At 68.6% G+C, this 56,442-nt stretch carries 50 protein-coding genes and 1 rRNA gene (1 of these 51 only partly in view); 21 read left to right on the top strand and 30 right to left on the bottom strand.

All coding sequences use genetic code 11. The features are described from left to right. The 3 genes from GH664_RS11110 to GH664_RS11100 all read right to left on the bottom strand — a co-directional run. A protein-coding gene (locus tag GH664_RS11110) for a HAMP domain-containing sensor histidine kinase (protein ID WP_153168134.1) crosses the window boundary here: on the bottom strand, positions 1-935 show its 5' end (the start). Its footprint begins 1,075 nt before the window's first position; 935 of the gene's 2,010 nt are visible here — the first part of the coding sequence; the start codon lies at positions 933-935; the stop codon falls past the left edge of the window. Between the two features lie 116 nt (positions 936-1,051). Then, positions 1,052-2,188 (bottom strand): EAL and HDOD domain-containing protein, encoded by a 1,137-nt coding sequence (locus GH664_RS11105; protein WP_153168133.1) that lies wholly within the window; start codon positions 2,186-2,188, stop codon positions 1,052-1,054. 18 nt (positions 2,189-2,206) lie between these two features. Then, a complete protein-coding gene (locus tag GH664_RS11100; RefSeq protein ID WP_153168132.1) occupies positions 2,207-3,229 on the bottom strand; it encodes a CDP-6-deoxy-delta-3,4-glucoseen reductase in 1,023 nt (340 codons plus the stop codon). 21 nt (positions 3,230-3,250) lie between these two features. Between GH664_RS11100 and GH664_RS11095 the strand changes: the two genes are divergently transcribed. Both GH664_RS11095 and GH664_RS11090 read left to right on the top strand, forming a co-directional pair. Continuing rightward, on the top strand, positions 3,251-4,135 hold the full coding sequence (locus GH664_RS11095) for an NAD(P)H-binding protein (protein ID WP_153168131.1): 885 nt from the start codon (positions 3,251-3,253) through the stop codon (positions 4,133-4,135). A 48-nt stretch (positions 4,136-4,183) separates the two neighbouring features. Further along, positions 4,184-4,594 carry a CopD family protein gene (locus GH664_RS11090; RefSeq protein WP_153168130.1) on the top strand — a complete coding sequence of 137 codons (411 nt, stop codon included), beginning with the start codon at positions 4,184-4,186 and terminating at the stop codon, positions 4,592-4,594. Here GH664_RS11090 and GH664_RS11085 read toward each other — a convergent pair. The 3 genes from GH664_RS11085 to mobA form a co-directional block, all read right to left on the bottom strand. Next, the gene (locus GH664_RS11085) at positions 4,581-7,397 is read right to left on the bottom strand and encodes an EAL domain-containing protein (RefSeq protein WP_228111473.1); all 2,817 of its coding nucleotides are present in this window, start codon (positions 7,395-7,397) and stop codon (positions 4,581-4,583) included. The genes GH664_RS11090 and GH664_RS11085 overlap by 14 nt on opposite strands. Positions 7,398-7,441: 44 nt before the next feature. After that, positions 7,442-9,115 carry a FecR domain-containing protein gene (locus GH664_RS11080; protein WP_194270383.1) on the bottom strand — a complete coding sequence of 558 codons (1,674 nt, stop codon included), beginning with the start codon at positions 9,113-9,115 and terminating at the stop codon, positions 7,442-7,444. Positions 9,116-9,258: 143 nt separating this feature from the next. Then, complete coding sequence (gene mobA / locus GH664_RS11075; RefSeq protein ID WP_228111472.1) at positions 9,259-9,936, bottom strand: molybdenum cofactor guanylyltransferase MobA; 678 nt, start codon at positions 9,934-9,936, stop codon at positions 9,259-9,261. Positions 9,937-10,084: 148 nt separating this feature from the next. Between mobA and GH664_RS11070 the strand changes: the two genes are divergently transcribed. Next, on the top strand, positions 10,085-11,272 hold the full coding sequence (locus tag GH664_RS11070) for a class I SAM-dependent RNA methyltransferase (protein WP_153168127.1): 1,188 nt from the start codon (positions 10,085-10,087) through the stop codon (positions 11,270-11,272). 7 nt (positions 11,273-11,279) lie between these two features. Here the strand turns inward: GH664_RS11070 and GH664_RS11065 are convergent, their stop codons facing one another. Both GH664_RS11065 and GH664_RS11060 read right to left on the bottom strand, forming a co-directional pair. Continuing rightward, positions 11,280-12,413 carry a PilT/PilU family type 4a pilus ATPase gene (locus tag GH664_RS11065; RefSeq protein WP_153168126.1) on the bottom strand — a complete coding sequence of 378 codons (1,134 nt, stop codon included), beginning with the start codon at positions 12,411-12,413 and terminating at the stop codon, positions 11,280-11,282. Positions 12,414-12,504: 91 nt separating this feature from the next. After that, on the bottom strand, positions 12,505-13,548 hold the full coding sequence (locus tag GH664_RS11060) for a type IV pilus twitching motility protein PilT (protein WP_153168125.1): 1,044 nt from the start codon (positions 13,546-13,548) through the stop codon (positions 12,505-12,507). 95 nt (positions 13,549-13,643) lie between these two features. On the opposite strand from GH664_RS11060, the gene GH664_RS11055 reads away from it, so the two are divergent. From GH664_RS11055 to GH664_RS11040, 4 genes are read left to right on the top strand one after another with little or no spacing between them, the layout of a single operon-like run. After that, a complete protein-coding gene (locus GH664_RS11055; protein WP_153168124.1) occupies positions 13,644-14,348 on the top strand; it encodes a YggS family pyridoxal phosphate-dependent enzyme in 705 nt (234 codons plus the stop codon). Between the two features lie 51 nt (positions 14,349-14,399). Then, positions 14,400-15,224, top strand: coding sequence for a pyrroline-5-carboxylate reductase (gene proC / locus GH664_RS11050; protein ID WP_153168123.1), 825 nt, complete (start codon positions 14,400-14,402; stop codon positions 15,222-15,224). Between the two features lie 6 nt (positions 15,225-15,230). Beyond that, positions 15,231-15,812 carry a YggT family protein gene (locus GH664_RS11045; RefSeq protein ID WP_153168122.1) on the top strand — a complete coding sequence of 194 codons (582 nt, stop codon included), beginning with the start codon at positions 15,231-15,233 and terminating at the stop codon, positions 15,810-15,812. A 4-nt stretch (positions 15,813-15,816) separates the two neighbouring features. Next, positions 15,817-16,131 (top strand): DUF167 domain-containing protein, encoded by a 315-nt coding sequence (locus tag GH664_RS11040; RefSeq protein WP_153168121.1) that lies wholly within the window; start codon positions 15,817-15,819, stop codon positions 16,129-16,131. A 99-nt stretch (positions 16,132-16,230) separates the two neighbouring features. Here the strand turns inward: GH664_RS11040 and GH664_RS11035 are convergent, their stop codons facing one another. The 5 genes from GH664_RS11035 to GH664_RS11015 are packed head-to-tail and all read right to left on the bottom strand — an operon-like array spanning position 16,231 to position 20,013. Continuing rightward, a complete protein-coding gene (locus tag GH664_RS11035; RefSeq protein ID WP_153168120.1) occupies positions 16,231-17,511 on the bottom strand; it encodes a dihydroorotase in 1,281 nt (426 codons plus the stop codon). A gap of 10 nt (positions 17,512-17,521) precedes the next feature. Beyond that, complete coding sequence (locus GH664_RS11030; protein WP_153168119.1) at positions 17,522-18,481, bottom strand: aspartate carbamoyltransferase catalytic subunit; 960 nt, start codon at positions 18,479-18,481, stop codon at positions 17,522-17,524. Positions 18,482-18,484: 3 nt separating this feature from the next. Next, on the bottom strand, positions 18,485-18,988 hold the full coding sequence (gene pyrR, locus GH664_RS11025; protein ID WP_153168118.1) for a bifunctional pyr operon transcriptional regulator/uracil phosphoribosyltransferase PyrR: 504 nt from the start codon (positions 18,986-18,988) through the stop codon (positions 18,485-18,487). Beyond that, positions 18,975-19,454, bottom strand: a complete 480-nt coding sequence (gene ruvX, locus GH664_RS11020) for a Holliday junction resolvase RuvX (protein WP_153168117.1) — start codon at positions 19,452-19,454, stop codon at positions 18,975-18,977. Before ruvX ends, pyrR begins: the two co-directional genes overlap by 14 nt. Continuing rightward, positions 19,447-20,013 carry a YqgE/AlgH family protein gene (locus tag GH664_RS11015; protein WP_153168116.1) on the bottom strand — a complete coding sequence of 189 codons (567 nt, stop codon included), beginning with the start codon at positions 20,011-20,013 and terminating at the stop codon, positions 19,447-19,449. Before GH664_RS11015 ends, ruvX begins: the two co-directional genes overlap by 8 nt. Positions 20,014-20,173: 160 nt before the next feature. On the opposite strand from GH664_RS11015, the gene GH664_RS11010 reads away from it, so the two are divergent. Beyond that, complete coding sequence (locus GH664_RS11010; RefSeq protein WP_153168210.1) at positions 20,174-21,613, top strand: deoxyribodipyrimidine photo-lyase; 1,440 nt, start codon at positions 20,174-20,176, stop codon at positions 21,611-21,613. A 13-nt stretch (positions 21,614-21,626) separates the two neighbouring features. Here the strand turns inward: GH664_RS11010 and GH664_RS11005 are convergent, their stop codons facing one another. The 6 genes from GH664_RS11005 to GH664_RS10980 all read right to left on the bottom strand — a co-directional run bounded on the left by GH664_RS11005 (position 21,627) and on the right by GH664_RS10980 (position 31,082). Then, a complete protein-coding gene (locus GH664_RS11005) occupies positions 21,627-27,266 on the bottom strand; it encodes an Hpt domain-containing protein (protein ID WP_153168115.1) in 5,640 nt (1,879 codons plus the stop codon). Positions 27,267-27,303: 37 nt separating this feature from the next. Further along, positions 27,304-29,427 (bottom strand): methyl-accepting chemotaxis protein, encoded by a 2,124-nt coding sequence (locus GH664_RS11000; protein ID WP_153168114.1) that lies wholly within the window; start codon positions 29,425-29,427, stop codon positions 27,304-27,306. 121 nt (positions 29,428-29,548) lie between these two features. Further along, on the bottom strand, positions 29,549-30,064 hold the full coding sequence (locus tag GH664_RS10995; RefSeq protein WP_153168113.1) for a chemotaxis protein CheW: 516 nt from the start codon (positions 30,062-30,064) through the stop codon (positions 29,549-29,551). 6 nt (positions 30,065-30,070) lie between these two features. Beyond that, on the bottom strand, positions 30,071-30,436 hold the full coding sequence (locus tag GH664_RS10990) for a PleD family two-component system response regulator (RefSeq protein WP_153168112.1): 366 nt from the start codon (positions 30,434-30,436) through the stop codon (positions 30,071-30,073). A gap of 22 nt (positions 30,437-30,458) precedes the next feature. Continuing rightward, positions 30,459-30,848 carry a PleD family two-component system response regulator gene (locus GH664_RS10985; RefSeq protein ID WP_153168111.1) on the bottom strand — a complete coding sequence of 130 codons (390 nt, stop codon included), beginning with the start codon at positions 30,846-30,848 and terminating at the stop codon, positions 30,459-30,461. Between the two features lie 81 nt (positions 30,849-30,929). Then, the gene (locus GH664_RS10980; RefSeq protein WP_368857354.1) at positions 30,930-31,082 is read right to left on the bottom strand and encodes a rubredoxin; all 153 of its coding nucleotides are present in this window, start codon (positions 31,080-31,082) and stop codon (positions 30,930-30,932) included. 126 nt (positions 31,083-31,208) lie between these two features. On the opposite strand from GH664_RS10980, the gene GH664_RS10975 reads away from it, so the two are divergent. From GH664_RS10975 to GH664_RS10950, 6 genes are all read left to right on the top strand, one after another. Next, positions 31,209-32,129, top strand: a complete 921-nt coding sequence (locus GH664_RS10975) for a bifunctional hydroxymethylpyrimidine kinase/phosphomethylpyrimidine kinase (protein WP_194270382.1) — start codon at positions 31,209-31,211, stop codon at positions 32,127-32,129. After that, positions 32,122-32,775 carry a thiamine phosphate synthase gene (gene thiE, locus GH664_RS10970; protein WP_153168109.1) on the top strand — a complete coding sequence of 218 codons (654 nt, stop codon included), beginning with the start codon at positions 32,122-32,124 and terminating at the stop codon, positions 32,773-32,775. The genes GH664_RS10975 and thiE overlap by 8 nt, the downstream gene beginning before the upstream one ends. A 68-nt stretch (positions 32,776-32,843) precedes the next feature. Continuing rightward, positions 32,844-34,127 (top strand): glutamate-1-semialdehyde 2,1-aminomutase, encoded by a 1,284-nt coding sequence (gene hemL / locus GH664_RS10965; protein ID WP_153168108.1) that lies wholly within the window; start codon positions 32,844-32,846, stop codon positions 34,125-34,127. A gap of 84 nt (positions 34,128-34,211) precedes the next feature. Next, positions 34,212-35,528 carry a histidine kinase gene (locus GH664_RS10960; RefSeq protein ID WP_153168107.1) on the top strand — a complete coding sequence of 439 codons (1,317 nt, stop codon included), beginning with the start codon at positions 34,212-34,214 and terminating at the stop codon, positions 35,526-35,528. Then, positions 35,503-36,147 carry a response regulator transcription factor gene (locus GH664_RS10955; protein WP_194270381.1) on the top strand — a complete coding sequence of 215 codons (645 nt, stop codon included), beginning with the start codon at positions 35,503-35,505 and terminating at the stop codon, positions 36,145-36,147. Before GH664_RS10960 ends, GH664_RS10955 begins: the two co-directional genes overlap by 26 nt. Before the next feature lie 192 nt (positions 36,148-36,339). Beyond that, positions 36,340-38,661 carry a TonB-dependent receptor gene (locus tag GH664_RS10950; protein ID WP_228111470.1) on the top strand — a complete coding sequence of 774 codons (2,322 nt, stop codon included), beginning with the start codon at positions 36,340-36,342 and terminating at the stop codon, positions 38,659-38,661. A 42-nt stretch (positions 38,662-38,703) separates the two neighbouring features. Here the strand turns inward: GH664_RS10950 and mgtE are convergent, their stop codons facing one another. The 10 genes from mgtE to GH664_RS10900 all read right to left on the bottom strand — a co-directional run bounded on the left by mgtE (position 38,704) and on the right by GH664_RS10900 (position 48,165). Next, complete coding sequence (gene mgtE, locus GH664_RS10945) at positions 38,704-40,146, bottom strand: magnesium transporter (protein WP_153168106.1); 1,443 nt, start codon at positions 40,144-40,146, stop codon at positions 38,704-38,706. Between the two features lie 126 nt (positions 40,147-40,272). Then, positions 40,273-40,965 (bottom strand): monofunctional biosynthetic peptidoglycan transglycosylase, encoded by a 693-nt coding sequence (mtgA, locus tag GH664_RS10940; protein WP_153168105.1) that lies wholly within the window; start codon positions 40,963-40,965, stop codon positions 40,273-40,275. A gap of 31 nt (positions 40,966-40,996) precedes the next feature. Continuing rightward, positions 40,997-41,899 (bottom strand): energy transducer TonB, encoded by a 903-nt coding sequence (locus GH664_RS10935; protein WP_153168104.1) that lies wholly within the window; start codon positions 41,897-41,899, stop codon positions 40,997-40,999. 7 nt (positions 41,900-41,906) lie between these two features. Next, a complete protein-coding gene (locus GH664_RS10930) occupies positions 41,907-43,805 on the bottom strand; it encodes a ribonuclease catalytic domain-containing protein (protein WP_153168103.1) in 1,899 nt (632 codons plus the stop codon). Positions 43,806-43,899: 94 nt separating this feature from the next. Then, a complete protein-coding gene (gene rarD, locus GH664_RS10925; protein WP_153168102.1) occupies positions 43,900-44,808 on the bottom strand; it encodes an EamA family transporter RarD in 909 nt (302 codons plus the stop codon). A gap of 11 nt (positions 44,809-44,819) precedes the next feature. Beyond that, positions 44,820-45,674 (bottom strand): methyltransferase domain-containing protein, encoded by an 855-nt coding sequence (locus tag GH664_RS10920; RefSeq protein WP_153168101.1) that lies wholly within the window; start codon positions 45,672-45,674, stop codon positions 44,820-44,822. Continuing rightward, positions 45,671-46,255: a YqiA/YcfP family alpha/beta fold hydrolase gene (locus tag GH664_RS10915; RefSeq protein ID WP_153168100.1), complete on the bottom strand. Its 585-nt coding sequence runs from the start codon at positions 46,253-46,255 to the stop codon at positions 45,671-45,673. Before GH664_RS10915 ends, GH664_RS10920 begins: the two co-directional genes overlap by 4 nt. Further along, positions 46,252-47,076 (bottom strand): undecaprenyl-diphosphate phosphatase, encoded by an 825-nt coding sequence (locus GH664_RS10910; RefSeq protein ID WP_153168099.1) that lies wholly within the window; start codon positions 47,074-47,076, stop codon positions 46,252-46,254. The genes GH664_RS10915 and GH664_RS10910 overlap by 4 nt, the downstream gene beginning before the upstream one ends. Before the next feature lie 259 nt (positions 47,077-47,335). Further along, entirely contained in the window at positions 47,336-47,593 is a 258-nt protein-coding gene (locus GH664_RS10905; RefSeq protein ID WP_228111478.1) for a YkgJ family cysteine cluster protein, read from the bottom strand. Positions 47,594-47,604: 11 nt separating this feature from the next. Beyond that, on the bottom strand, positions 47,605-48,165 hold the full coding sequence (locus GH664_RS10900) for a DUF2478 domain-containing protein (RefSeq protein WP_228111469.1): 561 nt from the start codon (positions 48,163-48,165) through the stop codon (positions 47,605-47,607). Positions 48,166-48,284: 119 nt separating this feature from the next. On the opposite strand from GH664_RS10900, the gene hrpA reads away from it, so the two are divergent. After that, the gene (hrpA, locus tag GH664_RS10895; RefSeq protein WP_255424929.1) at positions 48,285-52,382 is read left to right on the top strand and encodes an ATP-dependent RNA helicase HrpA; all 4,098 of its coding nucleotides are present in this window, start codon (positions 48,285-48,287) and stop codon (positions 52,380-52,382) included. Positions 52,383-52,407: 25 nt separating this feature from the next. On the opposite strand, the gene GH664_RS10890 is transcribed toward hrpA, so the two are convergent. Further along, positions 52,408-52,749 (bottom strand): hypothetical protein, encoded by a 342-nt coding sequence (locus GH664_RS10890; RefSeq protein WP_153168096.1) that lies wholly within the window; start codon positions 52,747-52,749, stop codon positions 52,408-52,410. Between the two features lie 262 nt (positions 52,750-53,011). Between GH664_RS10890 and rpsF the strand changes: the two genes are divergently transcribed. The 6 genes from rpsF to GH664_RS10860 form a co-directional block, all read left to right on the top strand. Beyond that, positions 53,012-53,389, top strand: a complete 378-nt coding sequence (gene rpsF / locus GH664_RS10885) for a 30S ribosomal protein S6 (protein WP_153168095.1) — start codon at positions 53,012-53,014, stop codon at positions 53,387-53,389. A 1-nt stretch (position 53,390) separates the two neighbouring features. Further along, positions 53,391-53,705 carry a primosomal replication protein N gene (gene priB / locus GH664_RS10880; protein WP_153168094.1) on the top strand — a complete coding sequence of 105 codons (315 nt, stop codon included), beginning with the start codon at positions 53,391-53,393 and terminating at the stop codon, positions 53,703-53,705. Between the two features lies 1 nt (position 53,706). Continuing rightward, positions 53,707-53,982 (top strand): 30S ribosomal protein S18, encoded by a 276-nt coding sequence (gene rpsR / locus GH664_RS10875; protein WP_094267585.1) that lies wholly within the window; start codon positions 53,707-53,709, stop codon positions 53,980-53,982. Between the two features lie 15 nt (positions 53,983-53,997). Beyond that, positions 53,998-54,450, top strand: coding sequence for a 50S ribosomal protein L9 (gene rplI, locus GH664_RS10870; protein WP_153168093.1), 453 nt, complete (start codon positions 53,998-54,000; stop codon positions 54,448-54,450). A 113-nt stretch (positions 54,451-54,563) separates the two neighbouring features. Then, positions 54,564-55,979: a replicative DNA helicase gene (dnaB, locus tag GH664_RS10865; RefSeq protein ID WP_153168092.1), complete on the top strand. Its 1,416-nt coding sequence runs from the start codon at positions 54,564-54,566 to the stop codon at positions 55,977-55,979. A 396-nt stretch (positions 55,980-56,375) separates the two neighbouring features. Next, a 16S ribosomal RNA gene (locus GH664_RS10860) occupies positions 56,376-56,442 on the top strand; the annotation flags it as partial.

The following is a 56,442-nucleotide window of genomic DNA, read 5'->3' as shown; positions in this document are numbered from 1 at the left end:
AGCAGCGAGCGGAGCCTGCCGGCGTCGTCGGCGGCGAGCAGGATGGGCTCGGCGGCAATGCCGAAGAAGGCTGCGCCGATGGCGAGCCGATCGGCGACCCCCGCGGCCTCCAGGTCCGCAAAGGCGGCATTGAGCAGCCCGCTGATGGCCGCCTCGCGGAAGGGGTTGTCCGCGGCGATGGCCAGCGCAGCTTCGCCGCCGGGGGGCGGCGGATACACGGCGTGGCCCGACACGATGTAGGCGACGTCGGTGCGCAGGCTGACGATGCTGGCGCTGCCGAGTCCGGTCAGTGCGGCGACCTCGGTGGTGCGAGCTTGCCAGTCGTCCGCGGCGAGCAGCCGTGCCGCATGCAGCACGCGGACGAGTGGATGGGCGCCGCGCAACTGCTCGCTGAGGAGGGTGCCGAGCGCAAGCGCATCGCACAGTGCTTCGGACAGCCCGCAGGCGCGGACGATGCGGGTGAATTCCGGGCGCTGATCGGGATCCTTCGGGGGGGTATCGCCGCTGCCGCCCCGCGTGTCGAGACTGCTCGCCAACTCGGCCAGATGCTGCCACAAACCGCCTAGATAGGCCTCGTCGGGGCGCGGGTAGCGGGTTTCCAGCGCAAGGTGCAGCGCGCATTCGCCGCGCAGCAGTGCGAGGCTGTCGCCGCCGGCGACGGCCGGTGCGTGTACCGCGCCGAGCAGCCACGCGCGCAGCAGGTCGGGCCCGAGGCGTTCGAGCCGTCGTCTCAGCACGGCATTGAGTCCTTCGTCGAGCTCGCCGTTGGCCAGCGGCGACGCGCTCAGCAGCGCAAGGCACAGCACCGGGTCGCGCGCCGCCACCAGCGCGACTTCGGGCCAGTTCGGCGAGCTGGCCGCGAGCAGACGCAGGACGGTGGCGCAACCGTCGGGCATCGGCGACGCGTCGAGCGCGCTGAAAGCGACAGGGACCATGAGTGGCGGACGGTGCAGGAGAGGAGGGCGTCACGGCGCGAAGGCCGGGACCATGATTTTAGTGGGAGGTCGGGATCCCGCCCGTGAATGACTGCGCAGCGCTGCGCGCCCAGCTCTCAGGCCTGCAGGCTGTCGGCGAAGCCCAGCGCCACCAGTTGCGCGCGGTTGATTTTATCAAGCGGAAGATGCAGCTCCTGGCTCGCCTTGGCCAGCGCGCTGCCGTCGAAGTTCTCGCACAACTGCGCCAGCTTCAGAAAGGGGGCGAATTCGCCCTGCTGGTGAAGCAGCGCCTCGGTGACGTTGCTCGGCAGGCTCATCTCGTCGAGCAGGTTCTGCATCGAGGTGCCCAGCAGCAGGCTGAGCAGCGAGAAAGCGCCGGTGATGAAGAGGTTGTCGCGTTCCGACTTGTCGAAGAAGTCGCTGCCGACCTCCTCCATGAAGCGTCCGCGCGTGATCGCCGTCTGCATCATCGCCGGTGCGCTGGGGTCGCGGCTGGCGGTCACCAGCAGCAGCGACAGCCATTTGTTCAGGTTGTCGTAGCCGAGGATGCTGACGGCGTGGCGGAAGGACTGAATCTCGCACATCAGGCCGAAGCCGGCGGAGTTGATGTAGCGCAGCAGCTTGTAGGAGAGGGCGACGTCCTGCTTGAGCACGGCCTCGATGTCGCGGATCTCGCCATTGTTGCGCACCAGGTTGAGCAGCCGCACGATCTGCGCGTGCCCTGGCGAGAGCGCCTTGGAGGGCGGATTGCCGTGCAGGAAGAACCAGCCCGAGGCACCGGCATAGCCCGCAGCCACTGCGTCGCGGAAAGCGCCGACGTCGCTCAGCCCCCAGGCCATCGGCAGGCCAGGCGCGTCGCCGGGTGCGGCCTGGCGGCGCGCATCCATCAGCACAAAGCGCCAGTCGATGCCCGCCGGCAGCGCGCTGCCGGGCACATACCAGGTGAGACAGACGCTGGTGCCGGCCTCCTGCAGCGCAGGCAGCAGGGCCTGGGTCTGGGGGTGGGCGAGGGCCTGCACCGGGATCTCGAGCAGGGTGTTCTCGGGCACCTTCCAGGCCAGCAGGTCGGGCGTGGGAATCAGGCGCGCGAGGCTCACGAACACCGGATGCTGCTTCGGCCAGATGTCGGCGATTCCGTTCAGCGTGTCCGCCACGGCGGCCAGGTTGAGGCCGTGTGCGATCAGGCGGTTGGCGGTGATTGCGCGGTTCTTGTTGACCACGGGCTCGCGGGTCAGCAGGGCGGCCTGGTTCATGTGGGTCTCGTATCGGGCTCAGTTGGCCGGCGTGGCGAAGGTGAAGGCGTCGGCGAAGAAATGCTCTTCCGACAGGCCGCGGGTGCCGATGAAGCTGCTGCGCGCGGCGTCGATCATTGCCGGAGCGCCGCAGGCATACACCTCGTGGCCCGACAGGTCGGCGAAATCGTCCAGCACCGCCTGATGCACCAGCCCGGTGCGGCCGTCCCAGGCATCACCGGGCTGTGCGTCTGACAGCACCGGGATGTAGGTGAAGCCGGGGATCGTCGTCTGCCAGGCGCGGGCGAGCTCGTCCAGGTACAGCCCCGCGCGGTTGCGCGATCCCCAGTACAGGGTCAGCGGGCGCGTGGTGCCGGTGTGTGCCGCATGCTCGACGATGGCCTTGATCGGCGCGAAGCCGGTGCCGCCCGCCACCAGCACCACCGGCCGCGTCGAATCCTCGCGCAGCCAGAAACCGCCAAGCGGCCCTTCGAAGCGCAGGATGTCCTTCTCCTTCATGGTCTCGAACACCTGACCGGTGAAGCGGCCGCCGTCGATGCGGCGCAGGTGGAGTTCGACATGGCCGGCGTCGTGCGGCGCGTTGGCAATCGAGAAACTGCGGCGCTGGCCATCGGCCAGCAGGATGTCGATGTACTGGCCGGCGCGGAACTGGAAGGCTTCGCTGGCCGGCAGCCTGAGGTCGAGCAGCATGACGTCGGGGGCAAGCCGCTGCAGCTTCTGCACCCGGCACGGCAGTTTCTTCACCGGGATGTCGCCGGCGCGGGTCACCGTGCGCGCCTGCAGCGTCAGGTCGGAACGCGGCTGCGCGCAGCAGAACAGCGCATAGCCCGCCTCGCGCTCTTCCTGCGTCAGCGTGCCCTCGGTGAGCTTGCCGTGATCGATCTCGCCCGCCAGCACCTTGCCCTTGCACGCGCCGCAGGCGCCGTCGCGACAACTGTGGGGCAGCAGCAGGCCGGCGTTGAGCGCGGCGTCGAGGATGGTTTCGTCCGCATTGGCGCGGAAGTGGTGATTGCCGGGCTGGAGTGAAATCTCGTACGACATGGGGCGTGAGATAATTTGCAAATGAAACGGATTCTGATCATCGGCAGCGGCGACGTCGCCGCTCGCGCGCTGCCCTGGCTGACGCGGCGCTTCAAGGTGTTCGCCCTGGTGCGTCGCGCCGAGCATGCCGACGCGCTGCGCTCGGCAGGCGCGGTGCCCATCGTCGGGGACCTTGACGACCGGCGCAGCCTCAAGCGTCTCGCCGGCCTTGCCGACGCCGTGCTGCACTTCGCGCCACCGCCCGCCCAGGGGGAAGGCGATCCGCGCACCCGGGCCCTGCTGGCCGCGCTTGGAACGGCCGGAAGTCTACCACAGGCCCTGATATACATAAGTACGACAGGGGTTTACGGCGACTGCGGCGGGCAGTGGGTGGATGAGACTCGGCCCTGCCGTCCGCAAAGCGCGCGCGCGCGGCGGCGTGTGGCGGCAGAGCGTCTGCTGCGGGCGTTCGGGCGACGCAGTGGCGTGCGGGTCGGGCTGCTGCGCGCGCCCGGCATCTACGCTGCCGAGCGGCTGCCGCTGGAGCGCCTGCAGCGTGGCGATCCGGTGCTCGCAGCGGAGGACGACGTTGCTACCAACCACATCCACGCCGACGACCTCGCGCGCCTGGCCTGTGCCGCGCTGTTCCGCGCGCGTGGCGGCCGGGTGTGGAACGCCGTCGATGACAGTTGCCTGAAGATGGGTGACTATTTCGACCTCGTCGCCGACGCCTTCGCCCTGCCGCGGCCACCTCGCCTTGCCCGCACGCAGATCGCGGACCACCTGTCGCCCATGACCTTGTCCTTCATGGCGGAGTCGCGCCGTCTCGACAACCGGCGCATGAAGCGGGAACTTCGTGTTGCATTGCAATATCCGACGGTGGCCGACGGCATCCGCGCGGCGCTGCAGCGGCGGGTCACCGCCTAGGCGGTGCGCACGATCTCCAGGTTTTCATCTGACAGGAGCTTCAAGCCCATGCTGGTCCTCAAGTCGCTGCACATCATCTTCGTCGTGAGCTGGTTCGCCGGCCTGTTCTACCTGCCGCGCATCTTCGTCAACCACGCGATGGTGACCGATGCCGCGACCATCGAGCGGCTCGGGATGATGGAGCGCAAGCTGTATCGGTTCGTCACGCCGATCGGCATCCTTGCCGTCGTGCTCGGCCTGTGGCTGTGGTTCGGCTACGGCTTTGCCGGCGGCTGGCTGCACGCCAAGACGGCGCTGGTCGTATTGCTGATCATCTACCATCTCTACTGCGGCAAGCTGATGCGCGACTTTGCCGCCGGCCGCAACAGCAGGAGCCACGTGTGGTATCGCGTGTTCAACGAGATTCCGGTGGTGGTGTTGTTCGTCGTGGTGTTCCTGGTGGTGCTCAAGCCTTTCTGAGCGCCTTCCCGTTCGGGCCGCCGCGCGCCAGTTGCGATGGCGTGCCCTGCAACCAGCGGCGGATTTCGGCTGCAGGCATCGGTTCGGCGAAATAGAAGCCCTGCGCGACGTCGCATTCGTAGCTGGCGAGGAATTCGAGTTGCTCGGCGGTCTCAACGCCTTCGGCAACCACCTTCATCTCCAGTCCGTGAGCCAGGGCGATGGTGCCGCGCACGATGGCGGCGTCGTCACCGCCGCTGGCGATCTCGCTGACGAAGCTGCGGTCGATCTTGAGTTCCGAGATCGGAAAGCGCTTCAGGTAGGACAGCGAAGAATATCCGGTGCCGAAGTCGTCTACCGCGACGCCGACGCCGATGCGGTTCACGCTGTCGAGCAGGGTGGCGACGAAGTCCACGTTGTGCATCGCGGTGGATTCGGTCAGCTCGAGCTTCAGCAGCGCCGGGTCGATCGCGCTCCCGGTCAGCGCGCTGCGTATGACGTCCACCACGCTCATGTCCGAGCACTGGCGCGCCGACACGTTGACCGCCACCGGCACCGGGCGCAGGCCCTCCGCCGACCAGCGGGCGATCTGCGCCGTCGCCTCGTGCAGCGCCCATTCGCCGATGGCACGGATCACGCCGCATTCCTCGGCAGCGGGGATGAAGATGCCGGGGCCGATGAGGCCGGAGCCCGGCTTGCGCCAGCGGATGAGCGACTCCATGCCGATCAGGCGATCGGCGAGGATATCCACTTGCGGCTGGTAGAACAGCTCGAATTCTTGATTGGCCAGCGCGTGGCGCAGTGCACCTTCCATCTTCAGGCGGTCGCGCGACCAGGTGTTCATGTCCGCGGCGTAGAAGGTGAAGCTGCCACCGCCTTCGAGCTTGCCACGGTACATGGCCTTGTCGGCCATCGACAGCAGCGTCTCGGCGTCCTCGCTGTCCAGCGGGCCGATGGCGATGCCGATGCTGCAGGACGGGATCAGGCTGGTGCTTTCGTCGGTCTCGACCTCATGGTCGAGCAGTTCGATGATCTTGCCGGCGACGGTGGCCACCGCATTGCGGTCCGTGACATTGTCCAGCAGCACGATGAACTCGTCACCGCCCCAGCGCGACACTGTGTCCCCGCTGCGTATTGCCGCGCTCAGGCGTTGGGCGACGATCTTCAGTACGTGGTCGCCCCACTGGTGGCCCAGGCTGTCGTTGATGCGCTTGAAGCGGTCGAGGTCGACGAACAGCAAGGCGACCAGGCTGCCCTTGCGTTTGGCCTGCGTCAGCGCCTGGCGCACGCGATCGAGCAGCAGGGTGCGGTTGGGCAGGCCGGTCAGGGGGTCGTGGGTCGCTTCGTGCAGCAGGCGCGCGGTGAACGCGATCGATTCGGTGACGTCGTTGAAGGCCAGCACGGCCCCGTCCTTGCCGCTCCCAATCGGGGCGAGGGTAAGGCGCAGCGCGCAGGGATCGCCATCGGCCGAGCGCCAGGTGACCGGTTCGGACAGGCGGACCGCCTGCTGGCCCTGCAGGCAGCTTTGCAGAAGCCGGTCGATTTCGTTCCCATCGCTGCAGAATTGCGCGAGAAACGGGGCGACGGCCTGCCCCCTGACGCGGGCGAGGGGCGTTCCAGTCAGCTTTTCCGCCACCTCGTTGATCAACACGATGCGACGGTCGGCATCCACCGTGATCACGGCGTCGGTGATCGAGCGCAGCGTGGCGTCGGCGCCCAGGCGGGAACGCTGCAGCGAACCGCGCGTGTGCCTCAGGAACAGTGCCAGCCAGAGCGCGTAGCCGAGGACGAAGCCCCCCAGCGCGGCGGAGGGGCCGATCCACACATGGGCGAAGTGCAGCACGATGCCGCTGGCGAGCAGCGGCAGCAGCAGGAAGGCGACGCCGGCGATGACGCCAGCGATCCCGATCAGCGGATAGGACAGCAGCGGCAGCGCGACGATCATCAGCGTGAAGGCCGCGGCGGTGGTCGGCGACGCGCTGCGGTACACCTGTCCGTTGCGTGCAGCCTCGAAGGCGCGCGCATGGAATTCCACCGCGGGCATCGGCGATGCGTTCTGCGAGCCGGGTGTGGCGAGCCCTGCCGCTAGCCCGGCAGCCGTCGCGCCGATGAACACCGCCTTGCCCCGCAGGCTGTCGGCAAGCTGGGCGTCGCGCAGGATGGCGAGCGCCGAGTAAGTCGGCGGGCGCAGGCCGCGGTCGGGGAAGGGGAGCAGCATTTCACCGCTGCGCACCCATAGCCCGGCCGCGTCCGCGCCCGGGGTGACTGCCGCACCAGACGTCCCGCCGGCGCCCGGCCGTGCGAGGTGCAACACCGCGAGCGACAGCGCGGGCCAGGCCGGCGTAGCGGTGCCGGCATGTTCGAAAGTGCGTCGCGCGAGGGAGTCGAGGTCGAGCTCGACATCGACATGACCGATCGCGGCAGCCCTCTCGGCCAACGAGCCGGTCGGCAGCAGGTCGCGCAAGCCGCGTCCACCGGGCAGCGCGCCGGGTGCGGTCGCCAGCGCAACGTTTCCGGCGCGGACCATGGCCGCTGCCAGCTCGGCGTCACCCTCGGCATTTTCCGGGAAGAGGAGGTCCATGCCGATTGCGGCGACGCCGGCGTCGGTCAGTCGATCGAGCACTGCGGCGTGCAGTTCGCGGCTCCAGGGCCAGCGCCCCAGCCCTGCGAGGCTGGTTTCGTCGATCGCGACGATGGCCGACTGCGGCGGCGATCCGGGGCGCCGCGCCAGCGGCTCGAGGGCGTCGTAGATCAGCAGGTCTCCTCGCTGCAGCGCCACGGGCTGAAGCAGGGCGGCGAGGGCGGCGAGCAGCGCGCCAATCATCCAGGCGCCGCGCCGGACCATTGCGCGCGGGAACCGTCGTCTGGTCATAGCGCGAGGAAGAGTGCAGGAACCAGCAGCAGTAGCGCACTCCAGTTTTCGTTCGGGATCTCGATCTGCTGCGCCTTGCCCCATGGACCGGGCGGCGTGTCGGGCGCCAGGGTGCGCACCCGCAGGTGCAGGGTTCCAGGCGCAGGACGGGGCAGCACGAGCCGCGACTCGTCCGTCATCTGGTCGATTTCGGGCGCGGTGAAGCCGGCGTCGCGGCTCGCCTGTACCTGGAAGCGCTCTCCCGGCGCGCCGGCGCGCCAGCGCAATTCCAGCTTGTCGCCGTCCATTACCGGTGCTTGAGGCTGCGGCCCCGGGGGCGGTACGGTGAAGCGCTGCGGGTCGGAGTAGGGGCCGCGGCCTTCGGCCGTCGTTTCGAGCGCCACCCGCCAGAAATAGACGCCGGGCGTGAGTGGCTCGGCGGCGATCCATTCGGGCTTGTGCAAATCTGGCGCGTTCACCAGCGGCGCGGCGAAATCGGCCGCTGCGGCAAGCTGGAAGTGGTAGCGCACCGCGTCGTCGCTTCTTGCCCAGCGAAAGGTCGGGTGCTCGTCAACCATCCAGCCGTCGGCGGCCGGCGCGCTGGGGAAAGGCGGCTCGGGCCGCGCGTCGACGACGATTTCGCGTTCGGCGTCGCGGCCTTCCAGGCCGTTTTCGTCCACCGCTCGCACACGGATGCGGTGGATTCCGTCGGGAAGGTCGTCGGTGCTGAGCACATGTGGCGTGGGGCTGCTGCGATCGGACTCGATGACGCCGGCCCCTGCGGTGGCCACGAACTGGCTGCGGTAGGCGCGAGCACCTGCCACGGCCGGGATTTCGACGCGCAGCGGGAGGCGTTCGACACGCTCCGGCAGAATGTCCAGCACCGGCGCGGGCATGAGTGGACGCGCGGTGCCTGGCTCGGCGCCCGCCTGGACGTAGGCGCCGCGGCCTGCGCCGAGCAGGGTCGTTCCCCTGCGGTTGTGCAGCGCGACCGTGCCCTGCAGGGTTTCGTTGCGTGTGCGGCCGGCCGCGCTTGCGACCCGGAAGCGGGTGCCGCGCACCGCTGCCGTCGCTGCCGGGGTCTGGATGACGAAGCGCCCGCCAAGGTTTGCGGCCGGTTTGACCTCGCTCTCGATTTCGCCCTGCTGCAGTTCGAAGCGCACCTGTTGGCCCGACGAAACGGTCAGACGGTTCAATTCGACGAGGCGCAGCATCGAGCCGGCGCCAAGCAGGGCGCGGCTGCCGTCGGGGAACTGCAGCACGGCACTGCCACCGCTGCCGGTGCGCAGCAGGTTCCCCGGCATCAGTAGCATACCGGCCGCTGCCGCCTGGGGCGTGCCATGTTGCCGCTGCAGCAGCACTTCTCCGTGAACGTCGGCGATGATCGCCGTCTGCGGGATGGTGCGCATCCACGCCATCGGGATGCGCAGTGTGGTGCCCGGCTGCAGCGCAGCGGCGCTGTCGCCGATCCCGTTGTACTCCTGGATGCGGGGCCAGTAGGCCATGTCCTTGAGGAAGCGGGAGGTGATGTTCCACGGGTTGTCGCCCTGGCGGATCTGGTAGCGGAATTCCTCCGTCGCCGCGGCAGTGCTCAGACCCAGCACCCAACAGGCGAGGCAGGCCGGCGCCCAGGCCGAGAGCCGCCGCACGGCGCCACGTTGCCGTTCGTGCGCGCTCGCGCGGCGTCGCATCGCCTTGCTCCTGGTGTCCGTCGGACGGTTGATCTGCCGCATTGGAAGCCCTTTCCTGCCGGTCGTGCAAACTGTAGGTGTGGGCGATTATTGCCCGGGCCACGGACGCTGACTACTCGTTGTGGATAGTTTCCGCGCTCTATTTATCGTTGTTCATTCGAACGCGGGCGCGAATGCGCTTGCAGCGCCTCCCCCTGCGGCTGCGCGCGGGCGAGCTCCTCGCGGGTATTCAGGTTGAGGAAGGCGACGGCCTGGTCATCGAAGTTGACCTCCACCGCCCGCAAGCTCTCGTACCAGCCGGCGACCCGGCGTCCGCCTGCGGCGATGTAGCTGTCCAGGTGCGCGAGATGCTCGCGCCGACACAGGCAGAACACCGGGTGCAACTGGTCCTGGGCTCTTGCGAGCGCAACGTCGGCGTCGGCCTGCCGAAGCGCGCCGGCGAGCCGCGACACGAGGTCATGCGGGAAGAAGGGCGCGTCGCACGGGACGGTGACGACCAGTGCATGCGCGGCGCGGCTCAGGGCGGCATGCAGCCCGGCGAGCGGCCCGGCATGGCCGGGGATGTCGTCGCTGAATACCGGGTAGCCGAAAGCCTGCCAGGCGGGGAGGTTGCGGTTGGCGTTGATCAGCACTTCGTCGACCTGGTGCGCGAGGCGATCGAGCACGTGGGCCGCCAGCGGGCGACCATCGAATGTCACCAGTCCCTTGTCCACGCCGCCCATGCGGCGCCCCTCACCGCCGGCCAGCAAGACTCCGGTGATGCCGCCGCCGGCGCTGGGGCGGTCCTGGTCGCGGACGTGGCATTGCGTCGGGTCGGTCACGGCAGGTGGCTCCGGGCGGCAGGCGTGTGTGGTGGCTTGTCCGCAGCATCATGCCAGAAGCGCACACGCCGGTCAGTGCAGCGGTTGTGCGTTCGGGGCAAGCTGCGCCTGCAGGCTACAATGCGGCCATCCCAGCACGGAGCCCGCCATGGCCGAAACCTTCTTCTCCCCCTGCCCGCGCGGCCTCGAAGCCCTGCTGGCCGACGAACTGCGTGCCCTCGGCGCAGACGGCGCGGAGGTGGTGCACGGCGGCGTGCTGTGGCGCGGCGACTGGACGGCCTGCTACCGCGCCAACCTCGAGAGCCGCATCGCCACTCGCGTGCTGTGGCAGGTGGCGCGCGGCCGCTACCGCGCGGAGGTCGACATCTACAAGCTCGCCTACAGCGTGACGTGGGCGAAGTGGTTCACCGCCGACGACACCATCCGCATCTATGTCACCGCGCAGAAGTCGCCGCTGAAGAGCCTGGAGTTCATCACGCTGCGCATCAAGGACGCGGTGTGCGACCACTTCCGCACTGTCGCCGGCAAGCGTCCTAGCGTGGATACGGCAGATCCGGCAGTGCGCATCCATGCCTTCCTGACGGCGGACACCGCGACGCTGTACATCGACACCTCGGGCGAGGCCTTGTACAAGCGCGGCTTCAAGCCGGCGGCGGTGGAGGCGCCACTGAAGGAAAACCTCGCCGCCGGCATCCTGCGCCTGACCGGCTGGCAGCCGGGTGAAGTGCTGCTCGACCCGATGTGCGGCAGCGGCACCTTCCTGCTCGAGGCGGCGCAGATCGCGCTCGACATCGCGCCGGGGCTCGGGCGGCGTTTCGGCTTCGAGCGTTTCCGCCATCTCGACCGGCCGGCGTGGGCCGGCGTGCGCAAGGCGGCCGAGGCGCGGCGGCAGGCGCCGCGCGCCTTGCCCATTTTTGGTTCGGACATCGTCGGCGAGCAGTTGCGGCGCACCCGCACCAATCTCGAGGCGGCCGGCCTGGCCGACTGCGTGAGCCTGGAGCGTGCGGACCTGCTCGAGCGCGTTCCGCCTGCCGCCGGCGGCGTCATGGTGAGCAATCCGCCGTATGGCGTGCGCATCGGCGAGGCCGAGGCGCTGGCAGCGTTCTATCCGCGCCTGGGCGATGCGCTGAAGCAGCGCTGGAGCGGCTGGCGCTGCTTCTTCTTCAGCGGCGATCCGGCCCTGCCCAAGCTGATCGGCCTGAAGGCCAGCCGGCGTACGCCGCTGTTCAATGGCGCGCTGGAATGCCGGCTGCTGGAATACCGCATGGTAGCCGGCAGCATGCGCGACCGCCCGCACGCCGCGCCGGCCGTCGCAGGGCCACAGGCCAGCACCTGAGGGTGTCTCAGACAATGCCGAGGTTCTGGATGCCGGCGCTCATGTCGCGCTCGCCCAGCTTGCTGTTGAGCTTGATCTGCAGCCGCAGGTCATTGACCGAGTCGGCATTGCGCAGCGCGTCCTCGTAGGTGATGAGCTCGGCCTCGTAGAGATCGAACAGCGCCTGGTCGAAGGTCTGCATGCCGAGCTCGCGCGAGCGCTTCATGATCTCCTTGATGCCCGGGATTTCGCCCTTGAAGATCAGGTCGGCGATCAGCGGCGAGTTCAGCATGATCTCCACCGCAGGTACGCGCCCCTTGCGCTCCTTCATCGGCAGCAGCCGCTGCGACACCAGCGCGCGCAGGTTCAGCGACAGGTCCATCAGCAGTTGCTGGCGGCGGTCTTCGGGGAAGAAGTTGATGACCCGGTCGATCGCCTGGTTGGCGCTGTTGGCGTGCAGCGTGGCCAGGCACAGGTGGCCGGTCTCGGCGAAGGCGATGGCGTAGTCCATGGTCTCGCGGTCGCGGATCTCGCCCATCAGGATCACGTCCGGCGCCTGGCGCAGCGTGTTCTTCAGCGCGTTCTCCCAGGAGTCGGTGTCGATGCCCAGTTCGCGCTGCGACACGATGCAGTTCTTGTGCGTATGCACGAACTCGATCGGATCCTCGACGGTGATGATGTGGCCGTACGAATTCTCGTTGCGGTAGTCGACCATCGCTGCGAGCGAGGTCGTCTTGCCCGTGCCGGTGCCGCCGACGAAGATCACCAGGCCGCGCTTGGTCAGGGCGATGTCGCGCAGCACTGGCGGCAGGCAGAGTTCGTCGAAGGTCGGGATCTTCTGCGGAATGGTGCGCAGAACCAGTGCGATGCGTCCCTGCTGCACGTAGGCGTTGGCGCGGAAGCGGCCGATGCCGGCGGGCGAGATCGCGAAGTTGCACTCCTTGGTGGCTTCGAACTCCGCCGCCTGGCGGTCATTCATGATCGCGCGCGCCAGTTCCGCCGTGTGCTGTGGCAACAGCGGCTGGTTCGACTGCGGGATGATGCGACCATCGATCTTGATCGCGGGCGGAAAGCCGGCGTTGATGAAGAGGTCCGAGCCGTTCTTCTGCAGCATCAGCCGCAGCAGGTCGTGCATGAACTTGAGGGCCTGATCGCGTTCCATGTGGTGCTCCTGGCCGCCTGCGCGGCCCTGCGTGAGTTGCCGTGCCGCAGCGCTTCACGCGGCCTTGCGGGCCGCGTTCATCGTGCCGCCATCAACCGGCGAAGTTGTCCTTGTTCTGCGCGCGGACCCGTGCCTCGGCGGCCGACACCACATTGCGTCGCACGAGATCGGCGAGGCACTGGTCCAGCGTCTGCATGCCCACGTTCTGGCCGGTCTGGATCGACGAATACATCTGCGCGATCTTGTTCTCGCGGATCAGGTTGCGGATGGCCGGCGTGCCGATCATGATCTCGTGCGCCGCGACCCGGCCCTGGCCGTCCTTGGTCTTCAGCAGCGTCTGCGAGATCACTGCGCGCAGGGATTCCGAAAGCATCGAGCGCACCATGTCCTTTTCCGCCGCAGGGAAGACGTCGACGATGCGGTCGATGGTCTTGGCCGCCGACGAGGTGTGCAGGGTGCCGAACACCAGGTGGCCGGTCTCGGCGGCGGTGAGCGCGAGGCGGATGGTCTCGAGGTCGCGCATCTCCCCCACCAGGATCACGTCCGGGTCCTCGCGCAGCGCGGCGCGCAGCGCGTTGTTGAAGGACATCGTGTCGCGGTGCACCTCGCGCTGGTTGATCAGACAGCGCTTGGATTCGTGCACGAACTCGATCGGATCCTCTACGGTGAGGATGTGGCCGTACTCGTTCTCATTGACGTAGTCGATCATCGCCGCCAGCGTCGTCGACTTGCCCGAGCCGGTGGGGCCGGTGACCAGCACGATGCCGCGCGGCTGATCGGCGATTTCCTTGAAGATCTTGGGGCAGTTCAGTTCCTCAAGCGTCAGCACCTTGGACGGGATGGTGCGGAAGACCGCGCCTGCGCCGCGGTTCTGGTTGAACGCATTGACGCGGAAGCGGGCGAGGTTGGGCACCGCGAAGGAAAAGTCGCACTCCCAGGTTTCCTCGTACTGCTTGCGCTGCGCGTCGTTCATGATGTCGTACACCATGGCGTGCACATCCTTGTGCTCCATCGGCGGCAGGTTGATGCGGCGCACGTCGCCATGCACGCGGATCATCGGCGGCAGTCCGGCCGACAGGTGGAGGTCGGAAGCCTTGTTCTTGACCGCGAAGGCGAGCAGTTCGGTGATATCCATGTCGGGAGCCGGAGGGGATTGCGCGAGGGAGAGGGCCAGGACGCCGATGCTATACTTCCGGGCGCCCCATGAAGCAGGAACAAGGCCACGAATATATGACAGTAATCGCTGCCAACTTGCAAGCCGTGCGCGAGCGCATCGCCCGCGCCGCGCAGGCCGCGGGGCGTGATCCCGAATCGGTCGCGCTGCTCGCGGTGAGCAAGACCTGGCCGGCCGAAGCGGTGCGCGCGGCGGCCGCCGCGGGTCAGCATGCTTTTGGTGAAAATTACGTGCAGGAAGGCGTGGACAAAGCCGCCGCGCTTGCCGCGCTGGGGCTGGAGTGGCATTTCATCGGTCCGCTGCAGAGCAACAAGACGCGGCAGGTAGCGAATGCCTTTCACTGGGTGCACAGCATCGACCGGCTGAAGATCGCCGAGCGCCTGTCGGCGCAGCGCGACGCACAGCGGTCGCCGCTGAACGTGTGCATCCAGGTCAATGTCAGCGGTGAGGACACCAAGAGCGGCGTGATGCCGCACGAGGCACGCGAACTCGCGCATGCGGTGGCGGCCCTGCCCCGCTTGAGGCTGCGTGGCCTGATGTGCATTCCCGAGCCCACCGCGGACGAAGCGCTGCTGCGCCGTCGCTTTGCCATGCTGCGCGCGCTCAAGGCTGAACTGGTGGCCGAGGGGCTGGCGCTCGACACGCTGTCCATGGGCATGTCGCATGATATCGAGGCGGCGATCGCCGAAGGCGCGACCATCGTGCGCGTCGGCACTGCGATCTTCGGCGCACGCGCGGTGGCTGGCGCGCAGGCCGGGTAGGCTGCGCCGCAGCCGAACGCACCGGATGCAGAAATCGAACGAGAGACACGCATGAAAATTACCTTCCTCGGCGGCGGCAACATGGCCGCCGCGCTGATCGGCGGCATGGTCGAACGCGGCTTTGCAGCGGCTGGCATCCAGGTGGTCGAGCTCGGCGACGAGGCGCGCCAGCGGCTCGCCGACCGTTTCGGCGTGCGCACGGTGCCCGCCTTCGACGATGTGGCGCTGGCCTGCGACGTGATCGTGCTCGCGGTCAAGCCGCAGCAGATGCGGAACGCGCTCGCACTGATCGCCGGCCGCCTGGCGGGCCAGTTGGTGATCAGCATCGCCGCCGGCCTGCGTATCGGCGACCTCGCGCGCTGGCTCGGCGGCGCGGGCGCGCCCTATGCACGCATCGTGCGCTGCATGCCCAACACGCCGGCGTTGATCGGCGCCGGCGTCACCGGCCTGTATGCGGCGCCGTCAGTGGATGGCGCGGGGCGTGAGGCGGCCACGCAGATCCTGTCGGCGGTCGGCAGCGTGGTGTGGGTGGGCGACGAGGCGGCGATCGACGGCGTCACTGCGGTGTCGGGCAGCGGCCCGGCCTATGTGTTCCACTTCATCGAGGCGCTCGAGGCCGCCGGGCGCAAACAGGGCTTCGACGAGCGGACCGCGCGACGGCTCGCGATCGACACGGTGATGGGGGCGGCGAAGCTGGCCGCGGCATCCGACGAGCCGCCCGGCGTGCTGCGTGAGCGCGTGACCTCCAAGGGCGGCACCACCGAAGCGGCGCTCGCCAGCCTGGGCGCGGCCGGCTGGCATGACGCGCTCATTGCCGCGGTGGAGGCCGCAGCGGCGCGCGGGCGCGAGCTCGGCGAGCAACTGGGCCGGGACTGAGCGGCGATGCTGTCCAACATCCTGTTGCTGGTTCTCGACACCGCCGGCGGCTTCCTGACGCTGATGCTGCTGGCGCGCTTCTTCATGCAGTGGCAGCGCGTGTCCTTCCGCAACCAGATCGGCCAGTTCGTCGTCAGCGCCACCGACTGGGTCGTGCGCCCGCTGCGGCGCTTCGTGCCCGGCCTGTTCGGGCTGGATCTGGCCAGCCTGCTGCCGGCCTGGGTGGTGCAGGTGCTGCTGGTGTTCGCCGAGCTCATGCTGAACGGCGCGGTGTTCGGCAGCAATCCGGTGTCGGTCATGCTGGGGCTATGGGGCGTGGGCCTGGTCGAACTGCTGCGGATGGCGGTCTATCTGCTGTTCGGGGTGGTGTTGATGTCGGCGGTGCTGTCATGGGTGAGCCCACACTCGCCGGCGGCGCCGGTGCTCGACGCGCTCGCGGCGCCGTTCCTGAAGCCTTTCCGCCGCGTGATCCCGAGCATCGCCAATGTCGACCTGTCGCCGCTGGTGCTGCTGCTGGTGTTGCAGATCCTGCTCATGGTGATCGCCGGCCTGCGCAACAACTTCGCCCTGCTGCTGTTCCGTAGCTGACACGATGGCTGCGCCAGACGTCGCAAGCTGGCTGCGCCTTGCCGCCGACGGCAGCCTTGTCCTCACGCTGCACATCCAGCCCGGCGCAAAGCAGACCGCCTTCGCCGGCCTGCATGGCGAGGCGATGAAGATCCGCCTTGCCGCGCCACCGGTGGATGGCAAGGCGAATGCGGCGCTGTGCGCCTTCCTGGCGGATTTCTGCGGGGTGCCGAAGTCGGCGGTGACGCTGCTGAGCGGGGAAACGTCGCGTGCCAAGCGCGTCCGCGTGGCGGGCGCGATGCCGGCCGCCATCCACCGCTTGCGTGCGCAGGCCACCTGAGACGACGCGCTGCAGGCGGCCTGCCGTGCGCCCGTGGGCGATCGCGCAGCAAGCGCCTGCCCGGCAAACCGTGCCCGGATGCGCTGGCGCTGCGCCGCCTCAGCCCTCGAACATCACCTGACCTTCGACCAGCGTGTGACGCACCTTGCCCGGCAGCTCCATGCCGAGGAAGGGCGTGTTCTTGCCCTGGCTGCGCAGGTTGTCGCGGGTGATCGTGACGTGCGCGGCGGGGTCGAACACGCAGATGTCGGCGCGCGCGCCGACCGACAGGTGGCCGGCCTTGGTGATGCCAACGATCTTCGCCGCGTCCGAGGTGATGCGCGCCAGGCCATCGCTCAGCGACAGCCCCGCGCGCTCGGCCCATTTCAGCGTCAGCGGCAGCAGCAGCTCCAGGCCGGTCGCACCCGGCTCCGACTCGGCGAACGGCGCCTGCTTGCCATCGTCGTCCACCGGTGTGTGGTCCGAGCACAGCGCGTTGATGCGCCCTTCGGCCAGGCCGCGGCACAGGGCCTCGCGGTCGCGCTGGCTGCGCAGCGGCGGGATCAGGTGGCAGTTGGCGTTGAAGTAGCCGATGTCCATGTCGCACAGATGCACATGGTTGATCGACACGTCGCAGGTGACGTCCATGCCCTCAGCGCGTGCCTGCTCGATCAGCGCAAGGCCGGCGGCGCTCGACAGCCGGGTGATGTGCAGGCGGGCACCGGTGATCTTGGCCAGTTCCAGGTAGGTGTATAGCGCCACCGTTTCGGCCGCGACCGGGATGCCGGCCAGGCCCAGGCGGGTGGCAACCTCGCCGTCGTGCGCATGGCCGCCGCGCGACAGGAAGGGGGCAATGGGCTGCAGCCAGACGCGGAAGCCGAAGGTCGCCGCGTACTGCAGCGCGCGCATCAGCACGGTGGTGTCGACCACCGGCACGTTGGCCTGGGAGAAGGCGACGCAGCCGGCCTCGAGCAGCTCGGCCATCTCCGACAGACGCTCGCCTTTCAGGCCGAGTGTCAGCGCGCCGACCGGATAGACGTGGGCGCGGTTCAGTTTCTTGGCGCGATAGCACAGCATCTCGACCAGGCCGGGCTCGTCCAGCGCCGGATCGGTGTCGGGAGGAATCGCCAGGCTGGTGACCCCGCCTGCCATCGCCGCATCCATCTCGGACTCCAGCGTGGCGCGGTATTCGAAGCCGGGCTCGCGCAGGCGCGCGGCGAGGTCGATGAAGCCGGGTGCCACCACCAGGCCGGAGGCGTCGATGGTGCGCTCGGCGACGAAGCCGTCGGGTGCGCTGCCGAGGCCGACGACCTTGCCTTCGGCGACATAGACGTCCTGCACGCGATCGACGTTGTTGGACGGGTCGACCACGCGGCCGTTGGAAATCAGGATCTTCTTCATGCGCCCTTCCTCAGTTGCTGCCCAGCATGCTCATCACCGCCATGCGCACCGCGATGCCGAAGGTGACCTGCGGCAGGATCACCGCCTGCGCACCGTCGGCCACGGCGGAGTCGATCTCCACGCCGCGATTCATCGGCCCGGGGTGCATCACGATCGCGTCGGGCTTGGCCAGCGCCAGCTTGTCGGCCGTCAGGCCCCAGATCTTGTAGTACTCCTGCGGCGTGGGCAGCAGGGCGCCGTTCATGCGCTCGTTCTGCAGGCGCAGCATCATCACCACGTCCACGCCCTTCATGCCTTCGCGCATGTCGTTGAACACACGCACGCCGAGCTTCCCGACTTCGGTCGGCAGCAATGTCCGCGGGCCGATCACCCGCACCTCGGGCACGCCCAGGGTTGTCAGCGCGGCGATCTGGCTGCGCGCGACGCGCGAGTGCAGCACGTCGCCGACGATGGCCACGGTGAGGTTGGTGAAGTCCCGCTTGAAGTGACGGATGGTGTACATGTCGAGCAGGCCCTGCGTCGGGTGCGCATGGCGCCCGTCGCCGGCGTTGACCACATGGATGTGGTCGCGCCCGGTGTTCTGCAGGTGCTGTGCGATCAGCATCGGCGCGCCGCTGGCGGCGTGGCGCACCACGAACATGTCGGCCTGCATCGCGCACAGGTTGTCGACGGTGTCGAGCAGGCTCTCGCCCTTGGCCGCGGAGCTGGTGTTGATGTTGAGGTTCACCACGTCGGCCGACAACCGCTTGGCGGCGATCTCGAAGGTGGTGCGGGTGCGCGTCGAGTTTTCGAAGAACAGGTTGAACACGCTCTTGCCACGCAGCAGCGGCAGCTTCTTGACCTCGCGCTCGGCCACTTCGGTGAACGGCGCGGCGGTGTCGAGGATGGTGTTGATGATGTCGCGCGGCAACCCGTCCAGCGTGAGCAGGTGCTGAAGTTCGCCGTGCTTGTTGAGTTGGGGATTGCGCATCGGTCAGCCTCGGGTGATCAACTGCAGGGAGAGCGCGCCGTCGGTGGCGCGCTGCAGTTCAAGGTTGTGTGCCGCCGGCAGCGGCTCGGCCAGGGTGTGGGCGCAATAGCGCGCCGCGATCGGCAGCTCGCGGCCGCCGCGGTCGACCAGCACCGCCAGGTCCACGCGCGCAGGGCGGCCGAAGTCGAACAGCTCGTTGAGCGCGGCGCGGGTGGTGCGGCCGGTGTACAGCACGTCGTCGACCAGGATCACCGGGGCGCCATCGACGTCGAACGGGATCTCGGTGCGCTGCGGGCGCGCATGCAGGCCCTTGCTGCCGTAGTCGTCGCGGTAGAAGGACACGTCGATCGCGCCCAGCGGCGCCTGGATGCCGAGCACGTCATGCAGGCGCTCGGCCAGCCACAGGCCGCCGGTGCGGATGCCGACGAGCGCGGTGTCGGCCGTGACATGGGGGCGGATCTGCTCGGCCAGCTCGCGGCAGAGCACTTCGGCGTCAGGGATTTGCATGTCGGTTGCTGTCCAGGAAGGTTTGCAGGATCAGGCGGGCGGCGGCAGCGTCGAGCACCGTCTTGCGCTCGCGCCAGCCGCGCACGCCGGCGTCGGCGAGTTCGGCTTCGGCAGCGAAGGAGGACAGGCGTTCATCCACCGCGAACACCGGGAGCGCGAAGCGGCCGTGCAACTGGTTGGCGAAGCGGCGGCAGCGCGCGCTGAGTTCGTGCTCGCGGCCGTCGAGGTGGGCCGGCAGGCCGACCACCAGCGCCACCGGCCGCCATTCGGCGATCAGCTTGCCGATGGCGGCAAAGCGGGCGTCGTTGGATTCATCGTGCAGCGTGGTCAGGGGCGCGGCGTGGCCGGTCTCGAGTTCGCCGCTGGCGACGCCGATGCGGGCGAGGCCGAAGTCGAAGCCGAGCAGCGTGCCACGGGCGGGCAGGACGGCCTTCGCGGGCTGCGCGGCGCTGGCCGCATCAGGCATGCCCGGCGACCTCGCTGAGCCTGGCGAAATCGACCCCCAGCTTCTGCATTGCGGCGGCCAGGCGCTCCTCGGGTGGCAGCTCGAAGATGATGGCCAGGTCGGCTGCGACGGTGAGCCAGGCGTTGTCGGCAAGCTCCTGCTCGAGCTGGCCGGCGGCCCAGCCGGCGTAGCCGAGGGTGATGAGCACGTCGTGCGGCTCGCCGGTGGTGCCGATCGCCTGCAGGATGTCGCGGCTGCTGGTGAGGCCGACGTCCTCGGTGACGCGCAGCGTGGAGTGCCACTCGCTCATCGGCCGATGCAGCACGAAGCCGCGGTCGGTCTGCACCGGGCCGCCGAAATACACCGGCTGCGTGGCGAAGCCCTGGGCTTCGAGCGGCAGCTCGATGCGCTCGAACAAGGTTGCCAGCGTCATGTCGATCGGCCGGTTGACGATCACGCCCAGCGCGCCCTGTTCGTTGTGTTCCGCGATGTAGGTCAGGGTGCGCGAGAAATGAGGATCGGTCATGCTGGGCATGGCGATCAGGAAGTGGTGCGTGAAATTGGCCGTGGGCGTATCCATGCGCCGCATTTTACGCCCTGTCCGGCGCGAGGTGTCGGGCGGCGGGACATCGGCCATAATCCGCCCGATTTCCGCCCGATTTCCGCCTCATTGGCACCCCATTTCAACCCCAATTCAGCTCACCTCGCCGCGCCTTCCGCCGCCGATGAACGATCCGCACCTGCCCTCCGCCCTCGTCTGGTTCCGCCGCGACCTGCGCTGCCACGACCACGCCGCGCTATACCACGCCCTGCGCAGTGCCGGTCGCGTGTTCTGCGTCTTCGTCTTCGATACCGAGATCCTCGACGCGCTGCCCGACCGCCGCGACCGCAGGGTCGAGTTCATCCATGCTGCGGTCACCGAACTCGATCGTGGCCTCGACGCGCTGGCGCGTGAAGCCGGGGGCGTGGGCGGCGGTCTCATCGTGCGCCACGGCCGCGCGGACGAGTTGATCCCGCAGCTCGCGCGTGAGCTCGGGGTGGCCAAGGTCTTCACCAACCGCGACTACGATCCGGCGGCGCTTGCGCGCGACCGCCGCGTCGCCGAACGCCTGGCCGCCGACGGCATCGGCTACGCCGATTTCAAGGACCAGGTGATCTTCGAGTGCGACGAGGTGCTGACCCAGGCGGGGCAGCCCTTCAGCGTGTTCACGCCCTACAAGAACGCCTGGCTGCGCAAGCTCGACAACTTCTACCTGCAGGCGTATCCGGTGGCGAAATACGCGGCGCGGTTGGCGCCACCGCCCGTCGGGGCGGGGCTGCCGGCGCTGGTCACACTGGGTTTCGAATCCACCAACCTGTCCGCCCTGCGCCTGCCGCTGGGGATGTCGGGCGGGCGCCGGCTGTTCGGCGAGTTCTGCGAGCGCATCGACCGCTACCGGGATGCGCGCGATTTTCCCGCGGTGAAGGGCGTGTCCTACCTGTCGCCGCACCTGCGCTTCGGCACCGTATCGATCCGCGAACTCGCGGCCTACGCCTGGCATCGTGGCGGCGCGGGCGCCGAGACCTGGTTGTCGGAGCTGGTGTGGCGCGACTTCTACCACATGATCCTGTGGCATCACCCGCGCGTGGTCGGGGCCTCGTTCCGGCCGGAATACGACCGCATCCGCTGGGACGATGCGCCGGAGCTCCTCGCCGCGTGGTGCGAGGGACGCACCGGCTACCCGATCGTGGATGCGGCGATGCGTCAGCTCGAGCAGACCGGCTACATGCACAACCGGTTGCGCATGATCGTCGCCTCCTTCCTCACCAAGGATCTGGGCATCGACTGGCGGCTCGGCGAGCGCCATTTCGCCGCCAAGCTGCTCGACTACGATCTGGCGGCGAACAATGGCGGCTGGCAGTGGGCGGCGTCGTCCGGCTGTGATGCGCAACCCTGGTTCCGCATCTTCAACCCGGTGACGCAGTCCGAGAAGTTCGACGCGCAGGGCCGCTTCATCCGCCGCTACTTGCCCGAGCTCGAGCGCGTGCCGGACAAGTTCATCCACGCGCCGTGGAAGATGGGCGGCATCGACCAGCAGGCGGCGCGCGTCGGCATCGGCCGGGATTATCCGGCGCCGGTCGTCGACCACGCCGCCGCACGCGAGCGCACGCTGGCGCGCTTCGCCGTGGTCAAAGGCTGATGCGCCGCCGGATTCAGGCCGGCGCGGATTCCGGCCGGTACTCGCGGCCGGTATAGCCGGCCAGCAGCGTGAGCAGTTCCTCTTCCTGGTAAGGCTTGCCGAGGTAGTGGTTGGCGCCGACCTCGGCGGCGTAGCTGCGATGCTTTTCCGCCAGACGCGAGGTGATCATGATCACCGGCAGGTCGCGGGTGCGCGCATCGCTGCGGATGTTGCGCACCAGGTCGAAGCCGTCCATGCGCGGCATCTCGATGTCCGACAGCACGACGTCTGGCAGCGTCTCGACCAGTTTTTCGAGCGCGTCGACGCCGTCCTTGGCGGTGATGACGCGGTAGCCCTCGCGCTCGAGCAGCCGGCCGGTGACCTTGCGCACGGTCAGCGAATCATCGACCACCAGCACGGTCGGCACGTGGGCCGGATGGCCGCCGCTGCCGGGCACCGCCTCGATGCCTGCATCCTGGCCCAGGCCGCGGCTGGCGAGGGCGACCGGGTTGAGGATCAGCACGATCTCGCCGTCACCCAGCACCGTGGCGCCAGACATGCCGACGATGCGGGTGAGCTGCGGGCCGGCGTTCTTGACCACGATCTCCTGGTTGCCGCGCAGTGCATCGACGTGCAGCGCCAGCGTCTGGGCGCCGGCGCGCAGCAGCAGCAGCCAGTTGTAGCGCTGCTCCTCGGGCTGCGTCTGGTTGTCGCCCAGCAGGCGCGGCAGGTAGCGGTAGGCGTAGTGCTCGCCCAGCCATTCGGTGCCGTGCTCGGCCTGCACGCGACGCAGCGCGTCGCTCTTCAGCTCCATCACCTGCGCCACCATGCTCGACGGGATGGCGTAGGTGCGGCCGGCGGCGCGCACCAGCAGCGCCTGGGTGACGGCGAGCGTCAGCGGCAGGTGGATGAGGAAGGTCGTGCCTTCGCCCTGCCGGCTCCTGACGTCGATGCGACCGCCCACTGCGGCCGTCTGCGCCTTCACCACGTCCATGCCGACGCCGCGGCCCGATACCGCCGAAACTGCGTGTGCAGTGGAGAAACCGGGCAGGAAGATCAGGTTGGTCAGGCGCCGCAAGTCGACCTGCTCGTGGGCTTCGATCAGGCCGCTGGCGCGTGCGCGCGCCTCGATGCGCGCGAAATCCAGGCCGGTACCGTCGTCAGTGAGCTCGATCGCGATCTCGTTGCCTTCCTGGCGCACGCTCAGGCTGAGCTGGCCGATCTCGGGCTTGCCTGCGGCACGGCGTCGCTCGGGCGTCTCGATGCCATGCGCCACCGCGTTGCGCAGCAGGTGCTCGAGCGGTGCCGCCATCTGCTCGAGCACGCTGCGATCGACCTCGATGCGGCCGCCGCGCAGGTCGAGGTGGGCGCGCTTGCCCAGTTCCCTGGCGCTCTGCCGCACCACGCGGTACAGGCGGTCGGCGAGGCTGTCGAAGGGCAGCATGCGCACCCGCATCAGGGCCTGCTGCAGTTCGCGCGACTGGCGCGCCTGGCTGTTGAGCGCGAGGTCGGCACCGTCGAGGTTGTGCAGCAAAGCCTGCTGCACGGTGGTGACGTCGTTGACGCTCTCGGCCAGCATGCGGGTGAGTTCCTGCAGACGGGTGTAGCGGTCCATCTCCAGCGGGTCGAACTCGCCGTGGTGCGCGTCGCTGCGCGCGATGCGCGACTGCATCTGCATGTCGGCCTGCAGCTCGACTTCGCGCAACTGGTTGCGCAGGCGGATGACGTTGTCGGTGAGCTCGAGCAGGCCGCCGCGCAGCGTGCGCAGCTCGCCCTCGATGCGGGTGCGGGCGATGCCGATCTCGCCCGCCTGATTGACGAAGCGGTCGATCAGGTCGGCCCGCACGCGCAGCGTCGCCGCGGGCCCGGCCTCCGCTTCGGCCGCCGCCGGGGCGGCGGTGAGCATCACATCGGGCACGGCTTCGGGCATTGCCGGCGCGGCCTGCGCCGGCATCGGTTCGCCGGCCGCCAGTGCGTCGATCATCAGCTCGGCGGCATCGATGCCGGCGGCCAGTTCCTCGATCAGCGGCTGGCCAGCACGATCGCCCTCGAGCCGGGATTCGAGCTGATGCAGGTGCTCGCCCAAGGCCATGGCGCCCGCCATGCGCGCGCTGCCCTTGAGCGAGTGCAGCAGGCGCGCCACCGACAGGCGCTGGCTGCCGTCGTCCGGCGAGGCGTCCCAGGCGCGCAGCGTGGCGTGGAGTTCCCCCAGCAGGTCGGCCGCCTCTTCGAGGAAGAGCGGCAGCAACTGCGTGTCGATGTCATCCTGCGGTGCGGCCTCGGCCGTCGCCGCCACCGGCATGGCGGGCGTGTGAGCGACGGGTTCGGCCGCGGCCTGCGGCTGCATGACTGATTCTTCGGCTGCGATCGCGGCGCCCTCGTCCGGCGCGGCGGGGGCCCGGCTGGTCCGCATTTCAGGCGCAGGGGCACGGCCGCAGGTGTCGAGGGCCTGCTCCAGCGTGGGGTCGGAGGCGGGCATGCGCAGCGCCAGCACTTCGCCCAGCATCGCCTGCAGTGTTGCCGCACTGGCTGACAACAGCGCCAGCTCGTCATCGAGCGGCGGACGTCCGACATGGCGCACGCGTTCGATCGCATGCTCCAGCGCGCGTCCCAGCGTGTGCAGGGGGGTGAGCCTCGCAGTGCCCGAAATGCCCGCCAGCGTATGCACCGCGCGCAGGGCGTTGTCGGGCGGCAGCAGCGCGCGATTGGCGGCCAGGCGGGCGAATTCCTCGTGCAGCGTGGCGAGGTGCGCGGCGGCTTCCGTCCGGTAAAGATCGTACAGCGCCGGCGACATGTCCGCGTCACCAATCCGCACCGAGTCGGGCGCGGAGGAGGTCGCCGCAGCCTCGGGCGCTCCGGCCTCGGGCGCCCCGGCCTCCACGGTTGCGACGGAAGGCTCGTCGGCGAACCCGAGCGCGGCAGGTTCGAGCTCGAACTCCTCCAGGGGCTCGAGCGGCGCAAGGGCAGCGCTGTCGTCGCCGGCGGGCAGCGGCAGGATCTCGCCGGTGGCTGCCAGATCCAGGCTGGGAAAGCTCAGTTCGGGTGCGGCGGCCGTCGTGCCGGGTGTGCCCTCGTCGCCTTGCAGCGTTGTCACCGGCTCGGGTGTGTCGAGCGCAGCCGGAGTGAGCTCGCCGAATGCGGCCAGCGTGGGCTCGCCGAACGTGCCCGGGAAGGGCTCGCCGAACGTGCCCGGCTCGACGGGCGGCGTTTCGGCATTGCGCAGGCGCTCGGCTTCGGCGACGACGACGCCGGCGTCACGTCCCTGTGGTCCGCCGGCCTCGAGCTGCGCCACCCAGGCGGTGAAGAGCTGGCGCGCGGCGTCGATCAGGTGGTGCAGGGCCGGTGTCGGCAGCCATTCGAGCTGCAGCCAGCGGTTGAGTGTCTGCTCCACGGCCCACGCGGCTTCGCCGATTTCGCCCAGGCCGACCATGCGGCCGCTGCCCTTCAGCGTATGGAAGCCGCGCCGGATCACGGTCAGGTGGGCCGGATCCTGCGGCTCGCTGCGTGACAGTTCGAGGTGCTCGCCGATCGAGGACAGCACGTCGTAGGCTTCCTCGATGAAGATGCCGAGCAGCTCGGCGTCGATTGCGGCATCGTTCGGCGCCGGCTCCACTGCGGCTGCGGCAGACGGGGGCGCGGCGACCGCGAGGGCTTCGGCCGGAGCGGCGGGCGCAGGCCATTCAGGTGTCCCGCCGGCAGGCATTTCCGGCTGCGCTGCAGTGACTTCGGCTGGGCCGGACGTCGGTGCCGCGAGTGCGGGCTCGTTGGCCGGGACTGGCGAGGGCATGGGGTCGGGCGCGTGCTCCTCACCGACGGTAGCCAACGCTTCGGCGCCTTCCAATGGCGCAGGCACCGGCGCGGACGTGGCGGGCGCGGCGTGTTCCGTGTGTTGATCGAGGGCGGCACGTGCGGCAGCCGCGGCAGCCGGGTGAGGCGTCGCGCTGTCCTCGGACGTCAGCGTTGCGCCAGCTTCGGCCCGGGCTTCGGGCGTCGGGGCTTCGGCAGAGGGTGTCGCGGCGCCGGGCTCGAGGAGGGCGTGCAGGTCGGCGCGCTTGTGCGGCAATGACTCGATGAAGAAACCCAGCGCGGACAGCTTGTGCGCCAGTTCCTCGAAGGCCGCCTGGTCAGGCGCGGCGTCGGGTGCGGCGAAATGCGCGACGTGGACGCTGGCGGCGCGCATCAGCTCGATCGCCTCCGTTTCGCCGAGCAGGCTCAGCGCACCGAGGATCTGTTGCATCGGACGGTTAAGCTCGCCGAGCGCCGCGCGCTTTTGCGGATTGCGGAAGAAGTCGTCCAGCGTCTGCTCGATCTGCGCCAGGCTGGACAGCATCTCCTTTGCGAGTTGCGCGAGGGCTTCGCGCTCGTGTGCGCGTGCGCCGCTGTCGCCGGCTGAGATGGGCTGCGGTGCCAGGGTTTCGCCGCGGCGCAGCGCCGCCAGGCGCGCCAGCGTGGCATCCGTTTCGGCAGCCAGGCTGGTGTCGGTCGTGCCGGGCGCGATCGCGCCCTCGATCTGCAGCAGTACGCCGGCCACCTCGAAGGCGATGCTGTCGGAGAACTTCAGCGGATCGTGGCGCAGCCAGCGGGTGAAATCGACCAGGCCGCCGACCAGCCGCTCGACACCCGGGCGGGCAAGGCTGGTGGCCGTCCGGGCGAACTCGCCGAGCTCGTCCTCGAAATGCGCCAGGGCGATCGCCGTGCCGGCGCAGAAGGCGTCCCACTGCATGCGCATCGCCCCCAGCCGGTTGCGCAACGCCTGCAGCAGTGGTGCGAGAGGGACTTCGCTGACGCTCGCGCCAGGCGCCGGCAGCAGCGCGTCGAGCCGCCAGCAGGCGCGGATGGCACGCTGCTGCTCGGTCGTCGCCGGCGCGGTGGCGACGTGATAGAGGATTTCGCGCAGCAGCCGTTCGGGCGTTGCGTTGTTGCCGCTCATCAGGCGGCGGAACTGCGCGTCGATCTGCGCGCACAGTTTCTTCACGCCCGCGTCCGCCGCGACAGTGCCGGCGATCAGCGCGTCGAAGAAGCCCAGGCTGGCCCACCACAGCGCGCGCGCCGCGCCTGTGGGTTGCAGCGCCTCGACGGCGACGATCGCCTCGCGCATCTGGGCAGCGCCGTTGCCGGCGGCGCCCTTGCGCAGCCACTCGAGCAGGCCGCGCTCGAAGCGAGCGCGCGCACCGCGCAGCATCGCCTGCGCCTCGTCCGGGGTCGTCAAGGACTCTTCACGCCGAGGCGGGCGCAGGCTGAGGTCGGGGTGGAACAGGTCGAGCGCGCCGCCCGAGGGTTGGCCGCGCGCCGCCGCGATCGCGTCGTGGAGAGGCGCCAGGCGCAGGGGCTGGTCGGGCACGCCCTGCACCAGTTCCTCGAGGTAGTTGCCGAGCGCGGCCAGCGCGCGCAGCCCGACGCCGAGGTTGTGCCCGTCGGGCTGCACCACGCCGCGCGCCATGTCGCCGAGCAGCAGGCCTGCCGCTTCGGCGAACTGCGTGAGTCCGTCGAGCCCGACGATGGAGAGTGCCCCGCGCACCTGGTTCAGGTGGGTCTGCGCGAACTGCACGCGGACCGCCGGGTCGCCGGCGCTGCCGGCCTGCTCGAGCGCTTCCCGCGCGCGCGCAAGCGCGGCGTCGATCTCGCCCTTGACCCAGTTCAGCGGCCCGAGATCCGTTTCGATCGCATTTGTCATGAATGCTCCCGCAGGTGGCGCGTCGCGCGGTGCGTGGTCAGACCTTGAAGCCGGAAACCGAGCCCTTCAGCTCCACCGCCAGGTCGGCAAGCTGGCCGATGGATACCGCGGTCTGCTTGGTGCCCAGCGTGGTCTGTTCGGTGATGCTCAGGATGTCGCGCATCGTTGCCGCCACCCGGCTCGCGGTCGCCGCCTGCTGCTGCGTGTCGGACGAGATCTGCTCGATCAGGCGCGCGGTTTCCAGCGATACGTCGCCGATCTCGGCGAGCGCCTGGCCGGCGGCGTCAGTCAGGCGCGCGCCATCGACCACGTCGCGGGTGGCGTTTTCCATTGCGCCGACCGCGTCCTGGGTGTCGGTCTGGATGGTCTTGACGATGGCGGCGATCTGCTTGGTGGCCTCGGCCGAGCGTTCGGCCAGGCGCTGCACTTCCTCGGCCACCACGGTGAAGCCGCGCCCGGCTTCACCCGCGGAGGCCGCCTGGATCGCCGCATTGAGCGCCAGCACGTTGGTCTGCTCGGTGATGTCGGAAATCAGCTCGACGATCTCGCCGATCTCCTGCGATGACTCGCCGAGGCGCTTGATGCGCTTCGCGGTCTCCTGGATCTTGTCGCGGATGTCGTTCATGCCCTCGATGGTGTTCTCCACCGCGCCCGCACCCTTGCGTGCGGCGTCGAGCGAGCGCCGCGCCACCTGCGCGGATTCCAGCGCGCGCTCGGACGAGGCGGTCATCGATTCGGCCATGCGCTGCGCGGTGGTGCCTGCATTCTCGATCTCCTGCGATTGACTTTCGGTGGCGGCGAGCAATTCGTTGGAGGTGCGCTGCGCGGATTCGGTGGCGGCGGTCACGCGGCTGGCGGCATCGTTGATGCGGCGCACCAGCACCGAGAGTTCCTCGATCGTGTAGTTCACCGAGTCGGCAATGGCGCCGGTGATGTCCTCGGTCACGGTGGCGCGCACCGTCAGGTCGCCGTCGGCGAGGTCGCCCATCTCGTTCATCAGGCGCAGGATCGCTTGCTGCGTCAGGTTGCGTTCGTTCTCCGCCGTCTGGCGCTGGTTTTCCGCTTCCGCACGGCGCGCGGCGGCGTCAGCGTTGTACAGGCGCGCCATGCGCACCAGCACCGCCACCGCCAGCAACGCCGCGAGCACGATCGCCAGCGTGATCATGTTGGGCCCGCGATACGCGTCGGCCAGGCTGGAGGCCAGTTCCTTGCTGTGGGCGAGCAGCGGCACCGAATCGCGCGAGATGCGGCTGCCCGCCTGCTTGGCCTGCACCAGCAGGCGAATGTCGCCCAGGATGCCGGCGACCGCCCGCAGGCTGCCTTGCGCAGCGGCGTCGAGTTCGGCGACACGGGTCTGGAACTCGGCATCGCCCCTCATCTGCGCCGTGCGCTCGAGTTGTTCGCGCAGGGTGTTCGCGTCCTTGCCGAGGGCGACGGCGACATCGGGGTCGATCGCGTCGGCCACGCGCAGCGCGTTGGCGTTCTTGGCGATGCGCTGGGTCAGCATCACCGTGCCGTTGGTGGTGGCGATGTCGCGCGGATTGGCGCCGGCATGCAGCGCGAGTGCGGCGACCTGCTCGGACAGTGCGAGCAAGCGTGCGTTGTCGGCGTTGATGGCGGCGACCGCCGCGTTCAGCGTCACCAGGTTCTTCTGCTGCGACAGCAGTTGCGTGGTGTCGTGATCGGTCTGCCGCCAGGCTTCGGACAGCGCATCGAGTTGCGGACGCACGGCGTCGGGAATCGCCGGGACATGGGCATCGTCGAGATCCCCGCCTTCGCGCAGGGTCTGCACGAGGCTGGCGAAGCGGCTGCGACCTGCCTGCAGTTCGGCGAAGGCGCCGGCATTGCCCAGCAGGGCTTGCTGCGCCGCCTTCGCGACCTGCTGCGACAGCATCTGCATCTCGGTCGCGGCGGCGACGTGCCAGGTCGCATCGGCAGAGCGCCGGCCCTGGTACACCGCGAGCGCGGCCGTCACCAGCGCCAGCACGGCAAACACGGTGCCGAGCCGGCGCATCTGCTGCGGAAACGCACGCGTGGCTGCGGCCGCACCGGCGACCGGGGTGGCGCTGGGCAGGGGCGTCGTGTCGAGGATGCGGGTGTCTTCAGCCGTGGAAGAGGCGTCAGTCGTCTTCTTCCTGCCGAGCGAGAACTTCAGGGCCATGTTGCGTGCTCCGCCGCGAGGGCTAGATCCTGTGCTGCCGCGCTTGCGGCAGGTGTTGATTCGGAGGTGGGGAAGGCGGGCCGCGCCCGTCCGTCCTGGAAAGCTGTGTGCGTCACTGCCGTCACTCGAGGCTGGCGTCGAGGAAGTCCGCCTGCGCCAGCAGCACGCCCGCATCGAGCTGCAGCCAGGGCCGGCCTTGCAGGTCGCGCAGCCGGCGCGTGACCCAGGGGCGCGCGTCGGGCGTGGGGTCGGGCTCGGCCTCGAAATCGTCGTGGCTGCGCAGGCCGGCGATGCGCGAGACGAGCAGCGCGCAGTGGACGCCATGGTGCGCGCCGACCAGCAGCAGGCGGGCCGCCCCCGAGGGCACCGTGGGCGGGTTGTGGTTGAACAGGGCGAAATCGATCACCCCGTACAGCGTGCCGCGCACGTTGGCCAGGCCGAGGTACCAGGGCTGCGTCAGTGGCACCGGCGACAGCGGCGGCGGCGGCAGGATCTCGCCCGATGCGGCGAGATCGATCAGGCAGTTCATGCTGCCCGCCTGGAAACCGAGCAGCCCGCGGCGTTCGCCCGTCTTTGCCTCCGCCAGTCGCTTGGCGAGGTTTGCCTGGAACTCGCGCAGGCTGATGCGTCTGGACATCGCCGCTCAGCCCAGTGCCTTGATGCGGGCGAGCAGATCGGCATGATCGACCGGCTTCACGAGGTAATCGTAGGCGCCCTGGCGCATGCCCCAGATCTTGTCGGTCTCGAGCCCCTTGCTGGTGCACATGATGATGGGGATGCGACGCGTCGCCTCGTTGCGCGAGATCGTGCGCGTGGCCTGGTAGCCGTTCATGCCGGGCATGACGACGTCCATCAGGATGAGATCGGGCTGCTCGAGCTGGCTTTTGGCGATGGCGTCATCGCCGCTTTCCGCGGTGACGACGCGGTAGCCGTGCTTGGCGAGCACCTCGGTGAGGGCCAGCCGCTCGGTGGGCGAATCGTCCACCACCAGGATTTTGCTGATCGTCATGGGCGTTGCGGTCGCTCGGGGTTCAGGCGCGCGGCGCGCGTGCGGCGTGGGTGGCCACGGTGCGCAGCAGGCTGTCCTTGGTGAAGGGTTTGGTGAGGTATTCGTCGGAGCCCACCATGCGTCCGCGCGCGCGGTCGAACAGCCCGTCCTTGGACGACAGCATGATCACCGGCGTCGATGACAGCCGCGGGTTCTTCTTGATCAGCGCGCAGGTCTGGTAGCCATCCAGGCGCGGCATCATGATGTCCACGAAGATCACGTCAGGATGGTTGTCGGCGATCTTCGCGAGCGCGTCGAAGCCGTCTTCGGCAAGCAGCACCTGGCAGCCGGCCTGGCCGAGGAAGATCTCGGCGCTGCGGCGGATGGTGTTGCTGTCATCGATGACCATCACCTTGAGTCCGGCAAGATCCATGCTTTCATTCCGTGGGAGTGCGAGGCGGGGAGCGTCGGGCGGCGGTTCGCCCGGCCGGGTGCTGATCGGCCGGGGCCGCGTTCAGATCTCGACGAGTTCGAAGTCTTCCTTGCGCGCTCCGCATTCGGGGCAGGTCCAGTTCGGCGGCACGTCCTCCCAGCGCGTGCCGGGCGGGATGCCCTCGGCGGGCAGGCCGGCGGCTTCGTCGTAGATGAAGCCGCAGATCAGACACATGTAAGTCTTGTACGACATATCGGCCATGGCGACAGCAACTTGAGAAGATAAATGAGGAGGGCGCTAGAATCGGCCGAATCTTACCGCATAGGCGCAAGCGCCCGGCAACGGCGCCCGTTCCCCGCCATGGCCATCGCCGTCCCTGAAACGCCTCCTGTCGTGCTGTGCTTCGCCCCGGGTGATCCCACCGGCGGGGGCGGCCTGGTGTCGGACATCCTCACGCTCGCCAGCATGGGTTGCCATCCGCTTGCGGTGCAGACGGCTGCCATCGTGCGCGACACGCGCAATGTGGACGAGGCCTGGCCGGCCGAGGGCGAGCCGCTGGTGGACCAGGCGCGTGCGGTGCTCGAGGACATTCCGGTGGCGGCATTGAAGATCGGCTTCTGCGGCAGCGTCGAGAACATCGCGCGTATCGCCGAGGTGGTGTCCGATTATCCCGAGCTGCCGCTCGTGCTCGAGCCGGCGCTTTATGCCGGCGGCGGCTGGGCGGATGAGGATGACCTGGTGGCCGCGCTCGTCGAGCTGGTGGTGCCGCAGACGACCCTGCTGGTGGGCGGCCGACATGAACTGTGCCGTCTGGCTGGCGTGGACGATGGGCGCCAGGACGATGACGAAGAGGTCGACGAAGACGTCGACGATGGGGATGGCGATGGGGATGGCGATGATGATGATGAGAGCGCCGGTACGGGCGGCGGACTGGACGTGCAGGAAGCGGTCGCCCGGCTGCTGCAGGCGGGCTCGGAATACGTGCTGCTGACGGGGGGCGGCGAACACGGGCCGCAGGTGGTGAACCGCCTGTATGGCGACAGCGGCCTGATCCGCACCGATGCCTGGGACCGCCTGCCCGGTCGCTATCTGGGCGCGGGTGCGACGCTGGCGGCGGCGGCTGCCGCCGCGCTGGCGCATGGCATGGCGATCCCCGAGGCGGTGCGCGAAGCGCAGGAGTTCGCCCAGCAGGCCTTGCGCCACGCCTATCGTCCGGGCATGGGCCGTGCCGTGCCGGACCGCTTCTTCTGGGCGCGCGGCAGGGAGGAAGCCGATGTCTGAGCGTTTCCCGTCCGGGCGGCTGCGGGGCCTTTACGCCGTCACCCCCGACGAGGCCGACACCTCACGCCTGCTGGCCCTGACTGCGCGCGTGCTGCAGGGCCGGCCGGCGCTGCTGCAGTACCGCAACAAGTTCGCCTCCAGGGCGCTGAAGCACGAGCAGGCGCTGGCACTGCTTGCGCTGTGCCGTGCAGCGGGCGTGCCGCTGGTGGTCAACGACGATCTTCCCCTGGCGCTGCAGATCGGCGCAGACGGCGCGCACCTCGGCCGCGAGGACGGTGAGCCCGCCGCCGCACGCGAGGCATTGGGGGCAGGTCGCATCCTGGGCGTGACCTGCTACAGCGAGTTCGAGCGCGCCCGGCAGGGTGCCGAGGCGGGCGCGGACTACGTGGCCTTCGGCGCAATGTACGCGTCACCGTCGAAGCCGCAGGCGCCGCGCGCGCCCTTCGAGTTGCTGGCGCGGGCGCGGCGCGAGTTGCAGCTTCCGGTCGCTGCGATCGGTGGCATCACGCTCGACAATGCGGCGCCGGTGATCGCCGCCGGTGCCGACCTGCTGGCGGTGATCAGCGACGTTTTCGGCGCGGATGATCCGGCAGCACGCGCGGCGGCCTATCGGCCGCTGTTCGGCCCCCCCAGCCCATCGTCCTGACGGTGGACCCCCACCAAGCCACGGGGTCACAATGCGGGCTTTCGCAGCCCAGCAAGTCAGGACGACACATGAACAGCCGCAACGAAACTCTCTTCCAGCGCGCCCAGCGCACCATCCCTGGGGGCGTCAATTCGCCCGTCCGTGCCTTCCGCTCGGTGGGTGGCACGCCGCGCTTCATCGAGCGCGCCGAAGGGGCGCGCGTGTGGGATGCCGATGGCAAGGCCTACATCGACTACGTCGGCTCGTGGGGCCCGGCGATCACCGGTCACGCCCACCCGGCCATCGTCGAGGCGGTGCGCGAGGCGGCGCTGAAAGGGCTGTCCTTTGGTGCGCCGACCGAGAGCGAGGTCGCCATGGCCGAGCTCATCTGCGAGCTGCTGCCGTCGGTCGAGATGGTGCGCCTGGTCAGTTCCGGCACCGAGGCGACGATGAGCGCCATCCGCCTGGCGCGCGGTTTCACCGGGCGTGACGCCATCGTGAAGTTCGAGGGCTGCTACCACGGCCATGCCGACAGCCTGCTGGTGAAGGCCGGTTCCGGCCTGCTGACCTTCGGCAACCCGTCTTCGGGCGGCGTGCCGGCCGACTTCGCCAAGCACACCATCGTGCTCGACTACAACGACCTCGACCAGGTCGAGTCGGTGTTCAAGGCACGTGGCGACGAGATCGCCGCAATCATCGTCGAGCCGGTCGCCGGCAACATGAACCTGGTGAAGCCGCGTGCGGGTTTCCTCGAGGGCCTGCGCCGGGTGTGCACGCAGTACGGCGCGGTGCTGATCTTCGACGAGGTGATGACCGGTTTCCGTGTCGGCCCGCAGGGCGTGCAGGGCCTCTACGGCATCACCCCCGACCTGACCACGCTGGGCAAGGTCATCGGCGGCGGCATGCCGGTGGGCGCCTTCGGTGGCCGCCGCGACATCATGCAGAAGATTGCGCCGCTCGGACCGGTCTACCAGGCCGGCACGCTGTCGGGCAGCCCGGTGGCGGTGGCCGCCGGCATGGCCTCGCTGCGGCTGACGCGCGAAACGGGTTTCTACGACACCCTTGCGGCAACGACCTCGCGCCTGGTCGCCGGCTTGTCGGCCGCCGCGCGCGAAGCCGGCGTGAGCTTCAGCGCCGATTCGATCGGCGGCATGTTCGGCGTGTATTTCAGTGATGCCATTCCCGCCTCCTTCGCCGACGTGATGGCCTCCGACCGCGAGCGCTTCAACCGCTTCTTCCACGCCATGCTCGAGGCCGGGCACTACTTCGCACCGTCGGCCTTCGAGGCCGGCTTCGTCTCGGCGGCGCACGGCGAGGCGGAGATCGACGCGACGATTGCGGCAGCGATGGAGATTTTCGCCACGCTGCGCTGAAGGCAAGTCGACGGCCGGATCGCGCGAGGCAGTCTGGCACGTCGATTGCTGGGGCTGCCCACACATTTGCCATCGGGAGTGACCATGGATCTGCGCTGGCGGCTTGCGACACGCCTGTCCATGCTCGCTGCCGCGCTCCTCGCCACCGGCAGCGCGTTGATCGCGTTCGCGTTGAGGCACGACGTCGCGGAAGAAGTGGCCGCGTCCGGCCGCCTGGCCGAACTGCTGCTCGGCATCGGTGAGGCCCATCACGGGCAGTCGGCCGCGCTGCAGCGGCTGCTCGCAGCCGGCGACCTGCGCCATGTCTCGGTGTCGCTGGAGCGCTCCGCTTCGGAGCAGCCGTCCCGTTCCGGCGCATCCGATGCGCTCGACTGGCTCGGCGCGCGGCTGCCGGCCAGCGCGACCGAGGAGCAACGCATTCCCGTCGGCGACGAGGTGCTCGTGATCCGCGCCGATCCGCGTGCAGAGATCCGCGAAGTGCTGCGCGACGGCCTGCGCATGCTCGCCGTGCTCGCCACCTTCGCCTGCGTGACGGTCTTGGCCACCTGGCGCGTCGCGCACCGGGCGCTCGCGCCGGTGCGCGAACTCGAACAGGGGCTGGCGCGGCTGGCACGTGGCGAGGAACGTGCTGCGCTGCCTCGTTTCGAGTTGCTGGAGTTCGACCGCATCGCCGCCGCCATCGACCGCCTCGCCGCCAGCCTTGCGGCTTCGCGTGCGGCCGAGCACACGCTGGCGCGGCGGCTCATCGATGTGCAGGAGATTGAGCGGCGCGACCTCGCACGCGAACTGCACGACGAGTTCGGGCAGTCCCTGGTGGCGATTGGCGCGGCCACCGCCTTCATCGAGCGTCATGCGGCAGGCGCCCGGCCCAACGAGATCGCCGACTGCGCGCGCGACGCGCGCGCCGAGGCTGCGCGTGTATCCGCCCATGTCCGCAGCCTGCTGCGGCAGTTGCGCCCCCACGGGCTGGACGGCGTCGGCATGCTGGAGTCACTGGCAGAGTTGCTGCAGCATTGGCAGTCCCGTGCGCCCGCCATCGTGCTGGAGGCGACCTTGCCCGAGCGCCTGCCGCGGCTGTCGCCGGAGGCCGGGCTGGCGCTGTACCGCAGCCTGCAGGAGGCGCTCACCAACGTGCTGCGTCACAGCGGTGCGCAGCGGGTGGGTGTCGTGCTGCAGCCCGAGGGCGACGGTGTGCGGCTGGTCGTCGGCGATGATGGTTGTGGGCGGGTCGGCACCCTGCGTGCCGGCGGCGGCCTGCTCGGCATGCGCGAACGCGCGGAGATGGCAGGTGGACGGCTGGACCTGGCGCCGTCCGTATTGGGCGGTCTGCAGATCGAACTGTGGCTGCCGTCCAGCAACGCGGGAGAAGGAAGCAATGATTCGAATCCTGTTGCTCGATGACCACGCGCTCGTGCGCACCGGTTACCGGCGCTTGCTCGATGCCGAAGCCGGCTTCCAGGTCGTCGCCGAGGCGGCCAGCACGGACGATGCCTGCGCCTGCCTGGCGCGCGGCGGCATCGACGTGGCGGTGGTCGATCTCAGCCTGCGCGGCTGCAGCGGTATCGAGGCCATTCGGCGCATGCTCGCGCGCGACGACGCAATCAAGGTGCTGGTGCTGACGATGCATGACCACGCGGGCTACGTCACCCAGGCCATGCGTGCCGGTGCCCTCGGTTACCTGACCAAGAGCAGCGAGCCGACCGTGCTCTTCGACGCGATCCGCGCGGTGGCGGCAGGGCGGCGGACCTTCTCGGATGACGTGCGCGACGTGCTGGCCCGCGCTTCGCTCGATGCCGACCAGGCGCTCGCCCGCCTCACTCCGCGCGAGTTCGAGATCCTGCGCCTGGCGGTGAGCGGCGACTCGTCGGCCGACATCGCCAGCAGCATGCATCTGAGCCCGAAGACGGTGCATAACCACCTGTCCGCGATCCGCGGCAAGCTCGAGGCGGACAACGATTTCAAGCTGATCCACGAGGCGGTGCGTCTCGGCCTGGTCGCCTTCCCCACGCCGGGAGCCTGAGCGGACCCGCTGGTCGGCGCCCGGGCATTCTTCCCGGTTTCAGAGGGACTGGGTCCCGAGCATCACGTGCGCAACCTCCCTAAAATCGGGAGCGTGCCGTCGGCCACCCAGTGGCGGGCGGACAGGGAAGCATCCGCAGTGATCCGGCGCGAGGACGCGGCGGCGACAACAATAGAACCAGGGGAGACACCCATGATCCACCGCGACCCAGGCCAGCGGCCTGCAGCCGGCATCCGCGGGCCGATGGCTTGCGTTCCCGCCCGATGCACCTACTCGAGCTTTGCCTTCGTGGCCACGGTGGCGGCGAGCGGGGTGGCTCATGCGGCGGACCCGGCGACAGCGCTCGCCCCCACCGTCGTCGTCGGCACCACGCCGCTGCCCGGCATCGACCTGCCGCGTGACCAGGTGCCAGCCAATCTGCAGACGCTGGACAGCCGCAAGCTGCGCGACGCCGGCGGCGTGTCGCTGGGCGAGGCGATGCAGCGCCAGCTCGGCAGCGTCACGGTGAGCGAGATCCAGGGCAATCCTTACCAGCCCAACGTCAATTACCGCGGCTTCACCGTGTCGCCGCTGCTCGGCACGCCGCAGGGCCTGTCGGTGTACCTGGATGGCGTGCGCGTGAATGAGGGCTTCGGCGACGTCGTGAACTGGGACCTGATCCCGAAGGCCGCGATCGCATCGATGATGGTGGTGCCGGGTTCCAACCCGCTGTACGGCCTCAACACCCTGGGCGGCGCGCTGGTCCTGCAGACCAAGCGCGGAGACACCCATCCGGGCACCGAGATCGAGGCCGAGATCGGCTCCTTCAAGCGCCGTACACTGAGCGTCGAGCATGGCGGCAGCCGGGATGAGCTGAACTGGTTCGTGTCCGCCGAGGGCATGAAGGAGGACGGCTGGCGCGACCATTCGTCAACGGAAGTCGGACAGTTCTTCGGGCGGCTGGGCTGGAAGTCCGGCGGCACCGACCTGTCGTTGAGCCTGATCCACGCTCATACCGACCTGATCGGCAATGGCCTGGTGCCGGAAAGCCTGCGCCGCCAGCGTGACGAGGCGATCTTCACTCATCCTGACCAGACCCGTAACCGCGTCACCATGCTGACGCTGGCCGCGACCCACTGGGTCAGCGACACCGACCAGATCTCGGCCTCGGCCTACGTGCGTCGCACCCGCACCCGCACGCTCAACGGCGACCTCAACGACGACTACGAGGAAGCGGACGATCCGAGCGGCGTGCTCAACCGCACTGCCACCAACCAGCGCGCCTACGGCGTCGCGGCGCAATGGACACATTTCGCTGGCGCCCACCAGATTGCCGTCGGTGCGTCGCACGACCGTGCGCATGCCGACTTCCGCCAGACGGCGCAACTCGGCAATCTCACCGGCGATCGTGGTATCGAAGCGGCCGCCGACGCCGAGCCCGAGAACAGCCTGTCGGGCCGCACCCGCACCAGCTCCATCTACCTCACCGACAGCGTGGCGCTGAGCCCCGCCGTGCAGCTCACCGGGGCGGTGCGCTACAACCGCACCCGCGTCGTCAACCGTGACCGCCTGGAGCCGGGCGTGCCCGACAACCTGGATGGCGATTACACCTACCACAAGCTCAACCCCGCCCTGGGGCTGACCTGGCAGGCCGGCCCGGCGCTGACGGTGTACGGCGGCTTCAGCCAGGGCAATCGCGCGCCAACGCCCATCGAACTGGGCTGCGCCAACCCGGAAAAGCCGTGCACGCTGCCCAACGCGCTCGCGTCCGACCCCTTCCTCGAGCAGGTCGTGGCACGTACCTTCGAGTTCGGCGTGCGCGGCCGACTGCCGGGCGAACTGCAGTGGAATGCGGGCGTGTTCCGCACCACCAACCGCGACGACATCCTGTTCGTCGGTACCTCGACCAGCGCCGGCTACTTCACCAACTTCGGCAAGACGCGGCGGCAGGGGGTGGAACTGGGCATCGGCGGCACGTCGGGCGCGCTGGAATGGCAGCTCAACTACAACTGGCTGCGCGCCACCTTCCAGTCCTCCGCCTGCATCGTCGCGGCGCACAACAGCAGCGCCAACAGCGACGCAAGCTGCGGCGAGGACCAGATCCGCGTCGGCAAGGGCGACCATATTCCCGGCATGCCCGAGCACGGCCTGAAGCTGGCGCTGAGCTGGCGCGCGAGCCCGGACCTGCGCCTGGGGGCGGGGGTGGTGGCGTATTCGGGCCAGTACGTGCACGGCAACGAGAACAACCGCCACGAGCCCAATGACGAATTCGGCGGTCGCGGCGAGCTGCCGGGCTATGCGGTGGTAAACCTCAGCGCGGATTACTGGCTGGGCGGAGGCTGGACCTTGTTCGGACGCATCGACAACGTCTTCGACCAGCGTTACGCGACCGCCGGCGCGCTGGCGGAGAATCCCTTCACCGCGGCAGCCAACGCCTTCGAGCCCGATCCGGGGCATTGGCGCAGTGAGCAATTCGTTGCGCCGGGGGCGCCGCGCGCGGCCTGGGTGGGCGTGCGCTACGCCTGGGGGCGCTGAGCTGGCGCAAGCGCAGCGGAAGCGCGGAGGGCGCCGCCGCGTTCACAGCAGGAAAAGCGTCGCCAAGCCAAGGAAGATGAAGAAACCGCCGGAGTCGGTGAGCGCGGTGATCATCACCGAGCCGCCGATCGCCGGGTCGGCGCCCAGGCGCTGGCGCAGCATCGGGATCAGCACGCCGGCGCTGGCGGCGAGCAGCAGGTTGAGCGTCATCGCCGCCGTCATCACCAGCCCGAGCGAGCCGCTGCCGTACAGCGACCACGCGATGATGCCCAGCATGCCGCCCCAGATCAGGCCGTTCACCAGCGCCACGCTCAGTTCCTTCTTCAGCAGGCGCTGCATCGCCGAGGGTTCGACCTGGCCCATCGCGATCGCGCGTACGATCATGGTGATGGTCTGGTTGCCCGAGTTGCCGCCGATGCCGGCGACGATGGGCATCAGCGCGGCGAGCGCGACGAGCTTCTCGATCGAGCCCTCGAACATGCCGATCACGCGCGACGCGACGAAGGCGGTGACGAGGTTCACCGCCAGCCAGGCCCAGCGGTTCTTCACCGAGTCCCACACCGAGGCGAAGATGTCTTCTTCCTCGCGCAGGCCGGCGTGGCTCAGGATTTCGGCCTCGGATTCCTCGCGGATGTAGTCCACCACGTCGGCCACGGTGAGGCGGCCGATCAGGCGCTTGTCCTTGTCGATCACCGGCGCCGACACCAGGTCGTAGCGCTCGAAGGCCTGGGCGGCTTCGCCGGCGTCGTCTTCCGGCGTGAAGCTGATCACCGGTTCGCGGCGCATCACGTCGGCGACCGAGGTTTCGGGATCGGTGATGAGCAATGATTCCAGCGTCAGGATGCCCTTCAGATGCTCGTCGCGGTCGATGACGAAGAGCTTGTCGGTGTGGTCGGGCAGGTCGTCGAACAGGCGCAGGTAGCGCAGCACGACCTCGAGGCTGACGTCCTCGCGCACGGTCACCATGTCGAAGTCCATCAGCGCGCCGACCGAATCCTCGGGGTAGGACATCGCCGCGCGCAGTTGCTCGCGCCCTTCGCTGTCGAGCGACTGGAAGACGTCCTGGATGACTTCGGGCGGCAGGTCGGGCGCGAGGTCGGCGAGCTCGTCGGCGTCCAGCGTTTCCGCCGCCGCCTTCAGCTCTTCCGGGGCCATCGTCTCGATCAGCGATTCGCGGACCGCATCCGAGACTTCGAGCAGGATCTCGCCGTCGCGCTCGGCCTTGACCAGCTCCCAGACGTACAGGCGCTCGTCGAGCGGCAGCGCCTCCAGGATGTAGGCAATGTCGGCCGGGTGCAGTGCGTCCAGCTTGGCGCGCAGGCCGACCTCGTGCTGCTTGTGCACGAGGTTCTCGACCAGCTCGTGGCGCGGCATGTCCTGGCGATGGACAAGCTCTTCGACGACCTTCTGCCGCGCGAGCAGCTCCTGCACTTCGCGCAGGTGCTGCTGGACGTCGTCAGGGTGGTGATCGTCGTGCTCGGTCATCGCGCAAAAGGCCGGCGGAAGGCGGAAAGCCGGGATTCTACGGACTCGCCCCCGCGCACGCGACCCCGATCGTGTTACGGCGCGAAAAATGCCCGACCGGGCGCCTCGCCCCCGGCACCTCGTGCCTCAAGGCACCTGCGAATAGGCCATGCGGCGTCGGATGCGCTCTGCATGGGCTGCAAGGCGCGGCCCGAAACTGCGCTCGTAGCGCCGCGGATTGGGCAGCATCACCGCCAGCCGTGCCGCCTCGGACGGGCCCAGGCGGCTTGCGGGAACGCCGTAGTAGCGCCGCGCCGCCGCCTCGGCGCCGAAGATGCCTTCGCCCCACTCGACGACGTTGAGATACACCTCGAGGATGCGCCGCTTGCTCCACAACTGTTCGATCATCACCGTGATGACCGCCTCCTGTGCCTTGCGCAGGTAGCTGCGCGACGGCGACAGGAAGAGGTTCTTGGCCAGTTGCTGGCTGATGGTCGAACCGCCGGCCACTGCGCGGCCCTTCTTCTCATTCTTTTCCAGCGCGCGCTCGATGCCCTCCCAGTCGAAGCCCTCGTGGTCGACGAAGCTGTCGTCTTCGGCAGCGATCACTGCACGCTTCAGATGCACCGAGATCTGCTCGTAGGCGACCCACTGGTGGCGCAGCGTGGCGCCGGGATCCTTCTCGCGCAGCTCCGCCAGCCGCAGCCGCATGAAGCTGGTGCTCGCCGGGTCGAAGCGGCTCCACCAGATGACCTGGGTCAGCAGCACGATCTGCCACACGATCAGCAGCGCCAGCGCGATCACCAGCGCACGGCCGATCCAGCGCAGCGCCACGCTCATGGCCGTGCCCCGTCGCGCGCGCCGTACCGGCTCAATTCGCCCGCACCTCGTCGGCGTTGGTGAAGGTCCATGTGCGCGTGATCTCGATCATGTCGGTGTCGCGCCGGATCTCGGGCGGAAAGGGCGCGTAGGGCGCGGCCATCTTGACGATGCGCATCGCCGCCTCGTCCAGCACCTTGTGCCCGGAACTTCGATGCACGCCGACGCGTTCCACCGAGCCGTCGGCGCGGATCGTGACCGACAGCAGCAGGCTGCCGTACAGCTTGCCGCGCGCCGCCTCGGGGTAGTTGAGCGTGCCGATGCGCTCCACCTTCTGGCGCCAGTCCTCGACGTATTGGGCGAAGCGGTATTCACGTGCGCGCGCACCGATGAACTGGGTGCGCGGACGCCGCCCGAGCTCCTCGAGGTTGCGGTCGATCTGCGCCTCCAGGCGGGCGACGGCGGCAGCGCTGTCGAGCAGGTCGAGGCCGCTGACGGCGGCCGTCGGTGCGGGCTGCTCCGTCTGCTGCGGCCGGCTGGCGACCGCGGTGGCGGCCTTGCTGCGTGTCAGCACCTGCTGCTGCGCCACCTCGGGCTGCGGCTGGCGGCGCTTCTGCTCGACCAGCGCATCGCCCTCGCGGCGCGCGTTCTGTGGCGGCAGCGGCGACTTCGGGCGTACCTTCTGCTCGCTGATGCCGCCGCCGGCAAGGTTGGCCTGGGCCAGCACGTCGGCCTTGTCCGGCGCCTTCGCATGGCGGGCGTTCACCAGCACCACCTCCAGTCCGCGATCGTGCACCGGCTTGGGGTCGGGCAGGCGGAATTGCAGGCTCAGCACCAGCGCGTGCAGCGCGAGCGAGATCGCCAGGGCGATGCGCAGCCGCCGGCGGACGCGGTGCCGCGCACCGGCGTCCGCACGGCTGAGCGGCGATGGGAGGGCGGGCGTGGCCACGCGCATGCTGCGGTCAGCCGACGTAGTCCGATTCGGCCGGTGCCTGCGGCTCGGACAGGATCTGCACGAAGCGCGCCTCCACGTCCACGTCGAACAGGTCGGTGCGCTCGACGTTCAGCCTCACCTGGCTGCCCGGCATCTGCAGCGGCATCGACGGCACCTTGAACACGAGGGGGACCTGCGTCAGCCGAACCACGTTCTCGCGCAGCACGGTGGCTTCGACCGGGCCGAGGCCGTGCTGGCGCAGCCAGCGCACGCACCAGTAGCGCTCCATCTGGCGCTGGAACTCGGCGTACTCGGCGTAGGTGAGTTCGAAGTCGCGCAGCGCGGCCATCAGCTCGGCCGAGCGCGGTGCGAAGGCCGGCTCGTCGCCGCGCAGCACCGAGATGATCTGCCACTGGTTCACCAGATCCACGTAGCGGCGCAGCGGCGAGCTCGACCAGGCGTAGCAGTCCACGCCCAGACCTTCATGCGGCGCAGCGACGGTGGTCATGCGCACCTTGCCGCCACCCTGCGCGCGATACAGGCCGGGCACGCCGGCCTCGTCGAGCAGCTTGCCCCAGGTCGCGTTGGCGTGGATCATCAGCTCGGCCACCAGCTTGTCCATCGGCGAGCCGCGCAGGCGCCGGCCGATGCTGATGTGGCCCGGGCCGTCGGCAGTGTGCTGCGTCCAGTCCACGCTGAAGCTATAATCGACGCGGTCCTCGTTGCCGGCGGCCTTGCCGCGGCCCGCCTCGAGCACCGTGGCCAGATCCCACAGCACGGTGAGCTCGCGCTTCCAGCGGAATTCGGGGCCGCCTTCCAGCACCGTGCGGTCGTTGAACACCGGCTCGATGTCGTGGTGGCGCAGGTTGGCGACGATGGGCACGCGCTCGACGCGCGACTCCTCGCCGACGATGGCGAGCCCGGGCGTGACGTCGAGGTACAGCGACACCGCCGGGCAGTCGCGGCCTTCGGCGAGGGTGAAGGCGTACACCACCTCGTCCGGCAGCATGGTGATCTTGTTGCCCGGCATATACACCGTGGAAAGCCGCTGGCGCGCGATCGCGTCGAGCGAGGAGCCGCGCGCGAAGCCCAGCGCCGGCGCGGCAATGTGGATGCCGATGCGCCAGCCGCCGTCGGGGCGCGGCGTCACCGAGAAGGCGTCGTCGATCTCGGTGGTCGAGGCGTCGTCGATGGAGAACGCGACCACGTCGGCGCGCGGCAGGTCACTGGGTTCCACCGGCAGCTCGTAGGCGGGGAAGGCTGGCCCGTCGGGGAATTGATCGAACAGGAAGCGGTTGTAGTGGAAGTCGTAGCTCGAGGCCAGCGCACCACACTTCAGCAGCAGGCGCGGGGCGGACAGCCCGCTGTCCACACAGGCGGCTTCCAGCGCCTTGATCTCGAGGCGGTTGCGGTCGGGCCGGTACAAGGCTTGCGGCAGCAGCGAAGCAAGTTCCGGCGGCATGCGGCCGTCGACCAGTTCGGCGCGCATGTGCTCGATGGCGGCAGCCTGCTGCTTCTTCTTTTCCAGGCCGGCGAGGGCCGCCTGCAGGATGTCGGCCGGCGCCTTGCGAAAGCGCCCCTTGCCCTTGCGGTGGAACCAGATCGGCGCCGAATGCAGGCGCAGCAGCACGGTGGCCGCCTCCACCGCGGAGGGAGGGTGGCCGTGGTAATCGGCAGCGAATTCGGCGAAGCCGAATTCCTCGTCGCCGCAGACTTCCCACAGGAACTCGAGGTCCAGTTCCTCGGCGCCGGTCTCGGCGCGCGTCAGCAGGTCTGCAGGAGCGGGCTCACGGAAGTTGAGCAGCACGTTCGCGCGCTTGAGCTTGACCCGCTTGCCGTGGGTCGTCTCCACCTGCAGCGTGGCATCGTTGTCAGCGAGGATGGTTCCGGCCTTGAAGGCACCGTCCTCTTCGAAAAGCACGAACATCGGCATCCGCCAGTGAAAAGCAAGTCCAGTAGTTTACTGGATTCGGATGCCTGCCGAAGTTTCGGTTTGTCCCCTGCCCGCACTTTGGCCGGGTTCAGGTCCCGCGCCGCGCCACGCGCGCCATGTCCACCGAGTAGATCGCGAGCGCGACCCAGATCAGCACGAAGCCGATCAGTTGCCCACTGTCGAAGGGTTCGCGGAACACCAGCACCGCGAGCATGAAGTTCAGGCTGGGCGCGATGAACTGCAGGAAACCGACGGTGGCGAGCGGCAGGCGTTTGGCGCCCACTGCGAACAGCGCCAGCGGTACCGCAGTCAGCACACCGGCCAGCGGCAGCAGGGTGTCGATATAGAGCGACGAACCGAACACGAGCTGGCCGCTGTGGGTCAGCCACGCCAGCCAGGCGATGGCCAGCGGCGCCGTCACCACCGTCTCGATGAACAGGCCACCGATCGCCTCTACCGGTGCACGCTTGCGCAGCAGGCCGTAGACACCGAACGTGCCGGCGAGAAACAGCGGAATCCACGGCGCGCTGCCGACCTGCCATACGCGCCAGGCCACGCCGGCCGTTGCCACCGCGAGCGCCGCGCGCTGCAGCGGGCGCAGGCGCTCGCCGAGGAACAGCCAGCCCAGCAGCACGCTCACCAGCGGATTGATGAAGTAGCCCAGGCTGGCCTCGATCAGGCGTCCGGCGTCGATCGCCCACAGGAAGACGAGCCAGTTGCTGCCGGTCAGCATCGCGGTCAGCGCCAGCAGGCCGAGCAGGCGCGGCTGCCGCCGGATTGCCCAGATGCCACGGAAACCGCCGGTGGCCGGCACCAGCGCGAGCAGCCCGGCGAGGAAGACTACCGACCACAGCACCCGATGGGCGACGATCTCGAACGGCGGCACGCTGCCGACGGCGCGGAAGTACAGCGGCGACAGGCCCCAGACGATGAAGGCGGTGAGTGCGGCGAGGGCTCCGTGGCGGGTCTGCGGGGAGGCGGCGGGGTCGGTCGTCATGCGGCCCGGGCTCAAGGCGCACGCCGTGCGGTCGCTACCAGCGCGCGCGCGGGTAGCGTGTAGCCGGCGCCGTTACCGCTGCGAAACGACTCCAGCTCCGCGCCCACTTCTGCGCGCAGCGCCTGCTGGGTCGCTTCCGGCAGGCGGGCGAGCGATTCGGCCGCGCCGCCGGCGAGGTCGAGGAAGGCCTGCCAGTAATCCTCCGCGCTGTCGAAGCGGCAGGTGAAGTCGCACGCCTGGATATGCACGGTGTCGAAGCCGGCCTGGCGCAGCAGGGCCTCGAGCACCTCGGGTGCGCCGAAGCGGAACACCGAGGGGCGCGCCACTTTCGGCGCGGGCAGAAGGCGGGCGATGCAGGCCTGCGCGCATGCGATCAGCGGCACGGCATCGCGCTCGGCCCAGACCGACAGTGTGACGCTGCCGCCCGGTGCGAGGACGCGGCGGATCTCGGCGAGCGCCTGTTCCGGATGCGGGAACATGAACAGTGCCAGCCCGGCCAGCACGCGATCGACACTGCCATCGGCCAGGCACAGGTGCTCCGCGTCGGCCGCGGCGAAGTGCAGTCCGCTGGCGTGCGGATGGCGGCGCGCGCCTTCGGCCAGCATGCCTTCGGCGATGTCGGTGGCCAGCACTTCGCCCTCGGGCTGGACGAGCGCAGCGGCGCGCAGCGCGAGCAGGCCGGGGCCACTCGCGAGATCGAGCACGCGCTGGCCCGGTGCCAGGCCGGCGGCAGCCAGCAGCGCGTCGGCGAGTTCAGCGCGAAGGTGCGCGCCGTCGGCGTAGCGCGCGGCGATGCGGTTGAAGCCCGCGCGCTCCAGCGCCTTGAAGCGGCGGGGGTCGAATCCGGGAGTGGCCTCGTCGCTCATGCTGCCGGAGCCAGGCCGGCAAAGCGGATCAGGTCGTCGAGGTAATCCGTCCACCGCGTGAAGCTGTGGTCGCCGCCTTCCAAGACGGTGTGCCGTGCGCCCGCATACTTCGCTACCGCGTGGCGGTAATCGAGCACTTCGTCGCCGGTCTCCACCAGCAGCCAGTAGCGTTCCGGCCGGGTGATGGCGGGTACCTCGAGCGCGCGCAGCTCGGCGATGTGCGTCTCGGTGAAGCGGAAGGTTTCGCCCGTATACATGTTGGTCTGTTCGCCGACGTAGGCGCCCAGCTCCAGCGGCGCGACGATCGCCGGATTCACCAGCGCCGCGCGCAGGTCGTGGCGTTCGGCGAGCCAGGTGGCGTAGTAGCCGCCCAGCGAGCTGCCGACCAGCGTCGCGTCGATGCCTTGCGCCCTGCAGCGCGCGAGCTGCGCCTCCACCAGCGCGATGGCGGCCTGCGGCGAGGCCGGCAACTGCTCGCACCAGAAAGCGTGACCGAGGCCGCGCTCTTCCATGTGATGCTTGAGCGACTGTGCCTTGATCGATGCCGGCGCGGAGCGGAAACCGTGCAGATAGATGATCATGGCGTGCTCCAGTCGACCATCCCCAGCTTCCAGGTCGCCAGCACGACGATGCCGAAGGCAATGCGATACCAGGCGAAGGCGATGAAGGTGTGGTTGGAAATGAAGCGGATGAAGCCCTTGATCGCCCACATCGCGGCGACGAAGGAGGCGACGAAGCCGACTGCGAACACCGGCAGGTCTGCCGCGTGCAGCAGCGACCAGTTCTTGTACAGGTCGTAAGCGGTGGCGGCGAACATCGTCGGGATGGCGAGGAAGAACGAGAACTCCGCCGCCGTCTTGCGCGACAGGCCGAAGATCATGCCGCCGATGATGGTGGCGCCCGAGCGCGAAGTGCCCGGGATCATCGCCAGCGCTTGGGCGAAACCCACCTTCAGCGCATCACCCCAGCCCAGGCCGTCGACCGAGGTGACGCGCGGGTGATAGCTGCGCTTTTCCACGTACAGGATGATGAGGCCGCCAATGATCAGCGCCGTGGCGACGGTGATCGGGTTGAACAGCACGCCCTTGATGATGGAGTGGAACATCAGGCCGAGCACGGCTGCGGGCAGGAAGCCGACGATCAGCAGGCCGACGAATCGCCGTGCGCCCGGTTCGCGCGGCAGGTCGACCACGACCTTGAGCAGGCGCTCGCGGTAGTCCCAGCACACGGCGAGGATCGCGGCGAGCTGGATGACGATCTTGAACACTTTGCTGGCATCGTCGTTGTAGCCGAGCAGGTCGCCGAGGATGATCAGGTGGCCGGTCGAGGAGATCGGCAGGAATTCGGTCAGGCCTTCGACGATGCCGAGGACGAGCGCGATCAGGAGGAGAGAGAGGTCCATGCGGCGAAGGGCTGGGCGGAAAAGGCGACGATTATAGCTGCGGCGGTGTTGCGCTGCGGCGAATGCAGTTGCGCTTTACGGTCAGTCGGATGCGTGCTTCGAATCCGGTGTGGCGGCGGGGGATGCGCTCCGTCCGGCTGCCGCTACGCGGCCAAGGCGCAGCGGAGATCACGAAAACGGGCGACCTCGCTGCGCTCGGTGCTCGGACAGTCCTCGCCTGCTCCGCACATCCCCCGCCGCCAGACCTGCCGAGTCACGGTCAATCGCTGTTCGTCAGCCGCTCGAGCCGCGTCAGCCACATCATCGCCGCCTCGCGGCTGTCGCCGCACATCTCGGCCGAAGGTTGCAGACTGCCGCAAACGGCTGGTCGGCGCGCATCCCCGAACAGCTTGCAGCGATCGTGTTCGTCGAGCTGGATGCAGCGCACGCCCGCCGGCTTGCCCTGCGGCATGCCCGGTATGGCCGACGAGATCGAAGGCGCGATGCAGCAGGCGGCGCAGCCCGGGCGGCAGTCCATGTGCTTCAACGTCATCCTTGCGCCTGCAACTGGTCCCACCAGGACAGTACCGCGTCGAGCCGCGGAGGCAGCAGCGCGCAGTCGTCGCCGGCGAAGGCCTTCCAGTCCGGGACGAAACGTTCTGCGACCGCGGTCAGCACCGGAACGCCGATCGCGACCGCCTGCGCCATGTCGTCGCGCAGCCCGGCGCCGGCGGCCTCCTGCGCGCCGAACTTGTTGATGACGACCAGCTCCACCCGGTGTTCGACCGCGGCCCGGACGGCCATGGCGCCTCGCGCCAGAGCATCCGCGTCGAGACGGCAGGCGGCCGAGCCGGCGCCGAGGTTCTGCGACAGGTGGAAACGTTCGCCGGTTTCCAGATTCTCGAGCTGCATGCCGCAGGCCTGCTCACCGCGCGCGGGAAGGGCGTGCTGGATCACGCCGCCCAGCCTGACGCCGCGTGCGGCGAGGCTGCGCGCGACATTGTCCAGCAGGGCTTCGAGCGGGTCGTCGGGACGGTAGACGACGGCGGCGATGAGCGACGTGGTCATGGGTGCGGTGGGCGTGCGGCAGCGCTCTGAACGGGTTTTCATTGTCGCACCTGCGCTGCAACAAAGGGATAATATCCGCCTTCAACTGGCAGCGGACGACGATGAGGGTGGAACGGGCAGGGGGGCGGCAGGGTCCGCGTGTGGAGCAAGTCGATGACTGCATGAGCGCGGACCGTCCGCGCCTGCGTCGCATGGCGCGCGACCTGCGGAGCACTGCGGGAAACGCGGCCGACGCCCGCGCCCAGGCTCGCCAGGCCCGCCTGCAGGGCGATTTCGATGCGCTGCTCGAGCGTTCGCGCGCGATGCTGGCTGAACGGGTCGCAGCCTTGCCGAAGCCGGATTTTCCTGCCGAGCTGCCGGTGTCCGGGCGGCGCGAGGAGATCGCCGCCGCGCTTTCCGCGCACCAGGTCATCATCGTCTGCGGCGAGACGGGCTCGGGCAAGACCACGCAACTGCCCAAGATCTGCCTCGCGCTCGGCCGCGGCGCCGCGGGCCTGATCGGCCACACGCAGCCGCGCCGGCTGGCGGCGCGCGCCACCGCGACCCGCATCGCGCAGGAGCTGAACAGCCCGCTCGGCCAGGCGGTGGGCTACAAGATCCGCTTCACCGACAAGCTGAGCGCGTCCAGCCACATCAAGCTGATGACCGACGGCATCCTGCTCGCCGAGACGCAGACCGATCCGCTGCTCGCTGCCTACGACACGATCATCATCGACGAGGCGCACGAGCGCAGCCTCAACATCGACTTCCTGCTCGGCTACCTGCGCACGCTGCTGCCCAGGCGTCCCGACCTCAAGCTCATCGTCACTTCGGCGACGCTCGACGCCGAGCGCTTCGCCAGGCATTTCGCCGATGCGGCCGGGCGTCCGGCGCCGGTGATCGAAGTGTCCGGCCGGCTGTACCCGATCGAGATGCGCTGGCGGCCGGTCGAGCCCGACGAGGAGGTGGCGCCAGCGCGCGCCGACGAGCGCGCGCTGGCGCGGAAGGAGCGCGAGCGCGGCCGCGACCTGCTCGATGCCTTGGTGGATGCGGTGGACGAGGCGCAGCGCTGCGGCCCGGGCGACGTGCTGGTGTTCCTGCCCGGCGAACGCGAGATCCGCGAGGCCGCCGAGGCGCTGCGCAAGGCGCACCACCTGCCGGGCACCGAGATCCTGCCGCTGTTCGCGCGCCAGTCGGCGCAGGAGCAGGCGCGGGTGTTCGCGCCCTCCAGCGGGCGGCGCGTGGTGCTGTCGACCAACGTCGCCGAAACCTCGCTCACCGTGCCGGGGATCCGCTACGTGGTCGACACCGGCCTGGCCCGGGTCAAGCGCTACTCGCCGCGCAACAAGGTCGAGCAACTGCAGATCGAGAAGGTCGCGCAATCGGCCGCGCAACAGCGCGCCGGCCGCTGCGGCCGGGTGATGGACGGCATCTGCTTCCGCCTCTACGACGAGGACGACTTTGCCAGGCGGCCGGCGCATACCGATCCCGAGATCCTGCGCTCCTCGCTTGCCGGCGTGATCCTGCGCATGAAGTCGCTGAAGCTGGGCGCGGTCGAGGACTTCCCCTTCATCGATGCGCCCGGCTCGCGCCTGATCGGCGACGGCTATGCGCTGCTGACCGAACTCGGCGCGGTCACCGACGACGAGGCGCGCGAGCTGACGCCGATCGGCCGCGAACTCGGCAAGCTGCCGCTCGACCCCAAGATCGGCCGCATGATCCTCGCTGCGCGCGACCGCGGCTGCCTCGCCGAGCTGCTGGTGATCGCCGCCGCGCTGTCGGTGCAGGATCCGCGCGAGCGCCCGCAGGACAGCCCGGGCGCGGCCGACCAGGCGCATGCAAGGTTTCGCGGCGGCGAGCAGGACCAGCGCTCGGAGTTCCTGTGGTACCTGCATCTGTGGAAGGCGTGGGACGAGATCCAGCGCCACGAATCGGGCAGCAAGCAGAAGGCCTGGTGCAAGAAGCATTTCCTGTCGTACATGCGCATGCGCGAGTGGCGCGACGTGCACGCCCAGTTGCATGTGCTGTGCGCCGAGCACGGCTGGAAGGAAAACCAGTTGCCAGCGAACTATGAGGCCATCCACAAGGCGCTGCTCGCCGGTCTGCTCGGCCATGTGGGCTGCAAGGTCGAGGACGCCTCGGGTCCGCAGGCCGGTTCGTATCTGGGCGCGCGCGGCATCAAGTTCTGGCCGCATCCCGGCTCGGCGCTGGCGAAGAAGGCGGGCAAGTGGATCATGGCCGCCGAGCTGGTCGAGACCAGCCGGCTGTTCGGCCGTTGCATCGCGCGCATCGAGCCGGAGTGGGTGGAGGAGGTCGGCGCCCACCTCCTGAAGCGTTCGGTGTTCGAGCCGCACTGGTCCCGGAGCGCCGGCAGCGTGCGCGCCTGGGAGCGCGGCACCGTGCATGGGCTGGTGCTGTATGCGCGGCGCGGCGTGACCTACGGCGAGATCGACCCCAGCCTGTGCCGCGAATTGTTCATCCGCGAAGGCCTGGTGGCCGGGGACATCGCCGAGGGGCCAGCCCGGTCCATGCCGTTCTTTGCGCACAACCAGCGCCTGGTGGCGGAGATCGAGCGCCTCGAGCACAAGTCGCGTCGCCCCGATGTGCTTGTCGACGAAACGCTGATCGAGGCTTTCTACGACAGCAAGATTCCCGTGGATGTGCTCGACCTGGCTTCTTTCGACGCATGGCGCAAGCCGGCCGAGAAGACCGATCCGAAGCTGCTGTACCTGACGCGCGACCAGTTGATGCGCCACGACGCCGAGGGGGTGACCACCGATCGCTTTCCGACGCGCTTCGAGGTGCTGGGCCAGAAACTGACGCTCGCCTACCTGCACCAGCCCGGCGAAACGGACGACGGCGTGACCCTGACGGTGCCGCTGGCGATGCTGAACCAGGTCTCTGCCAACCGCTGTGAATGGCTGGTGCCAGGCCTGCTGGAGGAGAAGATCACTGCGCTGCTGAAGACGGTGCCGCAGAAGCATCGCCACCGCCTGCAGCCGATGGCCGACAGCGCCGCCGCCTTCATGGCCGCGTTCGAGGCCGGTGACCTCGACGCCGACGAGCCGCTGCTGAAGGCGCTGCAGCGCTTCGTCGAGGAGCGCGTGCAGCTCAAGCTGCCGTTGGAGAGCTTCCGGCTGGAGAATCTGAAGCCGCACTGCTTCATGAACTTCCGCGTCATCGACGAGCACGGACGCATGCTCGGTCAGTCACGCAACCTCGCCGAGCTGCGCGCGCGCTTCCGCGAGCAGGTGGCGGCCCGTTTCAGCGGCGCGAAGATTGGCGGTGCGCTGGCGGTGGCGCTGAGCGCAGCGAGCGGCGCTCCCTCCGGCGCGATGTCTGGACGGCTGCCTGAGGGCAGGGAGGCCAAGCTCGGCACGGAGCGCACCGACGAGCGCAAGCCCTCACAGCCACAGGCTGCGGCGCCTGCGGCGAGTTTCACCACCTGGTCCTTCGACGCGCTCCCCGAACTGCTCGAGGTCAAGGTCGCGGGGCGCGATGTGATCGGCTTCCCGGCCCTGCACGACGATGGCGAGGGCGTGTCGCTGCGCCCCTACGACACGCCGGACGAGGCGGCGCGCGTCCATCGCAAGGGTCTGGCACGACTGTTCGCCTTGACTCTCAAGGATCAGGTCCGTGCCGTCGAGCGCTTGCCTGGCCTGCGCGAACTCGCGCTGCAGTACATGAGCTTCGGCACCGAGGCCGAGTTGAAGGCGCGTCTGGTGGAGGCCACACTGGCGCGCTGCTGCCTGCTCGATCCAGTGCCGGCGGACGCCGAGGCTTTCGCCCGACGCTGTGCCGAAGCCAAGCCGCGGGTGACGCTGGTTGCCCACGAATTCATGCGCCTGGCTGGCCAACTCGTGAGCGAATACGCCGGCCTGCAGAAACGTCTCGCCGGACTGAAGGCCGTTCCTGACCTCGTCGCCGACATGCAGGCCCAGTTGCTCGCACTGCTGCCCAAGGATTTCCTGACCGTCTTTCCGTGGGAGCGCTTGTCGCACTTCCCGCGCTACCTGAAGGCGGCGTCGGTGCGGGTGGACAAGTTCCGTAACAACCCCGCGCGGGATGCGCAGTTGATGGCTGAGTGGAAGGCGCTGGCGCAGGCCTGGGAGCGCGAAGCGCTCGCCAAGCGCCGGGCGGGTGTGGCCGATCCGTTCCTGGACGATTTCCGCTGGCTGCTCGAGGAATTGCGTGTGGGGCTCTACGCGCAGGAACTGAAGACGCCGATGCCGGTTTCGGTCAAGCGCCTGCAGAAGATCTGGGAGAGCCGGCCGCGGTAATCGTCCCGGGCCGGCTGTTTGCGAATCAGCGCAGCGGAATCACCAGCGGAGGGATGTCGACGCCGACGACGATGGCAGGCGAGCGGCTGTAGCGGTAAGTGCGCACCGGCTCGCTGTAATAGTAGTTCTGCACGACTGGCGGGTCGTAGTAATAGCTTGGGCGCTCGCGCACGATCACGCGCTCGCGAATCACGGTGGGGCCCCTGTCGTAGTCGCGGTCGTAGCGGTGATGATGGTGATGCTTGTAATGACCCCAGCCGCGACCGGGACCGTCCCAGTCTCCGCGGTCGGCATGGGCGGCGGTGGCGGCGAGCAGGCCGCCGCACAGCAGTGCGGCAAGCATCGCGCGGGGAGAGTTCGCTTTCATGGTCTGCCTCTTTTTCGGTTGTTCTTGAATCGGGGCAAAGCCCTGATGAGCGGATCATAGGTGAAGCGCTGTCGGTGGGGCTGGGTCAGAGTGTAAGCAGGATTTTGTAAGCGCCCCCACACTGACGGGAGCGCCGACGCATCCGGTTGACGGGATGCTCGGCTTTGATTTTCCAGCGCTTCTTGCTAGAATCCCGCCCCTTCCCTTGCTCCACCGGAATCGCATGCCGGGGAGCTGTTTCAATCAACCGCAAGGAGTTTGCATGCGACATTACGAAATCGTGTTCATCGTCCATCCGGACCAGTCGGAACAGGTCCCGGCGATGATCGAGCGCTACAAGACGCTCGTGACCGGCCGCAACGGCCAGATCCACCGCCTGGAAGACTGGGGCCGCCGCCAGATGGCCTACCCGATCCAGAAGGTGCACAAGGCCCACTACGTGCTGATGAACATCGAGTGCGACGGCGAGACGCTGGCCGAGCTCGAGCACGCCTTCAAGTTCAACGACGCCGTGCTGCGTCACCTCACCATCAAGATGAAGAAGGCGGTGACCACGCCGTCGCCGATGATGAAGGAAGAGAAGTCGCGCTCGCTGAGCACGTCGTCCGACGAAGCCAAGCCGGCCGCTGAAGCTGCCTGAGTTGCCTGAACCGGGGTTGAACGAACTGCGCCTCGATGCGCGCGTGGCCGAAGTGCTGCCGCTGCGTCGAACGCCTGCTGGTGTGCCGGTCGCAAGCTGCGTCCTGGCACATGAATCGAAACAGATGGAAGCGGGGCTTGCCCGCGATGTTTCGGTCGAGCTGCAGGCGGTGGCCGTCGGCGAACTGGCCGGCGTGCTGGCAGTGGTCTCGCCTGGAGTCGCGGTGAAGATCACCGGGTTCCTCGCCGCCAGGAGCATGCGCAGTCGCAGCCCGGTCCTGCACCTGAACACAATCGAATTTCTGGAAGGAAACTGAAATGGCTTTCAAGCCCAAGTCCAAGTTCAAGAAAAAAGATGATCGCGGCGGTCGTGGTCTCTTCAAGCGTCGCAAGTTCTGCCGCTTCACCGCGGAGAAGATCGAGGAAGTCGATTACAAGGACGTCGAGATCCTGAAGGACTTCATCACCGAGAACGCCAAGATCATGCCGGCGCGCATCACCGGCACCAAGGCCGGTTACCAGCGCCAACTGTCGGTCGCCGTGAAGCGCGCGCGCTTCCTGGCCCTGATGCCTTACACCGACCTGCACCAGTAAGAGAGGATAGACGTCATGCAAATCATTCTTCTCGACAAGGTTGTGAACCTCGGTGGCCTGGGCGACGTGGTCAGGGTCAAGGACGGCTACGCCCGCAATTACCTGATCCCGCAGGGCAAGGCCAAGCGTGCCACGCAGGCGAACCTCGCGGAATTCGAAGCGCGTCGCGCCGAGCTCGAGCGCCAGCAGGCTGACAAGCTGGCCGCTTCGCAGGCGATCGCCGCTCAGCTCGAAGGCGTCACTGTTCAGGTCAGCCGCAAGGCTGGCATGGACGGCCGCCTGTTTGGCTCGGTCACCAATGCCGACGTCGCCGAGGCGCTTGCAGCGCAGGGCTTCCAGGTCGAACGAGCGGCCATCCGCATGCCGGACGGCCCGCTGAAGACCGTTGGTGAGACCCAGCTCGAGGTCGGCCTGCACTCCGACGTGGTCGCCACGATCACCGTCGCGGTGGTGGGTGAGCAGCAGTAAGCCAAATCGCTCGCATCAAGCAAAAGGGCTGCCCATGGCAGCCCTTTTGCATTCTGACGCGGCGACCCGTCGCGACTTAGAATGTTTTCCCTTTCGCATCATCGGCCGTGCTCATGAACACCCAGACCCGACGCGCCCCCGACCTGGGAGGCGATCCGCAACTGGCCGCCATCAAGCTTCCTCCGCACTCGCTCGAGGCTGAGCAGTCACTGATCGGCGGCATCCTGCTCGACAACCAGGCGTGGGAGAGGGTGGCGGATCTGGCCAGCGAGGCAGACTTCTATCGCGATGACCATCGCCGAATCTATCGCCACATCGCCAAGCTGATCGACTTGGGCAAGCCGGCGGACGTCGTCACCGTCTTCGAATCGCTCGAGAAGAGCGGCGAGGCGGAGCAGGCCGGCGGTCTCGCCTATCTGGCCGAGATCGCCAACAACACACCCTCGGCGGCGAACATCCGGCGCTACGCAGAGATCGTCCGCGAGCGCGCCATCCTGCGCAAACTGGTGGCTGTGGGGGACGAGATCGCCGCCAGTGCGTTGAGTCCGTCGGGCAAGGATGCCAAGATGCTGCTCGACGAGGCCGAGGCCAAGGTCTTCGAGATTGCGGAGGCCGGGGCGCGCCATTCGACGGGTTTCGTGTCCATCCAGCCCATCCTGAAGCAGGTCGTCGATCGGGTGCAGGAGCTCTACGATCGCGACAATCCGTCGGAGGTCACCGGCGTGCCGACGGGTCTGATTGACCTCGACGACAAGACGTCCGGCCTGCAGCCATCCGACATGATCATCGTCGCCGGCCGGCCGGCGATGGGCAAGACGACCTTCGCGCTCAACCTGGCCGAACACATTGCCGTCGACCAGCGGCTGCCGGTTGCGATTTTCTCGATGGAGATGCCCGGTACGCAGTTGGCAACGCGCTTCATCTCCTCCGTGGGGCGCATCGACATGCAGAAGATCCGCAGTGGCCGCCTGACGGACGACGACTGGCAGCGCCTCACCGTCGCCATGGGCAAGCTCTACGACGCGCCGCTCTTCATCGACGAGACGCCCGGGCTCAATCCGATCGATCTCCGTGCCCGGGCGCGGCGCCTCTCCCGCCAGTGCGGCAAGCTCGGCCTGATCGTCATCGACTACCTGCAGTTGATGAGTGGCACGCGCGAGAGCGACAACCGGGCATCCGAGCTGTCGGAGATCTCGCGCTCGGTGAAATCGCTCGCCAAGGAGTTGCACGTGCCCATTGTTGCGCTGTCGCAGCTCAACCGCAGTCTGGAGCAGCGGCCGAACAAGCGCCCGGTGATGTCGGACCTGCGCGAGTCGGGCGCCATCGAACAGGATGCGGACATCATCATGTTCATTTACCGCGACGAGGTCTATAACCCGGACTCGCCCGACAAGGGCACTGCCGAATTGATCATCGGCAAGCATCGTAACGGTCCGACCGGCACCGTACGGCTGACTTTCATTGGTGAAAACACCCGCTTCGAGAATTACGCGGGCGGAGGAAGTTTTGGCGGCGGTTCCGATTATTGATTCATGAGCAATTTAAATCCTGATCGCCGAGCCGAAAATGATTGTCTTGAAGTGTTGACCATTCGATTCTGGTGTTTATAATGCGCCCCTCTTTGAGTGCTGCGGTGGTTTTGGCTGTTGCGGTGCTGGGGGGAGCGGGAGGCGAGGAGCCTGTGTTGCGGGTCTGGTGGAGTTGGAGCCGGATTAGAAAGCGCGGCGCGGGGGGTTGACGAGTTGTTCTGAGTTGATCATAATTTCGCTTCTCTGCTGCAGCGATGCAGCGGTTCTTTAAAAAGTTGAACAACCGATAAGTGTGGGTGCTTGGTTGTTGCGGCGAAGTCGTTTCGGCGGCTTTATGTTTCGCAATGATTGGTGCTCATGCTGATTAAGTCAGTATTTTGAGTACTTTGTAGGATTGAACTTAAGAGTTTGATCCTGGCTCAGATTGAACGCTGGCGGCATGCTTTACACATGCAAGTCGAAC

It is taken from the genome of Thauera sp. 2A1 (assembly GCF_009469595.2).
GTDB lineage: Bacteria > Pseudomonadota > Gammaproteobacteria > Burkholderiales > Rhodocyclaceae > Thauera.
This window is presented reverse-complemented; position numbering and strand designations above follow the sequence as displayed.

Coding starts and splice junctions, on each gene's coding strand:
- proC (WP_153168123.1), top strand. CDS start 14,400: ATGAAAATTACCTTCCTCGGCGGCGGCAACATGGCCGCCGCGCTGATC.
- GH664_RS11055 (WP_153168124.1), top strand. CDS start 13,644: ATGACAGTAATCGCTGCCAACTTGCAAGCCGTGCGCGAGCGCATCGCC.
- GH664_RS11060 (WP_153168125.1), bottom strand. CDS start 13,548: ATGGATATCACCGAACTGCTCGCCTTCGCGGTCAAGAACAAGGCTTCC.
- ruvX (WP_153168117.1), bottom strand. CDS start 19,454: ATGCCTGATGCGGCCAGCGCCGCGCAGCCCGCGAAGGCCGTCCTGCCC.
- GH664_RS10920 (WP_153168101.1), bottom strand. CDS start 45,674: ATGAGCGACGAGGCCACTCCCGGATTCGACCCCCGCCGCTTCAAGGCG.
- GH664_RS11100 (WP_153168132.1), bottom strand. CDS start 3,229: ATGTCGTACGAGATTTCACTCCAGCCCGGCAATCACCACTTCCGCGCC.
- GH664_RS10975 (WP_194270382.1), top strand. CDS start 31,209: ATGGCCATCGCCGTCCCTGAAACGCCTCCTGTCGTGCTGTGCTTCGCC.
- GH664_RS10955 (WP_194270381.1), top strand. CDS start 35,503: ATGATTCGAATCCTGTTGCTCGATGACCACGCGCTCGTGCGCACCGGT.
- GH664_RS10910 (WP_153168099.1), bottom strand. CDS start 47,076: ATGGACCTCTCTCTCCTCCTGATCGCGCTCGTCCTCGGCATCGTCGAA.
- GH664_RS11015 (WP_153168116.1), bottom strand. CDS start 20,013: ATGGATACGCCCACGGCCAATTTCACGCACCACTTCCTGATCGCCATG.
- GH664_RS10900 (WP_228111469.1), bottom strand. CDS start 48,165: ATGAAAACCCGTTCAGAGCGCTGCCGCACGCCCACCGCACCCATGACC.
- GH664_RS10950 (WP_228111470.1), top strand. CDS start 36,340: ATGATCCACCGCGACCCAGGCCAGCGGCCTGCAGCCGGCATCCGCGGG.
- hrpA (WP_255424929.1), top strand. CDS start 48,285: ATGAGCGCGGACCGTCCGCGCCTGCGTCGCATGGCGCGCGACCTGCGG.
- GH664_RS10935 (WP_153168104.1), bottom strand. CDS start 41,899: ATGCGCGTGGCCACGCCCGCCCTCCCATCGCCGCTCAGCCGTGCGGAC.
- GH664_RS11000 (WP_153168114.1), bottom strand. CDS start 29,427: ATGGCCCTGAAGTTCTCGCTCGGCAGGAAGAAGACGACTGACGCCTCT.
- dnaB (WP_153168092.1), top strand. CDS start 54,564: ATGAACACCCAGACCCGACGCGCCCCCGACCTGGGAGGCGATCCGCAA.
- GH664_RS10905 (WP_228111478.1), bottom strand. CDS start 47,593: ATGGACTGCCGCCCGGGCTGCGCCGCCTGCTGCATCGCGCCTTCGATC.
- thiE (WP_153168109.1), top strand. CDS start 32,122: ATGTCTGAGCGTTTCCCGTCCGGGCGGCTGCGGGGCCTTTACGCCGTC.
- GH664_RS11085 (WP_228111473.1), bottom strand. CDS start 7,397: ATGATTGGCGCGCTGCTCGCCGCCCTCGCCGCCCTGCTTCAGCCCGTG.
- GH664_RS10990 (WP_153168112.1), bottom strand. CDS start 30,436: ATGACGATCAGCAAAATCCTGGTGGTGGACGATTCGCCCACCGAGCGG.
- mgtE (WP_153168106.1), bottom strand. CDS start 40,146: ATGACCGAGCACGACGATCACCACCCTGACGACGTCCAGCAGCACCTG.
- GH664_RS11080 (WP_194270383.1), bottom strand. CDS start 9,115: ATGCGACGCCGCGCGAGCGCGCACGAACGGCAACGTGGCGCCGTGCGG.
- hemL (WP_153168108.1), top strand. CDS start 32,844: ATGAACAGCCGCAACGAAACTCTCTTCCAGCGCGCCCAGCGCACCATC.
- rpsF (WP_153168095.1), top strand. CDS start 53,012: ATGCGACATTACGAAATCGTGTTCATCGTCCATCCGGACCAGTCGGAA.
- rplI (WP_153168093.1), top strand. CDS start 53,998: ATGCAAATCATTCTTCTCGACAAGGTTGTGAACCTCGGTGGCCTGGGC.
- GH664_RS10915 (WP_153168100.1), bottom strand. CDS start 46,255: ATGATCATCTATCTGCACGGTTTCCGCTCCGCGCCGGCATCGATCAAG.
- GH664_RS11090 (WP_153168130.1), top strand. CDS start 4,184: ATGCTGGTCCTCAAGTCGCTGCACATCATCTTCGTCGTGAGCTGGTTC.
- GH664_RS10985 (WP_153168111.1), bottom strand. CDS start 30,848: ATGGATCTTGCCGGACTCAAGGTGATGGTCATCGATGACAGCAACACC.
- pyrR (WP_153168118.1), bottom strand. CDS start 18,988: ATGCAAATCCCTGACGCCGAAGTGCTCTGCCGCGAGCTGGCCGAGCAG.
- GH664_RS11095 (WP_153168131.1), top strand. CDS start 3,251: ATGAAACGGATTCTGATCATCGGCAGCGGCGACGTCGCCGCTCGCGCG.
- GH664_RS10930 (WP_153168103.1), bottom strand. CDS start 43,805: ATGTTCGTGCTTTTCGAAGAGGACGGTGCCTTCAAGGCCGGAACCATC.
- GH664_RS11035 (WP_153168120.1), bottom strand. CDS start 17,511: ATGAAGAAGATCCTGATTTCCAACGGCCGCGTGGTCGACCCGTCCAAC.
- GH664_RS11030 (WP_153168119.1), bottom strand. CDS start 18,481: ATGCGCAATCCCCAACTCAACAAGCACGGCGAACTTCAGCACCTGCTC.
- rpsR (WP_094267585.1), top strand. CDS start 53,707: ATGGCTTTCAAGCCCAAGTCCAAGTTCAAGAAAAAAGATGATCGCGGC.
- mtgA (WP_153168105.1), bottom strand. CDS start 40,965: ATGAGCGTGGCGCTGCGCTGGATCGGCCGTGCGCTGGTGATCGCGCTG.
- GH664_RS11070 (WP_153168127.1), top strand. CDS start 10,085: ATGGCCGAAACCTTCTTCTCCCCCTGCCCGCGCGGCCTCGAAGCCCTG.
- GH664_RS11105 (WP_153168133.1), bottom strand. CDS start 2,188: ATGAACCAGGCCGCCCTGCTGACCCGCGAGCCCGTGGTCAACAAGAAC.
- GH664_RS10995 (WP_153168113.1), bottom strand. CDS start 30,064: ATGTCCAGACGCATCAGCCTGCGCGAGTTCCAGGCAAACCTCGCCAAG.
- GH664_RS10890 (WP_153168096.1), bottom strand. CDS start 52,749: ATGAAAGCGAACTCTCCCCGCGCGATGCTTGCCGCACTGCTGTGCGGC.
- GH664_RS11040 (WP_153168121.1), top strand. CDS start 15,817: ATGGCTGCGCCAGACGTCGCAAGCTGGCTGCGCCTTGCCGCCGACGGC.
- GH664_RS11005 (WP_153168115.1), bottom strand. CDS start 27,266: ATGACAAATGCGATCGAAACGGATCTCGGGCCGCTGAACTGGGTCAAG.
- rarD (WP_153168102.1), bottom strand. CDS start 44,808: ATGACGACCGACCCCGCCGCCTCCCCGCAGACCCGCCACGGAGCCCTC.
- GH664_RS11065 (WP_153168126.1), bottom strand. CDS start 12,413: ATGGAACGCGATCAGGCCCTCAAGTTCATGCACGACCTGCTGCGGCTG.
- GH664_RS11045 (WP_153168122.1), top strand. CDS start 15,231: ATGCTGTCCAACATCCTGTTGCTGGTTCTCGACACCGCCGGCGGCTTC.
- GH664_RS10980 (WP_368857354.1), bottom strand. CDS start 31,082: ATGTGTCTGATCTGCGGCTTCATCTACGACGAAGCCGCCGGCCTGCCC.
- GH664_RS10960 (WP_153168107.1), top strand. CDS start 34,212: ATGGATCTGCGCTGGCGGCTTGCGACACGCCTGTCCATGCTCGCTGCC.